The sequence below is a fragment of the Streptomyces boetiae genome, from assembly GCF_031845405.1.
Classification (GTDB): Bacteria; Actinomycetota; Actinomycetes; order Streptomycetales; family Streptomycetaceae; genus Streptomyces; species Streptomyces boetiae.
On sequence record NZ_JAVREN010000021.1, the window covers coordinates 57,672 to 100,477 of the forward strand.

Sequence of the window (42,806 nt, forward strand, 5' to 3'; positions counted from 1 at the left end):
CGTCATCCGCAAGCTGCGCGCCGAGGTGGCCGCCGACCCGGCGCTGGCCGGGAAGGTGGAGCTGCTGCACCGCGCCGCCCACGAGCTGGAGGACCTGCCAGCGGGCGGGTTCGACACGGTGATCATCAACTCCGTCATCCAGTACTTCCCCAGCGCCGCCTACCTCACCGAGGTGATCGAGGGCGCGCTGCGCCTGCTGTCCGAGGACGGGGTGCTCTTCCTGGGCGACCTGCGCGACCTGCGCTCCGCGCCCGTCTTCCACGCGGCCGTGCAGCACGCCCGCACCGGAACGGCCGACCCGGCGGCGGTGGCCCGCGCGGTCCGCGCGGAGAAGGAACTCCTCATCGACCCCGCATACTTCGCGGCCTTCGCGGAGCGCGGCGTGGGCGTGGAGCTGCGCACCAAGCGCGGGAGGCTGCACAACGAGCTCAGCCGCTACCGTTACGACGCCCTGCTCTACCGCAACGCGGCGGCCGGGCTGCCCCTGGCGGACGCGCCCGCACTTCCCTGGCCCGGCGGGCTGGAGGCCCTGCGGCGGGAGCTGGCCGGGCGCGGCCCGGAGCGGCTGCGGATCACGGGCGTTCCCGACGCGCGGCTGGCCGACGAGCCCGGGTCCGGCGTGACCGGGGGCGCGGAGCCGGAGGACCTGCACGAGCTGGGCGCGGCCCTGGGCTACCGGGTGCTGACCACCTGGGGTCCCGAACCCGGCCACTACGAGGCGGTGTTCCTGCGGGCGGCGGGGCTGACCACCGGCCTGTTCCGGGCCGTCGAGGAGGGCCGCGCGACGGCGAACGACCCCGCCGCGGCGCGCGGCCACGACCGGCTGGCGCGGCGGCTGCGGGAGGAGCTGAAGGCCGAACTCCCCTCCTACATGGTCCCCTCGGCGCTGGTCGTGCTGGACCGGCTGCCGATGACGGACAACGGCAAGCTGGACGTCCGCGCGCTGCCCCCGGCCGGTCCGCCCGCCGGGGCCGGGGGCGGACGGGCCGCGGCCACGCCCGAAGAGGCCGTGCTGTGCCGCCTGTTCGCGGAGGTGCTGGGCCTGGAGGGGGACGCGGGCGCCGAGGACCACTTCTTCGACCTGGGCGGGCACTCGCTGCTGGCGACCCGCCTGGTCAGCCGGGCCCGCACCGAGCTGGGCGCCGAGCTGGCCATCCGCGACCTGTTCGAGGCCCCCACCCCGGCGCTGCTGGCCGAGCGGGCGGGCGCCTCCCGCCCCGCGCGCCCGGCCGTTGCGCCGGTGCGGAGGCGCCCGGAGCGGGTGCCGCTGTCGGCGGCGCAGCGCCGCCTGTGGCTGGTGGAGCGCCTGGCGGGCGACGGCGTCGCCTACAACTTCCCGCTGGTGGTGCGGCTGCGCGGGGCTCTCGACCCGGAGGCGCTGCGGGCCGCGCTGGGCGACGTGGCCGCGCGGCACGAGGCGCTGCGCACCCTGGTCGCGGTGGACGAGGACGGCGAGCCGTACCAGCGCATCCTCCCCTCCGACGAGGCCCGGGAAGCCCTGTCCTTCACCGTGGCCGGGGGCGGCGAGACCGGGATCGCCGCGTTCGTCGAGGCGGCGCAGCGGCGGCCGTTCGACCTCACCGCCGGACTGCCGATGCGCGCCGAGGTGCTGCGGCTGGCGCCCGAGGACCACGTGGTCGCCCTCGTGCTGCACCACATCACCACCGACGAGTGGTCCGACCGGCCGTTCCTGGCCGACCTGAACGCCGCCTACGCCGCGCGCGCCGCCGGGCGCGACCCCCACCTGCCGCCGCTGCCCGTGCAGTACGCGGACTACACGCTGTGGCAGGACCGGCTGTTCGCACAGTCGGGCGAGGAGCAGCTCGCGCACTGGCGCGGCGCCCTGGCCGGGCTGCCCGAGGAGCTGGCGCTGCCGCTGGACCGGCCCCGGCCGGAGGAGCCGACCGGGCGCGGCGGCACGGTCCGCGCCGCCCTGCCCGCCGCGACCGCCTCCGCCCTCCGCGAGCTGGCCGGGGCCTCCAACGCCAGCATGTTCATGCTCTTCCAGGCCGCGACCGCCGCGCTGCTGCACCGGCTGGGCGCCGGGGAGGACATCCCGCTGGGCGCGCCGATCGCCGGGCGCACCGACGAGCGGCTGACCGACCTGGTGGGCTTCTTCGTCAACACCCTGGTGCTGCGCGCCGACCTCTCCGGCGACCCGGCCTTCACCGAACTCCTGGCACGGGTGCGGGAGTCGGCCCTCGCGGCCTTCGAGCACCAGGACGTGCCCTTCGACCGGGTCGTGGAAGCCGTCAACCCGCCCCGCGCCGCGGGCCGCAACCCGCTCTTCCAGGTGATGCTGGGCTACCACTACCGGCCCGAGGGCGACCCGGACCTGCTGGGCCTGGACACCGAGTGGTTCGAGATGGACACCGGACGGGCCCGGTTCGACCTGGACTTCACCGTCGTGGACCGGGGCTCGGCCGGGGGCATCGACCTGCTGCTCGACTACGCCGCCGAGCGCACCGACCCCGGCACGGCGCAGGCCCTGGTGGACCGCCTCGCCGGGCTGCTCGGCCAGGTCGCCGCCGACCCGGCCCGGCCCGTGGGCGCCCTCGACGTGCTCACCGACGCCGAGCGGCGAGCGGCCTCCACCGCGTGGAACGCCACGGAACGCGCCTACCCGTACCGGCCGGTGCCCGAGGCGTTCGCGGCCGTCGCGGCGGCCCACCCCGGACGGGCCGCGCTGGTCGCGGGCGGGGAGCGGCTGACGTTCCGCGAGCTGGCGCGGCGGGTGGACGCCGTGGCGCGGCTGGTCGCGGGCGCGAGCAGCCACGCCGGGCGGGAGCCGGTCGTCGGGCTCCTCCTGCCCCGCCGGGAGATGGTCCCGGCGATCCTGGGCGTGCTGCGGGCGGGCGCCGTCTGCCTCCCCCTCGATCCGCAACTCCCCGTCGAGCGGCTGGCGTTCCTCCTCGGCGACGCCGCCCCGGCCTGCGTGCTGACCACCGCCGCGCTCGCCGGCCGGCTGCCCGAGGCGGGCCCGCCCGTCCTGGGGCTGGACGGCCCGGAGGCCGCGCGCGCCGCCGGGGCGTCCGGTCCCGTACCCCGGGGACCGTGGCCGGCCCCGGCCGCCGCCTACGTCATCCACACCTCCGGCTCCACGGGCCGCCCCAAGGGCGTCGTCGGTACGCACGGCGGCCTGGCCAACCTCCTGGCCGCGCACGCCGAGGACGTCATCGGCCCGGCCGCCGACCGCGCCGGCCGGCCCCTGCGGGCCCTGCACGCCGCCTCGTTCAGCTTCGACGGCTCCTGGGACCCGCTGCTGTGGCTGCTGGCCGGGCACACCCTGCACGTCGCGGACGAGGAGGTCATGACCGACCCCGCCGCACTGGTGCGCCTGGTCGAGGACGAGCGCCTGGACCACGCCGACCTGACGCCCAGTTACCTGCGGGAGCTGACGGCCCACGGGCTGCTCGCGGAGGGCCGGCACCGGCCCGGCGTCCTGGTGGTGGGCGGCGAGGCCATGCCCGAGGGCCTGTGGCGGCGGCTGTCCGCCCTGCCGGACACCCGCGTCCACGACCTGTACGGGCCGACCGAGGCCACCGTGGACGCCTACGGGCGGCACGCCGGGGCCCACCTGCCGGAGCGGGCCGCACCGTTGCCCAACCTCCGCGCCCACGTGCTGGACGCCCGGCTGCGGCCGGTCCCCGCGGGCGTTCCCGGCGAGCTGTACCTGGCGGGCACGGGCCTGGCCCGCGGCTACCTCGACCGGCCCGGCCTGACCGCCGAGCGGTTCGTCGCCGACCCCTTCGGCGCGCCCGGCGAACGGATGTACCGCACCGGGGACATCGCCCGGCGCGGCCGGGACGGGGCGCTGCGCATCCTGGGCCGGGCCGACGACCAGGTGAAGCTGCGCGGCTTCCGCGTCGAGCTGGGCGAGGTGGAGACGGCCGTGGCCGCCCACCCGCGCGTCGCGCAGGCCGCGGCCGTGGTCCACACGCCCGGCGCCCGGGGGGAGGCCCCCGGCGAGGACGCCGCGGCCCGCCGCCTGGTCGCCTACGTCGTCCCCGCGCCCGGCGTCCCCGCGCCCGGCCCGGACGAACTGCGCGCCCACACGGCGGCGTCGCTGCCCGCGTACATGGTGCCCGCGGCGTTCGTCCCCGTGGACGCGCTGCCGCGCACCGTCAACGGCAAGCTGGACGCCGCCGCGCTGCCGGATCCCGGCCTCGGGGGAACGGCCGCCGGGGGGCGCCGCCCGCGCACCGCGCGCGAGGAGCTGCTGTGCCAGGCGTTCGCCGCCGCCCTGGGCGCCGAACGCGTCGGCCCGGACGACGACTTCTTCGCGCTGGGCGGCCACTCGCTGCTCGCGATGCGGCTGGTCACCCGGGTCCGCGCGGCCCTGGGCGTGGACCTGGCGCTGCGCGAGGTCTTCGACGCGCCGACCCCGGCCCGGCTCGCCGCGCGGCTGCCGCAGGCGCCCGCGGGGGCGGCCGGGGGCGCCGGGCGCGCGCCGCTGCGGGCCGTTCCGCCCGCCGAACGCCCGGACGAGCTGCCGCTGTCCGCCGCGCAGCGCCGCCTGTGGGTGCTGTACCGCCTCGAAGGGCCGAGCGCCACCTACAACGTCCCCGCGGCCTGGCGGCTGACCGGCGACCTCGACCTCGGCGCGCTGCGCGCCGCCGCCGCCGACCTGGTGGCCCGCCACCCCGCGCTGCGCACGGTCTTCCCCGAGCGCGACGGGCGCCCGCGCCAGCACGTCCTCGACCCGGCGGACGTGACGGTCCCGGTCGGTCTTGAGGAGGTCACCGAGGCCGAACTGCCCGCCCGGCTGGCCGAGTCCGCCGCGTACCGCTTCGCGCTGGAGCGCGAGGCGCCCGTCCGGCTGGCCGTCTTCCGGCTCTCGGAGCGCGAGCATGTCCTGCTGATCCTGGTACACCACATCGCCTGCGACGAGTGGTCGGACGCGCCCCTGCTCCGCGACCTGGCCGCCGCCTACGCGGCCCGCCGCGCGGGCGCCGCACCCGCGTTCGCGCCGCTGCCGGTGGACTACGCCGACTACACCCTCTGGCAGGGGGAGGTGCTGGGCGACGAGGGCGACCCCGGGAGCCCCGCCGCCCGCCAGCTCGCCTGGTGGCGCGAGGCGCTGGAGGGGCTGCCCGAGGAGCTGGCCCTGCCCGCCGACCGGCCCAGGCCCGCCGAGTCCACCTTCCGGGGCGGGCAGGCCGACCTGTCCCTCGAACCCGAACTGGCCGCCGCGCTGCGGGCTTTGGCCCGGGAGGCGGGGGTCAGCCCGTTCATGGCGATGCAGGCGGCGGTGGCCGCCCTGCTGACCCGGCTCGGCGCCGGCACCGACATCCCCCTGGGCAGCCCGATCTCCGGGCGCGGCGACGAGGCCCTTGAGGACCTGGTCGGCTTCTTCCTCAACACCCTGGTCCTGCGCACCGACACCTCGGGCGACCCCACCTTCCGCGAGCTGCTGGCCCGGGTGCGGGAGGCGGATCTCGCGGCGTTCGCCCACCAGGACGTGCCCTTCGAGCGCGTCGTGGAGACCGTCAACCCGCCGCGCTCGCTGGCCAGGCACCCGCTGTTCCAGGTGATGGTGGTCTACCTCGCGGCGGGAGGCGACGGCCCCGGGCTCGACGGCCTGGCCGCCCACGAGGAGCCCGTCGGGCAGGCCACCGCGAAGTTCGACCTGTCCTTCGACTTCGTCGAACGCGCGGGCGACGGCGGCGTGGACGGCGTGCTGGAGTACAGCGCGGACCTCTTCGACCACGGCACGGCCGAGGCCATCGCCGGGTGGCTGCGCACGCTGCTGCGGGCCGTCACCGCCGAACCCGGCCGCCGGATCGGGGAGTTCGAGCTGCTGAGCGAGCCGGAGCGGGCCCGGGTGCTGGAGGAGTGGAACGCCCCGCGCGCGCCGCTCGCGGACCCGGCGGCGGTCGCTGAGGCCGAACCGGCCACCGTGCCCGCGCTGTTCGAGTCCCAGGCCCGCCGCACGCCGGACGCGCCCGCGGTGGCCTCGGCGGGCGTGGAGTGGGACTTCGCGGAGCTCAACGCCCGCGCCAACCGCCTCGCCCGCCTGCTGGTGGGCCGCGGCGCGGGCCCGGAGACGGCCATCGCCCTGGCCCTGCCTCGCACGGCCGAGGCCCTGGCCGCGATCCTCGCCGTCCTGAAGACGGGCGCCGCGTACGTCCCGCTGGACCCCGGGGCCCCGTCCGCGCGCACGGCGGAGATGCTGGCGGACTCCCGCCCGCTGCTCCTGCTCACCACGGGGGCCCTGGCTCCGGGCGCGGCGGAGACGGGCGTTCCCGTCCTGCTCCTGGACGCCCCGGAGACGCGGGCCCTGCTGGCGGCCGAGGACCCGGGCGACCTGACCGACGCCGAACGGCTGGCGCCGCTGGACGCGCGGCACCCGGCGTACGTCCTGTACACCTCGGGCTCCACCGGCCGCCCCAAGGGCGTGGTGGTCACCCACGCCTCCGTGGCCGCGCTCTTCCGCAGCCACCGCGCGACGCTGTACGCCCCGGCCAAGGCCGCCACCGGGCGGGAGCGGCTGCGGGCGGGCCACGCCTGGCCGTTCTTCTTCGACGCCTCCTGGCAGCCGCAACTGTGGCTGCTGGACGGGCACTGCGTGCACGTCGTGGACGAGGAGACCCGCCGGGACCCGGAGTTGCTGGCCGCCGCCGTCCGCGCACACGGCTTCGACTTCCTGGAGGTCACCCCCTCCTTCCTCGAACGGATGCTGGAGGCGGGGCTGCTGAACCCGGACGGGACCTGCCCGCTGGCCGTGGCCGGCGTGGGCGGCGAGGCCGTCTCCCCCGCCCTGTGGCGACGGCTGGCCGGACTCGCCCCGCGCACCCGGGTGTTCAACCTCTACGGCCCCACCGAGTCCACGGTGGACGCCCTGGTGGGCCGTGTCGAGGACAGCGAACGCCCGCTGGTGGGCCGCCCGGTGGCCGGCACCCGCGCCTACGTGCTGGATGCCCGGCTGCGGCCGGTGCCCCCGGGCGTGACCGGCGAGCTGTACCTGGCGGGCGAGGGCCTGGCCCGCGGCTACCTCAACCGTCCTGACCTGACGGCCGAGCGCTTCGCCGCGGACCCCTTCGGCCCGCCCGGCTCGCGCCTCTACCGCACCGGCGACCTGGCGCGCTGGACGGCGCGCGGCCTGCTGGACTACCTCGGCCGCGCCGACGCCCAGGTGAAGATCCGCGGCTACCGCATCGAGCCGGGCGAGATCGAGGCGGCGCTGACCGCGCACCCGGCCGTCGCCCAGGCGCTGGTGACGGCGCATCAGGACGCGCGGGGTGTGCGGCGGCTGGTCGCCTACGCGGTCCCGGCCGCCGCCGCACCCGGGGAGTCCGCGCCGGACCCGGCGGCGCTCCGCGCGCACGCCGCGTCCCGGCTGCCCGAGCACATGGTCCCGGCGGCCGTGGTGGTGCTGCCCGCGCTGCCCGTCCTGCCCAGCGGCAAGCTGGACCGCTCCGCCCTGCCCGAGCCGGAGTTCGCGGCGGCGGCCGGCGGCCGGGAGCCGGCTACCGAGGCCGAACGCGCCCTCTGCGCGGTCCTGTCCGACGTCCTGGGCGTCGAACGGCCTGGCGCGGACGACGACTTCTTCGCCCTGGGCGGCGACTCGATCCTGGCGATGACCCTGGTCAGCCGCGCCCGCGCTGCGGGCTGGCGGATCACCCCGCGCCTGGTGTTCCTGCACCGGACGGCGGCCGGCCTGGCGGCCGTGGCCGAGCGGATCGAGGCCGGGGGCGAGGCGGGGGCCTCGGACGGCACGGGCTCCGTCCCGCTGACGCCCGTGATGCACTGGCTGCGCGAGCTGGGAGGCGCGTTCCACGGCTACCACCAGGTGGCGCTGGTGCGCACCCCGGCCGCGCTGGATCGCCCCGGCCTGGCCGCCGTGCTCGGCGCGCTCGCCGCCCGGCACGACATGCTGCGCGCCCGTCTGATACGCCACGGGGGCGGCCCCGGCGGCTGGGAGCTGCGGGTGCCCGGGGCGGAGGGGGCCGCGGCGCTCGCGGAGTCCTGGATCGAGCGTGTGGACGCCGCGGGCCTCGACGGCCGGGCGCTGCACGAGGCGGTCTCCGGGCGCGCCCACGCCGCCCGCGCGGCGCTGGACCCCGAGGCGGGCCGGATGGTGCGGGCGGTGTGGTTCGACCGGGGCGGGGAGCCCGGCCGCCTGCTGCTGCTCGCCCACCACCTGGTGGTGGACGGCGTGTCCTGGCGGGTGCTGCTGCCCGACCTCGCGGACGCCTGGCGTCAGGTGACCGAGGGCCGCGCCCCTGCCCTGGAGCCGGTGCCCGTGTCGTTCCGCCGCTGGGCCCGCCGCCTGGGCGAGCTGGCCCGCGCCCCCGAGCGCGAGGCCGAACTCCCGCTGTGGACCGAGGCGCTGGACGGCACCGCCCCACTGCCGCTGCGCAGCCCGCTCGACCCCGGGCGGGACGTGGAGGGCACCGTGCGCGAGCTGGAGCTGCGCCTGCCGCCCGAGCACACCGGGCCGCTGCTCTCCACGGTGCCCGCGGCGTTCGGCGCGTCCGTCAACGACGTGCTCCTGGCGGCGTTCGGCCTGGCGCTGGAGCGCTGGCGCCGCGGGCAGGGCCAGGACGCGGGCCTGGGGACGGTGGTGGACCTGGAGAGCCACGGCCGCGCCGGGGAGGCGGCGGGCGACGCCGATCTCTCCCGCACGGTGGGCTGGTTCACCGCCGTCCACCCCGTGCGGGTGGACCCGGGCGCCGTGGATCTGGAGGAGGCGCTGGCCGGCGGCCCGGCCGCCTCCGAGGCCGTGGCGCTGATGCGGGAGCGGCTGGCCCGCATCCCCGACGGCGGGCTCGGGCACGGCCTGCTGCGCCACCTCAACCCCCGCACGGCGCCCGCGCTTTCGGGGCGGCCCGCGCCGGAGGTCGAATTCAACTACCTGGGCCGGTTCGGGGTTCCCGAGGGCGCCGACTGGTCCTACGCGCCCGAGGAGGAGGCCGCCGACATCGGCCCCGAGCCTGGGATGCGCGCCGGGCACGCGCTGAGCGTCAGCGTGGTGGCCGAGGACCGGCCCGGCGGGCCGGTGCTCTCCGCCCGCTGGTTCTGGCCGGAGGCGGTGCTCGGCCGGGAGGCCGTCGCCTCCCTCGCGGAGGGCTGGTTCACCGCCCTGCGCGCCCTGATCACCGCCACCGCAACCGTCACCGCCGCCACCGCCTCCGCGGCGGCGTCCGCACCCACCGAATCCCACGAGAGGGGAACGCGATGAGCAACCCGTTCGACGACGCCGAGGGCGTCTTCACCGTGCTGGTCAACGACGAGGGCCAGCACAGCCTGTGGCCGGAGTTCGCGGAGGTCCCGCCGGGCTGGACCGTGGTGCACGGGCCGGCCGGCCGGGCGGCCTGCCTGGAGTACGTCGAGGCCCACTGGACGGACATGCGCCCGCGCAGCCTGGTGGAGGAGCACGGCTGAGGCGCCTTCCCCCAGCGGGAACCACCAACGCCGGAGGGGCGGACCGCGATGGCTCACGGTCCGCCCCTCCGGCGTTGCCGGCTGCCGCCCTCAGCCGGCGGGGTGCTCCACCGCCGTGGCCGGGTCGCCGTCCACCGCCGCCGCGAGCTGCGGGACGATGCGCTCGACGATGTACGGCATGCTCAGCACGGTCGCCATGGAGAAGGCCGCGCCGTAGTCCGTGGTCTCGCCGATGAAGACCTCGCGGCCCTCGGCGACGACGTCCAGGTCGGCGTACAGCTCGTCCGCGTGCAGCTCGTCGGGCCCGGTGGCCGTGTCCGCGACGATCCACACGGCGGCCGACTGGTCCAGCAGGTCCGTGCGTTCGCGGCTGATCGCGGCGCCGAACTCGCCGCCGACCGCGTCGTCCAGGTCCTCGGGCAGCGTGAAGCCGAGGTCGGTCAGCACGCGGGGCCGCAGGTCGCGGCTGCCGTAGACGAACAGGCCCTCGTAGGGGGTGGCGACGATGCCCGTCTCGCCCTCGAACTCGGGGTGCGCGGCGCGCTGTTCCTCGAAGACGTTCTCGACCTCCTCGACCAGGCCCCGCGCGGCCTGCGGGCGGCCGAGCGCCTGGCCGGTGAGCAGGGTCTGGTCCTGCCAGGGGATGCCCCAGTCCTCGAACTCCTCGGGCGCGGCGACGACGGGCGCGATCCGGGTGAGGCTGTCGTACTGCTCCTCGGTGAGCCCGGCGTAGAGGGCGATGATCACGTCGGGGTCCAGCCGGGTGATCTCCTCGACCTGCGGCCCGGTGCCCGGGTCCTCCAGGACGGTGGGCAACTCGGCCTCGCCCAGTGCCTCTTCGGCCCACGGGCCTATCGCGCCCTCGTGCAGCCCGAGCCAGTCCGTGACGCCCACCGGCACGGTGCCCAGGGCCAGGACGGCGTCCTGGTCGGTGAGGCCGACCGTGACGACGCGCGCCGGCTGCTCCTCGATGGTGGTGGAGCCGAACCGGTGGTCGATGGTCACGGGGAACGCCCCCTCCTCGGCCTCGACGGCGGGGCCGCCGGCCGGGTCCTCGGACCCGGAGTCCTCGGAGCTGCCGCAGGCGGCGGCCGTGCCGACGAGCAGGGCGGCGACGGCGGCCGGCCGCAGGCGTCTGAGCATGCGGTGGTTCACGTGTGCTTCCTCTTTCTTTGCGTCCCGTGGGGACTTGTTGTCGGGACTGGTGTGGGGACTTCGGGGGTCGGTGTTCTTCCGGGCGCGAGGGGGCCTCTTCCCGGCGGGCGGCTACGCGCGGGCGCCCGGCCGCGCGCTGGACCAGGCGGCCCACAGGCCGGCGTACACCCCGCCGGCCGCGCAGAGTTGGTCGTGGCTGCCGCTCTCCACCACCCGGCCGTCCTCCAGCACGACGATCCGGTCCGCGGAGCGGGCCTGCGTCAGCCGGTGGGCGACGATCAGCGCCGTGCGGCCCTCCAGCGCCCGCTCGGCGGCGCGTTCGAGCACCCGGGCGCCGGCGCTGCCCGCCTCGGCCGTGGCCTCGTCCAGCACGGCGACCGGCGGGTCGGCCAGCACCAGGCGGGCAAGGGCGAGTTGCTGGGCCTGGGTGGCGGTGAGGCGGTGGCCGCCCTCGCCGACGACGGTCTCCAGGCCCTCGGGCAGGTCCAGCGCCCACTCCAGCGCGCCCACCCGCTCCAACGCCGCTCGCAGCTCGGCCTCTTCGGCCTCCGGCCGCGCCAGGCGCAGGTCCTCGGCCAGCGGCCCGGCGAAGACGTGCACCTCCTGGCTGACCAGCCCCACCGCCCCCCCGGTGGTGACCGTGCCGCCGGTGGGCCGGTGGATGCCGGCGATCAGCTTGGCCAGCGTGGTCTTGCCCGCGCCGCTGGCGCCGACCAGCGCGACGCGCTCCTTGGGCCACAGCATGAGGTCCACATCGCGCAGCACCGGCTGCCCGGGGCGGTAGGCGTACGCGGCGCCGGCCACCTCGACGACGCCCTCGGCCGCCTCGCCGCGGCCCTCCGCGGGCTCCTCCGGGGGGAGCTCGGCGACGCCGACCAGGCGGGCGAGGCCCGCGGTCGCCGACTGGGCGTCGTCCATCAGCACCAGCGCGGCGTTGACCGGCGTGAACAGGCTGTGGAAGTACAGCGCGGCGGCCGTCGCGGTGCCGATGCTCACCGCGTCCTGCCGCACGAGCACGAATCCGGCCACCAGCACGGCGGCAAGCCCGGTCCACTCGGCCAGGTGCAGGCGGCAGTAGAAGCGCAGCACCAGCCGCACCCCGCGCATCGTCACCCCGAGCGCGGCCCCGGACCGCTCCGCGGCGAGCCGCCGGTGGCGTTCGCCCAGGCCGAACGCCCGGACGGTGGCGGCGCCGCCGATGGTGTCGAGCAACTGCTGCTGCTGCGCGGCGACCACGGTCCGCTGCTCGGCGTAGAGCGGGACGGCGCGCCGCAGATACCAGCGCGCGGTGTGCGCCTGGATCGGAACGGCCAGCAGCGCGGCGAGCAGGAAGCGCCAGTCGAGCACGGCGAGCGCGCCCAGGGTCAGCACGATGGCCAGCAGCGAACGCGCCAGCTCGGGCAGGGCGTTGCGCACGGCCTGCGCGACGACCACCACGTCCCCGGTGACGCGGGAGGTGAGGTCGCCGGTGCCGGCCTTCTCCACCTGGTTCAGCGGCAGGCGCAGGGCGCGTTCGACGAACCGCTCGCGCAAGCCCGCCAGCAGCGTCTCGCCCAGCCGGGAGACCAGGCTCATGCCGAGCGCGGTGCCCACGCCCTGCACGAGGGCGACGGCCGCGATCAGCAGCACCGGGACGGTGAGCGCGCCGGGCCCGCGCCCGTCGGCGACCAGGTCCACGACGTGGCCGAGCAGCGGCTGCGTGCACAGGCCGACGGCCGTGGCCGCGGCGACCGTTCCGAACGCCCCAGCGGCGAGACCGCGCCGCCCGCGCACCAGCGCCGCGACGGCCGCCCGGGTCCGCGCGGGGCTCGCCACGGGCAGCGTCACCGCCCGCTCCCCAGCCTCCTCCACCACGCCTCCGGCCGGCCGTTCCCTCCAAAACTTAGGGAAGGCTACCCTAATGCGCCCCGCGCGACCAGGGCCCGCCGGCGCGGACCTCGCTCGCCTCAGCCGATGGTGAACGGCAGCCTGGCGGCCGTCTCGCCCAGCGCCGCGCGTTCCGCCTCGGTGGGGGCGCGGCGGCCGGTGCCGACCCGCAGCGCGTCGGCGTCGGGGAGCGCGGCGGGGAAGCGCACCCCGGCGACCTCCTCCAGCGTCGCGCGCGCCGCCGTCAGCGCCTCGCCGGACGGCCCCTGCGCGGACGGGAGATGGGCGACGAGGTCGAGGTGGTGCACGGTCCACTCGAAGACGTAGGCAGCCAGGTAGTCGCCCGCGGTCAGCACCATGTCCTGCGTCCGCACCCGGAGTCGCGGATCGGCCAGCCGCGCGGCCCGACCGGCCGCGCTCCCGAGGTCCTCCAGGTGGAACTTCAGCAGCCCCGGCTCCCCGTACGCGGCGGCCAGCCGGGGAATCAGCGCGTCCAGCGGGTCCTCGCCGGTGGGCGGCTCGACCAGCTTCCAGTACCGGACGGCATCCACGGCCGCCTCGCCCTCGTCCGGCGTGACGAGCGTGATCAGCACGTCCTGCGCGTCGATCACCAGGTGACAGACGAGGTCCCGGACGAGCCACCCCCGGCACCCGGACGGCCGTTCGAAGTCCTCGTCCTCCAGCCGGTCGACGGCCGCAAGCAGGTCCGCCCAGGAACGCGAGAAGAGATCCACGCGGCGCACGCTACTGCCGCGCCGGGAGGGGGACCAGCCCTATTCGCCACGGCGCGGCGGGGTGGGCCCCGGCGGGTGCGCGCGGGCCGGCCGGGCCGGACACCTGGCGCAACGACCGTGCCCGCCGCGGGCGTTACGCCAGGACCGTCGTGCGGTAGGAGGCGTGGCGTTCGACCAGGGCCGCGTGGGGGGCGATGTCCGTGACCCGGCCCGTGTCGTCGATCAGGGCCACGCGGTCGGTGACGGCCAGGAGGGCGGGGCTGGTGGTGACCAGGACGGTGGTGCGGGCGGGGGCGGCGGTGCGCAGGTCGCGCAGGCCCGCCGCGACGCGGGCCTCGGTGACGGCGTCCACGGCGGTCGTCGGGTCGTGGAGGACGAGAACTGGCGGGTCGGCGGCCAACGCCCGGGCCAGGGCGACGCGTTGGCGCTGGCCACCGGAGAGGAAGCAGCCGCGTTCGCCCACCGGCGTGTCCGCGCCGGCGGGCAGCGCGCGGACCATCTCCCCCACCCCGGCCGCGGCCATCGCGGCGGGGGCGGCCGGGCCCTCGCCGATGTTCTCCGCGACGGTGCCGGCGAACAGGTCCGCGTCGTGGGCCGCGACGAGCACCTCGGCGCGGAACCGCTCGATGTCCAGGGTCCGCACGTCCGTGCCGTCCAGCTCGACCGCGCCGCCCTCCGGGGGGTCGGCCTCGCGGCCCAGCCAGGCCAGGAGTTCGCGGGCGCGGCCCGGGTCGGTGACGGCCACGCCGAGGATCTCGCCGGGCTCGGCGGCCAGTTCGAGCCCGCCGGGGCCGCGGACCCGCAGGCGGCCGGCCGGCGGGAGGGCGGGCGTTCCGGAGGCGTCCGTCACCGCGCCGGGCGCGGCCAGGACCTCGGCGACGCGGGTGGCGGAGGCGCGGCCCTGGGCCAGCTCGGCGTTGACCCAGGAAAGCGTCTCCAGCGGCCCGAGGAGGAAGAGCGCGAGGCCGACGGCCGAGACGAGCGCGCCGAGGGAGAGGTCGCCCTCGGCGGCGAGCCGCCCGCCGACGAGGGCGACGACGGCGATGAACACGCCGGTCAGCGCGGCGGTCAGCCCGCTGTGCCAGGCCTCCGCGCGGGCGGCGCGCAGCGTCGCCCCGAGGGAGGCGCGGCTGGTGGCGCGGTAGCGCGCGACGGCGGCGGGGACCGCGCCGATGCCCTTGAGAGCGCGCAACCCGGCGACCAGGTCGGCGGCCACGCCCGAGGCGTGCGCCGCGCGCTCCTGCTCGACCGCGCTGCGCCGCTCCAGCGGCTTGCTCAGCAGGTGCCCGGTCCACAGCAGGACGGGCGTTCCCAGCAGGACGAGCAGGCCGAGCGGGACGGATATCCGCAGCAGGACGACGGCCGCGGTCAGCAGGCCGGTCAGGGCGGCGACGCCGAGGGTGAGGGCCATGTTGACCGCGCCGACGCGCCGGGTGTCCTCGGCGGCGACGCTGGTCAGCTCGCCGGGGAGGCGGGTGCGCTCGGCGCCGCCGGCGGGGAGGAGGACGCGGCCGACGAGGTCGAGGCGCAGGGCGTGGGCGGCGCGCTCGGCGGCGCGTTCACCGGCGCGCGCGCCGAAGCGGAAGCTGGTGGACAGGCCGAGGTAGACGAGGGCGAGGACGGCGAGCCAGACGACCAGGCCGCCCGCGTCGCCGCCGGCCACGGCCTGGTCGACCACGACGCCGATGAGCACCGGGACCAGCGCCTCGCCGACCTGGTGGCCCGCGCCGAGGAGCGCGCCGGTCGCGACGCCCCACCGCTGCCCGCCGACGGCGCGGCGCAGCACGTCCCGCCCTCCGGACGGCTTCCGTTCTTCCACCGCGCCTCCCGCACAACTTAGGGAAGGCTACCCTCAGCGTGCCGCGAGGACCAGGCCGGCCCTCGCGCGCGGGGCACGCTCGCCCGTTCGGGTGGAACGGCCGGAGCGGGCGTTGACCCGGGGCGGCGGCGCGGTACCCGGGCGGCACCGGCGGGCGTTCCGCCGGAGCACGCGCGCACCGTCCGGAGGCTGCCCATGGGAACACGACCGGAGTACGTCGGCCGGGAGGACGAGGGGGACCAGGGGGGCGAGGAGGGGGCGCGGGCCGTTGACGCGCACGGGCGCGCGAGCGCCGGTGAGCCGCTGGACGCCGCCGCGCGCCCCTCCGGCTACGACGAGCGCTTCCTCGGGCCGACGCTCCCGCTGCCCCCGCCCGCCGACCCGGCCGTGGAGACCGTGGTGCTGCCGTACACGCACTTCAGCGTCCGCTTCCGGCCCGACCGGCGGCTGGCCGCCTCGACTGCGGTGGCCATCGACGGCTCGCGGCTGCGCAGCGCGCCCCGCGAGGACGACTGGCGTCTGGACCCGCGCCTGCCCGAGGAGGACCAGGCCGGGGAGGAGGTGTACCGCGAGAACCGGCTGGACCGCGGGCACCTGGTGCGGCGGCTCGACCCCGTGTGGGGGACGGTGGCGGAGGGCGAGCGGGCCAACGCGGACACCTTCCACTACACGAACGCCGCGCCGCAGATGGACGTCTTCAACCAGGGCAAGCGGCTCTGGCTGGGGCTCGAGGACTTCCTGCTGCGGCACGCGGCGCGGTTCGACCGGAAGCTGGCCGTGTTCACGGGGCCGGTGCTGGAGGACTCCGACCCGCCCTACCGCGGCATCCGGGTTCCGCTGCGGTTCTGGAAGGTGGCGGCGTTCATGCAGGGCGGCGAGCTCGCGACCACCGGGTACGTGCTCGACCAGAGCCCGGACCTGACGCGGGAGGCCGCGGAGCGGGCCGTGGCGGCGGCGGTGGCCGCCGCGGAGCCGCCGCCGCTGGGGGCGTTCCGGACGTTCCAGGTGCCGGTCGCTGACATCGCGCGGATCACGGGACTCGACCTCGGGCCGCTGCCGGGGGCGGACCTGCTGCCTGCGGGGGTGCGGGAGCTGCGGGCGTGGACGGAGCTGGCGAGCTTCGAGGACATCGCGATGGAGCGCTGAGGGCCGGGGCGGGCGGGGCGCTCGGCGGGGGCGCGCCGCGTCGCTCCGGGCCCCGCGCGCGGCGCGCGCCGCCGTTCGGCCCGCCCCGGATTGCGCGCCTCGGCGCCCGGCCCAACGGTGAGAACAGCACCGGCGGGGAGCGCTGAGCCGGCGCGCGTCCACACACCCCGGGGGGCAGCGAAAGCACAAGGAGCAACGCCATGAACCCAGCCGCAGGCGACGGCGCCCGCAGGCCCGGCGAGACCGCGTCCATGGCCGACGCGGGCATCCAGAAGTCCTCCGACCAGTACACCGACAAGTTCCTGGTGCTGCTCGACCCCGAGGCGCAGGAGCGCGGCATGGCCGCCCTGCGCAGCTCCGCCGGCATCGCCCCGGCCGAGCGGATCCGGTCCGCGGGGGCGGAGAGCACCGCGGAGATCCTCGACCAGGCGGGCGCGGTGATCCTGGAGGACCTCGGCGTCGGCATCGCCGCGGTCGAACCCGACCAGCGGCAGGCCATGATGGCCACCGCCCAGGACAACTCCTCGATCCTGACCGTCGAGAGGGAGCGCATCGTCTACGCCTCCCAGCGCACCCTCGCCCCCGGCGAGGCGGCGACCGCGGACTACCTGCGCGGATTCCAGGACGGCGTCGGGGAGTTGGTCGCCCACACCCTCCAGCGCATGGAGGCGACGCTGACCCCCGAGGCCGCGGCGGCGGCGTTCGACGAGCGGCGGGCGGCCTGGTCCGTCCAGGCGATCCGGGCGCTGGAGTCGCGTTTCACCGGCCAGGGCGTGAAGGTCGCGGTGCTCGACACCGGCGTGGACACCGACCACCCGGACCTGGCCGGGCGGATCGACGGCACCGCGTCGTTCGTTCCCGGCGAGACCGTGGAGGACACGCACGGGCACGGCACCCACTGCATCGGCTCGGCGTGCGGGCCCATCTCCCCGCGCTCCACGCCCCGTTACGGCGTGGCCGGCGGGGCGCGGATCCTCGCGGCGAAGGTCCTCGACCGGCGCGGCAGGGGCGGCGACGCCGGGATCCTGCAGGCGATGAACTGGGCCGCCTCCCAGGGCTGCAGGGTCATCTCCATGTCCCTGGGCATGCCGGTCCCCGAAGGCACGCCCCACTCGCGGGTCTTCGAGCAGGTCGCCCGCCGGCTGCTGCGCGCCGGCGTACTGATCGTGGCCGCGGCGGGCAACGAGAGCGAGCGGCCCGGCTTGGTGGCCCCGGTCGGCCACCCGGCCAACTGCCCCTCGATCATGGCCGTCGGCTCCATCGGCCGGACCCTCGAGCCCTCCTCCTTCACCTGCGGCGGTCAGGTGGACATCGCGGCGCCCGGCGAGGACATCTGCTCGGCCGCGCCGGGCGGCGGCTACACCCTGATGGACGGAACGTCCATGGCGACGCCCCACGTCGCCGGCGTCATCGCCCTGCTGGCCGAGGCCCATCCCCAGGCCACCGCGGCGGAGTTGAAGTCGCTGCTGCTCGCGGAGGCCCGCCGCCTGCCGCTCCCGGCTACGGACGTCGGCGCCGGCCTGCTGCAGGCGCCGTGACCGCGCCGCACCCGGTGGACGTGGTGATCGCCGTGGACGCCGCGGACGCGGAACGCTTCGCCGAGGCCGTCACGGCGCTGCGGGCGGCGGGGCTGACCGTCTCCTCCGAACAACCCGGCCTCGGAACGGTCACCGGCACGGCCGCCGAGGACCGCCTCGCGGCCCTGGAGTCGGTTCCCGGCGTCGTGGCCGTGGAACGCGAACGCGTACACCGGCTGCCGCCGCCCGACTCCCCCGTGCAATAGGGCCGTTGGCCGCACTAGGGCCCGGGATGCGACTCCACCGCCGCGCCCCGGGCCCTCGCCTTCCCCCTCTTCCCCTTTAATCGAGGGCGTTGAGCACGGGGAGGTAGCCGCTGCCGTGGCCGGTCGCGGTGGGGTGGTACGACTCCCAGGACGGCAGCGCCAGGTCGTGGAGCCAGTCGTCGCCCGAGCAGAGTTCGTGGCTGTTGAAGGTGGAGCGCACGTCGCCGAAGGCGAAGCCGTGCGCTGCGGCGCGCGCGGAGATCACGGAGGCGAGCAGGTCGGCCGTGTCGTTGATGGCCTCCCGCTTGGTCTCACCGATCCCCGGGCACCACCAGCTCGGCTCGATGTACATCCGGGGGTAACCCATCACCACCACACGGGCGTTTGGCGCCCGCGAACGGATCGCGCCGTAAACGGTGTTGAGCCGCCCGGGCAGCGTGCCGGTGATGAACGTCCGGGCCTGCGCGACCCGGTTGAGGCAGGTGGACTCGGAGCCGGTGACGCAGGCGGCCATCACGTCCGCGAAGCCCGCGTCGTTCCCCCCGATGGAGATCGTGACGAGCCCGGTGGACGCGTTCAGCGCCCCTAGCTGACCCGACGTCACATCCGCGGTGCGCGCCCCGGAACAGGCGGCGAACGAGAACGAGGCCGGCCCGTTGGCGGCGGCCCACCGCGCCGGATAGGCGTTGTTGCTGCGGTGACAGTCACCGCTGGACGAGATGTAGCTCCCGGCGCCGTTGCCCGAGGAGTACGAGTCCCCCAGCGCCACATACGCGGGCGCGGCGGCCTGCGCCGGCCCCGCCCCCAACAGTGCCATGACAAAAGCGAAGGCCAGTACGGCCGCGGCCGACAGGGACCTGGTGAGTCTCACAGGACCTCCAGAAGACGGGATCTCCGTAACTCCCTTGTAACGCCGGGGCTTTGCTTTTGGAAGTGTCCATGCCAAGAATTCAGCTTCCCGCCCGCCACGCGCCGCCCGCGGGCCGCCCGGCGTCCCTCGGGCGCAGGAACGGCCGCCCCGAATGGCCCCATCAGGGAGCGCGGCCACGCCAGGCGGGAAAAAGTGGGAAGAAGCTGGCGGGCGGCGGACGGAGGCGGCCATGGGCGTCACGCGCGGCGCGGACCCGGCCGAGCGGCCGGAGCCGGTGCGGGCCGACCGGCTGCACCTGCTCGCGGCGCTGGACAAGGACTCCACCGACAGCGACGTCCTGACCGCCGCCATCCAGCACGCGGCCGTCGAACTGCACGGCCTGGGCGCCATGGCCTACCTGCGCGCCCGCAGCAAGGCGTGGGACCTGCAGTTGCTGGCGAGCGTCGGCCTGCCCCAGGCGTTCGTCCAGCTCTGGTCCAACGTCTTCGAGGGCCACCCGGTCGCCCCCGCCCTGGCCGTCCGCGAGGGCAGGGCCACCTACCTCCCCACGGCCGAGGCGCCCGAGCCGATGCGCGGGCGCCGCCCGGTCGTCCTCACCACCGCGGCCATCCTGACGGCCGCCGGCATGGCCGCGGTGCCGCTGCCCGGAAAGGAGGGCCCGGTCGGTGCCCTGTGCGTGGTGACACCTCCGGACGACGAGCCGGCCCCCGCCCAGTGGGCATTCCTGGAGGAGGTGGCGCGCTGGGCCGCCGGACGGCTGCGGCTGTCGCCCCTCAGCCCCGAGGGGCTCGCGCCCCCCCTGCTGCAACGGCCGGAGCGCGGCCAGGAGGGGGAGGCCGCGCTTGCCGGAACCTGGCGGTGGGACCTCAGGACGGGGAGCCTGACCGTGAGCGAGGGCGCCTTCGACGCGATCGGCGTGGACCGCAAGCACCTCGACGGGCGCATCGAGACCTGGAGCAGCCTCATCCACCCCCAGGACCTCCCCTGGGTGACGGAGGCCGGCGACCGCGCGATCCGCACCCGCGGCGTGCAGGACTGCGAGTACCGGGTGCGCCGCGCGGACGGTACCTACGGCTGGGTGCGGACGCGCGGCCAGGTCGTCACGGACGAGAACGGCGAGCCGGTCCGCATGGACGGCACCACCTGGAACACCAGCGAGACCCATCCGGCGCTGGAGTCGGTGGGCCGCGCCCTGCTCCACATGAGCGACGGGTTCCTGTCCATGAGCGGCGACTGGCGCATCGGCTTCGTCAACGCGGCGGCCGAGAGCCTGCTCGGCCCCTCCGAGGACATCGTCGGCCGCCCCCTGTGGGAGGTGCCCAGCCTGCGGAACGCGACGGGGGTCGAGGACCGGTGCCGCGCCGCCGTCGCCGAGGGCGAGTCCCAGAGCTTCGAGGCGCCGGGGCCCGAGGGCGACCGGTGGTTCCACCTGCGGCTGGTGCCCGTCCCCGACGGGCTCACCGTCTACGTCGCCGACATCACGGAGGAGCGCCGGCGCGAGGCCGAGCGGAAGGCCGCCGAGCGGGCCGCGGCCGAACGGGCCGCCCTGGTCGGCGAGCTCACCCGTGCCCTCGCCGAGGCGGTCACCGCCCAGGACGTGGTCACCGCCGTCGCCGACAGCGTTCTCCCGGCCATCGGCGCCAGCGGACTGCTGGTCGCGGACCTGGAGAACGAACGGCCGCGCATCGTCGGCGCGGTCGGCCACTCCCGCGCCTTCCTCGACCGCCTCCTGGGCACCCGGGTGGTCACCGCCTCCACCGCCGAGGTGCTGCGCACCCGCGAGCCGATGTTCACCGAGTCGGCGGCCGTCTTCACCGCCGAGCACCCCAAGCTGGCCCACCTCGTCGCGGCCGGGGGAAAAGAGGCGTGGGTCATCCTCCCGCTGATCGCCTCCGGCCGCCCCATCGGCAGCTCCGCGATCTCCTTCGACCACCCGCGGCAGTTCAGCGAGGACGAACGCACCCTGCTGACCGCGCTGAGCAGCCTGGTCGCCCAGGCGCTGGAGCGGGCGGGCCTCTACGACGAGGCCATCACCCGCGCCCGCGAGCTGCAGCGCGCCCTGCTCCCCCGCGTCCTGCCCTCGCTCCCGGCCCTCACCGCCGCGGCCCGCTACCTGCCGGCCGGAGCCGACACGGAGGTCGGCGGCGACTGGTACGACATCCTGCCCCTGTCCTCCGAGCGCGTGGCCCTCGTCGTCGGAGACGTCATGGGCCACGGCATGTCCGAGGCCGCGACGATGGGGCGCCTGCGCACCGCCGCCCGCACGCTCTCCGAGCTGGAACTGCCGCCGGAGGACATCCTGGCCCACCTCAACGACATCGTCGCCGAGCTGAGCGACGAGCGGTTCGCGACCTGCCTCTACGGCGTCTACGACTCGGTCACCGGCCGCTTCTCCTACGCCAGCGCCGGCCATCCGCCGCCCGCCACCGCCCACCCGGACGGCACCGTCACCTACCCCGGGACCCTGCCCAACCCTCCCCTGGGCATCGCCGCCCCTCCGTACGACACCGTCGAGACCCACCTTCCCGACGGCGGCCTGCTGGCCCTGTTCACCGACGGCCTGGTCGAATCCCGCGCCCGCGACATCGAGGCGGGCATGGCTCAGCTAGCCGGCCTTCTCGGCCCCGGACGGCCCGACGACCTCGACGCCCTCTGCGACATCGTCACCGCCCGGCTCCTGCCCAGCAGGGACCGCACCAGCGACGACGCCGCCCTCCTCATCGCCCGCACCACCCGGCTCCCCTCCGAGGCCGTGTCCGACTGCCCCCTGCCCGACGACTCCACCGCCGCCGGCGAGGCCCGGGTCCACGTCCGCCACCAGCTCCGGGCCTGGGGCCTGGGCCCGGACGTCGAGATGACCACGGAACTCCTGGTCAGCGAACTCGTGGGCAACGTCGTCCGCCACGCCAAGGGCCCGATCGGCCTCCGCCTGCTCCGCAGCCGCTCCCTGATCTGCGAGGTCTCCGACGGCAGCCTGACCACCCCCCACATCCGCCACACCTCCACGGCCGACGAGGGCGGCCGCGGCCTCCAGCTCATCGCCACCATGGCCGACCGCTGGGGCACCCGCTACACGGGCACCGGCAAGTGCATCTGGACCGAACAATTCCTGACCGAGACCCCGCCCCGCACGCCCTAGCCCCGCCGCCCGGCCTGCCCGAGCGCTGACCACGCGGGCCGCCTCACCCCCGGACAGGGCTGTGGAGCCGCGGAATCGCCGACCGCAATAATAAGAGTTTTGTTAAAGTGGCTCCATGGCCACCTCCCCCGTCCCCGGCGAAGGCCCCGTCCGCCCCGTCTCGGTCTCCCTCCACGAGGGGACCATCGCGGCTCTCAAGGCACGCACCGGCAGGCGCGGCATGTCCGCCTACGTCGAAGCCCTCATCCAGCGCCAACTGGAACGCGACCGACTGCGCGAACTCATCGAAGACTCCGAAGCCGCACACGGCCCCGTCGACCAGGCAGCCGTCGATGCCAAGCGAGCGATCCTGCGCGGTGACACGACCGGCCCGGCCGACGCCGCGTGAGCGGCACCCTCGTCCTGGACTGCGAGGGGCTGTCCAAGCTCGTGCGCCGCGTCCCCGAGCTCACCGAATGGCTGGCCGCGGCCGAGGCCGAGGACATCCGCGTGGTCGCGAGCTCGGTCACCCTCGTCGAAGCCCGCGACCCCAGGACCAACCAGTCCCGCTTCGACCACGCCGTCTCCCGCGTGAACATCGTCCCGCCCACCGAGGCCATCGCCCGCCATGCGAGCAAGCTCCTCGCCTCGGCCGGGCTGCACGGACACAAGTACGCCCTCGACGCCATCGTCGCCGCTACCGCGCTCGCCTCGCCCGCCCCGGTGACCATCCTGACCTCGGACCCCGGAGACCTCCTGGCTCTGTGCGGCTCCGGCATCCGCGTCATCAAAGTCTGACCCGCGCGCCACCCGGCACCCGCCCTCAGAGTTCGCCGGCACAGCCATACGACGGGCGACTTCCCCCGCGGGTCCGTGATGCCGGTCCCCACTCCCACGGGAGCGCACGGCCAGCGTGGGGACCGGATCCGAGATGGCGCAGCATCAGGCATTACGAGACCCCGCAAGATCACCCGGGTGGTGCCGGAAGGTGCTGCGGAATTCCGTTTCCGCGGGTCAGAAGCTTGCGACCCCGCTCGGCGTGAAGCCTGGTCCGCCCTCGTGTTACCCAGTCCGCTCACGCAGTCGCGGCGAGGCGCGCGCTCAGCGGTGGTCGGAGGTCAGCCTCGACACCGGCATGCCACCCCGTTCGTGCGGGAGGCGGCATCTACCAGAGCGTCTTCCCGCACGTCGCCAGGGAAGCGGCCGAGGCAGCCGCCAAGCTGGTTCCCCGCGCAGGTCAGAAGCGGGACGACTAGCCACAGCACCGCAAGAAGAGCCGGAAGGGGAAGGGCAAGAAGCGGGATCGCTGAGGCCTCGCTCACGCAAGGAGTCCCGTCCCAATCACCGTCTGAGCGGCTGAAGATCGCGGACAGCCAAAGACCCAGGTCGGTAAGTACCTGACCTGGGCCTCGCCGGAGCCGCCTAAGGGAATCGAACCCTTGACCTACGCATTACGAGTGCGTCGCTCTGGCCGACTGAGCTAAGGCGGCTGGCGCGTGCGTCCGAATGGGGCACGGCGGTGGTCAGTCTACACAGGTTTGGAGGGGGTTCCGGCACGGCGGTGGCGGCGGAGGTCCTCGGTGGCCTCGCGGAGGGCGCGCAGGCGTTTGGACCAGCGGCGGCAGTCGGGGCATGCGGTGAGGTGGGTTTCGAGCTCCAGGTCCGTGACTCCTGGGGGGAGGGGGTTGCCGTCGGCGTGGGCCGATATGGCGGTGCGGTAACGGATGCACGGCATGGCCGACATGATCGCAGGGTTCAGCAGGTGCTGCCGTCCTCCGGGCTGGTGTTCTGAAGGAGGTAGGCGTTGACGGCGCCGTCGACGCAGGCGTTGCCGCTGCCGTAGGAGCCGTGGCCGTCGCCGTCGCGGGTCAGGAGGATGCCGGAGTCGAGCTGGTCGGCGAGGCCCTGGGCCCAGGCGTAGGGGGTGGCCGGGTCGCGGGTGGTTCCGATGACGAGGATGTCGGGGGCGCCGGCGGCGTTGACCGTGACGGGCTCGCCGGTGGGCTCCAGGGGCCAGGCGGCGCACAGGAGTGTGGCCCAGGCGAAGTCGGCGCCGAAGGTGGGGGACGCCTCCTCGTAGGCGGGAAGGGCCTCGCGGACCTCCTCGGGGTCGGCGTTGCCGGCCGGGCTGTCCAGGCAGCTGATGGCCGGGAAGGCGAACATGCTGCTGCCGTAAGTGCCGTCCGCCTCGCGGTCGTTGTAGGAGTCGGAAAGGGTCAGCAGGCCGGCGCCGTCCCCCTCCTCCATGGCGGCGGTCAGCGCGCCGCGCAGCTCGGGCCAGGCCGCCTCGCTGTAGAGGGCGGAGGCGACGCCGGTGGTGGCCAGGGACTCGGTGAGCGGGCGTTCGGGGTCGCCGGAGGGGATGGGCCGGGCGTCCACCTCGGCGAAGAAGTCGAGGAGGGCCTGGGAGGCGGCGTCGGTGTCGCCGGTGCCCAGGGGGCAGTCGGCCTGGGAGGCGCAGTCCTCGGCGAAGGCGCGGAAGGCCGTCTCGAAGCCGCCGGCCTGCTCGCGGTCGGCGTCGCGGGTGGGGAGGCGGGGATCGACGGCCGCGTCCAGGACGAGGCGGCCGGCGCGCTGCGGGAAGAGGCCGGCGTAGACCGCGCCGAGCTTGGTGCCGTAGGAGAAGCCGAGGTAGTGCAGCCGCTCGTCGCCGAGGACGGCGCGGGCCACGTCCATGTCGCGGGCGGTCTCGATGGTGGAGATGTGGCCGAGCAGCTCGCCGGCGTCCTCGGCGCAGCCCTGGGCGAACTCCTCCATGGAGGCGACCAGCTCGTTCACCTCGGCCTCGGAGTCGGGGGTGCGGTCGGTGAGGGTGTACTCGTCCATCTCGGGGCCGGTGAGGCACTCGACGGGCTCGCTGCCTCCGGTGCCGCGCGGGTCGACGCCGACCATGTCGTACCGGGCGCGGACCTCGCCGGGGAAGAGGTACTCGGCGACGCCCTGGGCGAAGTCGGCGGCGGAGGAGCCGGGGCCGCCGGGGTTGAGCAGGAGGGAGCCGATGCGCTCGCCGGGGCCGGTGGCCGGGAGGCGGGTGACGGTGACCTGGATGTCCTCGGAGCGGTCGACGTTCTCGTAGTCCAGGGGGACGGTCAGCTCGGCGCACTCCCAGCCGCCCCCGCCGCAGGGGCTCCAGCTCAGGCGCTGGTCGTAGTACGGCCGCAGCTCGTCGGGGATCTGCTCGGGCAGGGGCTCCAGCGGGTCGGCGTCGGGGGCCGGGCGGACGGAGCTGCCTGAGTCGCTGGGGCCGCGGCCCTCGGGCCTGCCGTCGTCGGAGGAGCAGGCGGTGAGCAGCAGGGCCGTCGCGGCGACGGGCGCGAGCAGGGCTGCGGTGGTGGTGCGGCGCATGGGCTTCCCGGGAGGTGCGGTGGTGAGGGTGGGCGGGTCGGATCGGGCAAGAGGGCGCGAGGGCCGGCGGCTCAGCGCAGGGCCATGGTCATGGCCTCCACGGCGAGCAGGGGGGCGACGTTCCGGTCGAGGGCCTCGCGGCAGGCGAGGACGGCCTCCATCCGGCGGAGGGTCTGCTCGGGGCGGGTGGCCGCGGCGACGCGGTCGACGGCCGCCGCGGACTCGCCGCCGGCCAGGGCCGTGGCGGAGCCGAACTGCCGGGCCAGGACGTCGCGGTAGAACCCGGTGAGGTCGATGAGGGCGAGGTCGAGGGCGTCCCGCTGGGTGCGGGTGGCGCGGCGCTTCTGACGGTCCTCCAGCTCCTTCATGGCGCCGGCGGTGCCGCGGGGCAGGCGCTTGCCGTCGGCGGCGCCGAGGGCGGCGCGCAGCTCCTCGGTCTCCTTCTCGTCCAGCTCCTCGGCCAGCTCCTTGGCGTCCGCGGAGGCGGCGTCCACCAGCTCCTGGGCGGCGCGCAGGCAGCCGCCGACGTCGGTGAGCCGCTCGGGGAGGGCGAGGACGGCGGCGCGGCGGGAGCGGGCGCGCTCGTCGGTGGCCAGGCGCTTGGCGCGCCCTATGTGCCCCTGGGTGGCGCGGGCGGCGGTGAGGGCGACCTCGGGCTCGATGCCGTCGCGGCGCATCAGGATGTCGGCCACGGCGTCGACGGGCGGGGTGCGCAGCGCGAGGTGGCGGCAGCGGGAGCGGATGGTGGGCAGCGCGTCCTCGGTGGAGGGGGCGCACAGCAGCCAGACGGTGCGGGGCGCGGGCTCCTCGACGGCCTTGAGCAGGACGTTGCCCGCGCCCTCGGTGAGCCGGTCGGCGTCCTCCAGGACGATCACCTGCCAGCGGCCCCCGGCGGGCGCGAGCTGGGCGCGGCGGACCAGCTCGCGCGTCTCCTTGACGCCGATGGTGAGGAGGTCGGTGCGGACGACCTCGACGTCGGCGTGGGTGCCGATGAGGGTGGTGTGGCAGCCGTCGCAGAAGCCGCAGCCGGGCGTGCCGCCGAGGGCGAGATCGGGGCTGACGCACTGGAGGGCCGCGGCGAACGCCCGCGCGGCGGTGGAACGCCCGGATCCGGGCGGGCCGGTGAACAGCCAGGCGTGGGTCATGGCGGAGCCCGAGCCGGAGGCGGAGCCGGCAGAGGCAGAGGCAGAGGCAGAGGGAGAAGGAGAAGGGGCGGCGGACTCGGCCGTGGCCCGGGTCAGGGCGTCGCGCGCCGCGGCGGCGAGCTGTGCCGTGACCCGCTCCTGGCCGACCAGGTCGTCCCAGACGCTCACGCTCGGCTCCTCTCCCCGACTCCGCGTGACCGGACGTACACCATTCTGCGTCACGCCACTGACAACGCCCCCGCTAGCGGCGCTCGGGCCCGTCGGGGCCCTTCTCGTCCTCCTCCTCGTACCGGTGCGGGCCCAGCAGCTCGTCGGCGAGGGTGGGGACATCGTCCAGCGGCGTCTCCTCGGCCCACTCCGGGCGGCCCCGCCCCTCGGCGGCGTCCGGCGCGGGGCCGTCGCCGATCACCGGCAGCGGGCGGGTCGTTCCGGAGGGGCCGTCCGCGTCCTCGGGCCGGGGCAGCGTGGCGGTCTCCTCGCTGTCGGGGTCGGGGGCGGCGGCGGGGCGCGGGAGCTGCTGGGTCTCGGTGCTGTCCTCGGCGGCGCGGCGGGCCTGTTCGGCGCGGAGCAGGGCCTCCTCGGCCTTGCGCTGCTTCTCGCGGCGGCGCTCCTCGGCCTGGGCGCGCAGCCGCGCCTCCTCCTCGGCCTCCTTGCGGCGGCGCTCCTCCTCCTCGCGGCGGACCCGCTCCTCGGCCTCCAGCCGGCGGCGTTCCTCCTCGGCGCGCCGCCTGGCCTCCTCGGCCCGGAGGCGGGCCTCCTCGGCGCGGCGCAGCTCCTCCGCGAGACGGCGCTGCTCCTCCTCGCGGCGGCGGCGCTCTTCTTCCTCGGCGCGAATCCGGGCCAGTTCCTCCTGGCGTTCGCGCTCCCGGCGCTCCTCTTCCTCCTTGCGCCTGCGCTCCTCCTCCGCGCGCCGGCGCGCCTCCTCCTCGGCGCGCCGCCTGGCCTCCTCCTGGGCGCGGATCTCGGCCTCGGAGAGCGGGAGCATCTGGTCGAGCCGGTGCCGCGCGGCGGTGGTGACCGACTCGGGGTCCTGCCCGGCGTCGACGACGAGGTACCGGGCAGGGTCGGCGGCGGCCAGCGCCAGGAACCCGGCGCGCACCCGCTGATGGAACTCGCTGGGCTCGGACTCCAGCCGGTCGGGCGCCTCGGTGAAGCGTTCGCGCGCGGTCTCGGGCGAGACGTCGAGCAGGACGGTCAGGTGCGGGACCAGGCCGCCGGTGGCCCAGCGGGAGATGCGGGCGACCTCGGCGGCGGACAGGTCGCGGCCCGCGCCCTGGTAGGCGACGGAGGAGTCGAGGTAGCGGTCGGAGATGACGACGGCGCCGCGTTCGAGGGCGGGCCGGATCACGGAGGCGACGTGCTCGGCGCGGTCGGCGGCGTAGAGCAGGGCCTCGGCCTCGTGGGAGAGGCCGCTGGAGGAGACGTCGAGCAGGATGGTGCGCAGCCGCTGGCCGATGGGCGTGGCGCCGGGCTCGCGGGTGACGACGACCTCGTGACCCTTGCCGCGGATCCACTCGGCCAGGGCCTCGGTCTGCGTGGTCTTGCCCGCGCCGTCGCCGCCCTCGACGGCGATGAAGAAGCCGGTGGCGGCCGGGGCGGGGGCGTTGCGGTCGGGGGCGCGAACGGCCTCGGCGAGGTCGCGGCGCAGCGGGACCCCGCGCCGGTCGTCGGTGCGGCCGAGCACGACGGCGGCCACGGGCAGCAGCAGCGCGCCGAGGACCATCAGGGTGAACGCGGCCCCGCCGTGCTGGATGACGAACTGGCCGCGCTCGACCCGGTGGGGGCCGATGAAGGCGGCGGCGAGCGGCGCGGCGACGGCGGCCAGCGCGACGGCGACGCGGGAGACGGCGTGCAGGTGGCGGGTCAGGCGCGGGCGGCGGAAGTCCTCGGTCTCCTGCTCCAGCAGCACGTGGCCGGTGTGCGCGGCGATTCCGGCGGCCGTTCCGGTGGCGGCGGCGGTGAACAGGACGGTGGCCGGGTCGGAGATGAGGCCGGTGCCGAACAGGCCGAGGCCGGTCAGCGCGATGGCCAGGGCGAACAGGCGCCGCCGGGAGAGCGCGGGCAGCACGGCGGGCGCGAGGCGGACGCCGGCCACCACGCCGCCGGTCAGGGCGAGGACCAGCAGGCCGAACGTCACCGGGCCGCCGCCCTGGTCGGCGGCGTGCAGCACGCCGAGCGCGGAGGCGGCGGCGATCGCGGCGGCCACGGCGGCACAGCCGAGGACGAGGAAGGGAACGGCCCCGGTGCGGCCCTTCCCGGCGCCGGCCGGGGAGGCGGGGGTGCGCAGGCCCTCCAGCGGGGAGACCGGGCGGCGCGGCGGGGCGGCGGGCAGCCGCAGGAAGTACAGGACGGAGATGGCCGAGGCGAAGAGGCCGGCGGCGATGTAGGAGGCCATCGCGGCCTGGTGCTCGGAGAACCAGCCCAGCCGCGTGGCCAGCAGGTTGGACAGGAGGGCGGCGGCGACGAGGGCCGCGGCGGCGGCCGGGACGGCGAGGTAGCCGGTGCGCAGCCATAGGCGCCGCAGGGCCTCGGGGTGGTCCGGGAGGGGGCGCACGGCGGCGCCCTCGGGGGGCGGCGGCGGCAGCAGCGCGGGGGCGACGCCGTCGCGGGCGACGGTCCACACGCGTTCCGCCAGACCGGTGACCAGGACGGTGATCAGCAGGTAGACGTACGCGCTGTCGGGGAGCCAGTCGATCCACAGGGGGGCGACGATCAGCAGGGCGACGCGCAGGGCGTCGGCGCCGATCATGGTCCAGCGCCGATCCAGCGGACCGTCCGCGCCGAGCAGCCCGGCGATGGGGCCGAGCAGCAGCACGCCGCCGATGAGCGTGGCGGCCAGGCGGACCGCGATGGTGACGGTGACGGCCAGGGCGACGCCGCGGTACTCGCCGCCGAAGAGCGGCTCGCCGCCCTCGGGGACGTACAGCGCCGCCTGGACGGAGAGCAGGATCAGCACCAGCAGGGCGAGCGCGTCGGCGGTGCCGCCGGCGACCTGGGCCTCCCACAGCCGGCGGAGCCGGGGGACCTGCAACAGCGCCTGCCTGGCGCGCTCGCGGGAGTCCGCGGCGAGCGCCTCGTCGGTGGCGCCCGGGGCGGGGTCAACAACCTGGGGTTGCTCTGCACGCGTCATTCGGCCAGCGTAACCTTCACGGCGAAGGGTGTTGCCACCTGCCCGAACATTTGCCCGGGTAACGGCGGCCGGTCCGGACGAGGCTACTCCGCTTCGGCGGCAGCCCGCCCGCCGGACGGCGTATTCCCTGCGGCGGCGGGGGCGCGGACGGGGCGCGGGGGCGGGGGCGTTTGCGGGTGCCGCCGTTCTTGGGGCCGCTGGTTTCTTCGCAGTTGTCTGGTTCGCAAGGGTCTGCCGGGCGGGGGCGGTGCGTCTCGTTCGCGGTGGTTCCGGCGGGAGCGGCACCCGAGCCCGGCCGTTGCGCGGAACGACCGCGCGCGCCCCCGGCCGTTCCCGCGAACGCCCGCCCGGGCCGTCACGGCCAACGCCCGCCCCGGCCGTTGCGTCGAACGAACGCCCGCGCTGGGGCCGTTGCGCGGAACGACCGCGCGCGCCCCGGGCGTTGTCCCTCCCCCGCTACGGGGTGTCGGCGCCCACCTCGGCCGACTCCGCCGTCTTCGCCGCGGCCGTCTTCCTGGCCGGGGCCTTCTTGGCCGCGGCCGTCTTCTTCGCGGCGGTGGTCTTCCTGGCCGCCGTGCTCTTGGCCGCCGTCGTCTTCTTCGCCGCGGTCTTCTTGGCGGCCGTGGTCTTCTTCGCCGCGCCCCCGGCCGCCGTCTTCTTCGCGGCCGTCTTCTTGGCGGTCTTCTTCGCCGGCCCCTTGGCCCGCTTCTCCGCCAGCAGCTCGTAGCCGCGCTCCGGCGTGATGGTCTCCGGGTCGTCGTCGCGCCGCAGCGTCGCGTTGGTCTCCCCGTCCGTGACGTACGGCCCGAACCGCCCGTCCTTGACCACCACGGGGCGGCCGGTCACCGGGTCCTCGCCCAGCTCCTTCAGCGGGGGCTTGGCTGCGGCCCGCCCGCGCTGCTTGGGCTGGGCGTAGATCGCCAGCGCCTCCTCCAGCGTGACCGTGAACAGCTGCTCCTCGCTGCTCAGCGAGCGCGAGTCCGTCCCCTTCTTCAGGTACGGCCCGTACCGGCCGTTCTGCGCGGTGATCTCCTGGCCCGACTCGGGGTCGGTGCCCACGACGCGCGGCAGGGACAGCAGCTTCAGCGCGTCCTCCAGCGTCACGCTGTCGAGCGACATCGACTTCAGCAGCGAGGCGGTGCGCGGCTTGACGGCGTTCTTACCCGTCGTGGGAACGGACTCGGGCAGCACCTCGGTGACGTACGGGCCGTAGCGCCCGTCCCGCGCGACGATCTGGTGGCCGCTCGCCGGGTCGGTGCCCAGCTCGAAGTCGCCGGTGGGCTTGGCCAGCAGCTCCTTGGCCAGCTCGACGGTCAGCTCGTCCGGCGGCAGGTCGTCGGGGACATCCGCGCGCTTGGGCAGCTGGTCCTCGCCCGCGTCCGGCTCCGGCGGGGCCTCGACATAGGGGCCGTACCGGCCGACGCGCAGCACGATGCCCTCGCCGACGGGGAAGGAGGAGATCTCGCGGGCGTCGATGGCGCCGAGGTCGGTGACCAGCTCCTTGAGGCCGCCGAGGTGGTCGCCGTCGCCGTTGCCCGCGTCGGCGGCGCTCGCGGCCGGGCCGACGGCGGCGGCCGGGCCGACCGCGTCCTCGCGGCCCTCCTCGCCGAAGTAGAAGCGGCGCAGCCACGGCACGGCCTCCGCGTCGCCGGTGGCGATGCGGTCGAGGTCGTCCTCCATCTTGGCCGTGAAGTCGTAGTCCACGAGGCGGCCGAAGTGCTGCTCCAGCAGGTTGACGACGGCGAAGGAGAGGAAGGAGGGGACGAGGGCGGTGCCCTTCTTGAAGACGTACCGCCGGTCCAGGATCGTGCCGATGATCGAGGCGTAGGTGGAGGGGCGGCCGATCTCGCGCTCCTCCAGCTCCTTGACCAGCGTGGCCTCGGTGTAACGGGCGGGCGGCTTCGTCGCGTGCCCGTCCGCCGCCAGCTCCCGGGCGGTGAGCGGGTCGCCCTCGGCGACCTGGGGCAGCCGGCGCTCGCGGTCGTCGAGGTCGGCGCCGGGGTCGTCCACGCTCTCGACGTACGCCTTGAGGAAGCCGTGGAAGGTGATCACCTTGCCGGTCGCGCTGAACTCGCAGTCCCGCCCGTCCGCGCTGGTGCCGCCGACGCGGACGGCGACCGACTGGCCGACGGCGTCCTTCATCTGGGAGGCGACGGTGCGCTTCCAGATCAGTTCGTAGAGCCGGTACTGGTCGCCGGTCAGGCCGGTCTCGGCGGGGGTGCGGAAGCGGTCCCCCGAGGGCCGGATCGCCTCGTGCGCCTCCTGGGCGTTCTTCACCTTGCTGGTGTAGACGCGGGGGCGGTCGGGGAGGTAGTCGGCGCCGTAGAGCTGCGTGACCTGGGCTCTCGCGGCGGCGACGGCCGTCTCCGACAGGGTGGTGGAGTCGGTCCGCATGTAGGTGATGAAGCCGTTCTCGTACAGGCGCTGGGCGACCTGCATCGTGGCCTTCGCGCCCATGCCCAGCTTCCGCGAGGACTCCTGCTGGAGCGTGGTGGTGCGGAAGGGCGCGTACGGGGAGCGGCGGTAGGGGCGGGACTCGACGGAGCGGACGGCGAAGGAGGTGTCGGCGAGCGCGGCGGCCAGCGCGCGGGCGTTCTCCTCGCTGAGCTGCTGGACCTGACCGGGGTTCTTCAGCCGGCCGTCCGGGCCGAAGTCGCGGCCGGTGGCCACGCGGCGGCCGTCCACGCCGGTGAGGCGGGCGTCGAACGCGCCCTGCTCGGTGGCCGATCCGGGGACGGTGGCGAAGGTGCCGACGAGGTCCCAGTACTCGGCGGAGCGGAACGCGATGCGCTCGCGCTCGCGTTCGACGACCAGGCGGGTGGCGACGGACTGCACCCGCCCGGCGGACAGCCGGGGCATGACCTTCTTCCACAGGACCGGCGAGACCTCGTAGCCGTAGAGGCGGTCGAGGATGCGTCGGGTCTCCTGGGCGTCGACGAGGAGCTGGTTCAGCTCGCGGGGGTTGTCGACGGCGGCGCGGATGGCGTCGCGGGTGATCTCGTGGAAGACCATCCGGCGGACGGGGACCTTGGGCTTGAGCACCTCCTTGAGGTGCCAGGCGATGGCCTCGCCCTCGCGGTCCTCGTCCGTGGCGAGGTAGAGCTCGTCGGAGTCGGCCAGCAGCTCCTTGAGCTTCTTGACCTGGTCCTTCTTGTCGCTGTTGACGACGTAGAGCGGCTCGAAGTCGGCGTCGACGTTGACCCCGAGGCGGGCCCAGGGCTGCCCCTTGTACTTGGCGGGGACCTCGGCGGCGCCGCTGGGCAGGTCGCGGATGTGCCCGACGCTGGCCTCGACCACATACCCGGGGCCGAGGTAGCCCTTGATCGTCTTCGCCTTGGCCGGCGACTCGACGATGACAAGTCGGCGCCCGCCGTTCGCGGTCTCGCTGGTCGGGGACAACGTCTGCTCTTCTCTCCAGCCTCAGGGGAACGTACTGACCGTGCGGAGTGTGACGGTACATCCCTGCTGCGTGTCAAACGGGAAAACTCCGCAACGCATCTCGAACGGTAACCCGAGATCCGCCTTTCCCGCCGCCCGGTGGCACCCGGGATCTTGTCCGTGAACGGTCACGCGGGTGGGCGCCGCGCGGTTCCCGCGCCCGTTCCCGCGCCGTTTCCCTGCCCTTTCCCGCCTCACCCGGCGGGCGGGGCGGGCAGCAGAAATCCCTGCTCAACCAGGGGGCGCAGCCAGGCGGGGGCCCGCTCGCGCAGGGCGGCGGGGTCCTCGCCCAGGAGTGAGGCGATGGCGTCCAGGATCGTCCCGGCGGGGAGTGTTCCGTCACAGCTGCCCGCGAATCCGGCGCCGACGGTGTCCATGGGGCGGGCGCGCATCATCCCGTCGCGCTGGCGCAGGAGCACGTGTTCGGGGTCCTCGGCGCCGGGCGCGCCGATCTGCTCCTGGGCAACGCCCTCGGCCAGGAGGTAACGGCGGCTCAGCAGGGCGGCGGGGTCGGCGTGGTCGCGCAGGAAGTCCTGGCGTTCGAAGTGGGCGCGGACGCTTTCGCCGAGGGGCTGGGCGACGGCGTGCGGCCAGTCCTCGACGAGGACGGAGGGGGTGCGGGTGCCGGAGCGGCGCAGGGTGATCCAGCCGAATCCGACGGCGTGGGTGCGGCGTTCGGCGAACTCCGTCAGCCAGGCGGCGTAGGCGGCGCGGTAGGCGGCCGGGTCGCCGCGGTGGGCGCCGGCGTCGCGCAGCCACAGCTCGGTGTACTCGGTGACGTCCTGGGTCTCGCGCTGGACGATCCAGGCGTCGCAGCCGGGGGGCACCCAGGCGGCGACGCGTTCGCGCCAGTCCTCGCCTTCGACGTGCTGCCAATTGGCCAGGAGCTGGCAGTGGCCGCCCTCGGCGAGGTGGGCGGCGGAGCGGGTGACCAGGGAGCGGCAGAGGGCGTCGCCGGGGAGGCCGGCGTCGCGGTAGGTGAGGCCGGGGGTGGGGCCGGTGGGGCGGGCGGGGGAGATGACGAAGGGCGGGTTGGAGACGATGAGGCCGAAACCGGGGGGTTCGGTGCCGTCGCGGGGGGCCGGCGCGTTACCGCCGGTGGCGCCGGTGACGGGGTCGAAGAGGGAGCCGGCGCGCAGGTCGGCGGGCGGGGCCGCGGAGAGGGCGAGGGTGAGGGCGGTCATCCGCAGGGCCCGGGTGTTGACGTCTGTGGCGGTGACGGAGCCGGCGTGGCGGGTGGCGTGCAGTGCCTGGACGCCGCAGCCGGTGCCCAGGTCGAGGGCGCGAGCCACGGGGGTGCGGACGGTGAGCGCGGCGAGGGTGGCGGAGGCGCCGCCGGGGCCGAGGACGGCGTCGCGGCGGCCGGCGGCGGGGCCGGGGTCCGCGCCGGGAACGCCCGCGCCGTGGCCGTCAGAGACCGCGTACCAGTCCTGGCCCTCGGCGTTCTCGTACGGGCGGATCTCGACCGTGGCGCGCAACGCGCCGCCGTCGCGCTCCAGCCAGCCGTCGGCCAGGGCGGCGTCCAGGGGCAGGGCGGCGCGGGCGGCGGGGCCCTCGGGCACGGGGAGCCGCAGCAGGAACAGGCGCAGCAGCACGGCGAGCGGGTCCTCGCCCGCGCCGTGGAGGGCGTGCAGCGCGGGGGCGGTCTCGCCGCGGGCGAGAGCGGCGCGGGCGGGGCGGCCGAGCAGCTTCAGCAGGCCGTCGGGGGTGAACGAGGCGGCGAGCAGCGCCTCCCGCAGCCGGGAGGTGCCGTCGCCGGGGGTGGGCAGACCGGTGAGCGTCACGCCGCCATTGTGGTCCGCCGCGCGGGGTACCCCTCCCCGCGGGCGGGGCGCGGTGGGGGCGGCGCGCGGCAGCGGCGTTACGCGTCCGGCTCGGGCGAGGGGGCGGCGGAGGCGTTGCGGCAGCCCTCCTGGCGGCGCAGGGACTCGCCCAGGTCGCCGGTCTGGAGCTCGCCGAGGGCCTCGGAGCCGTTCTCCCCGAGCTGCTCCAGGCGGGGCGCGAACTCCCGCAGCTGGTCGGCGAAGGCGGTCTGGTCGGAGGTGTCCAGGGCCTCCATGTCCTCGCGCAGGGCGGTGAAGGACTCGGACAGCTCGGTGAGGGCGCCGGCCGCGTTCTCCCGCAGCTCCTGGCCGTTGTCCACCGGGGGGTCGCCCGCGTCGTTGACCACCGAGGCCAGGCCGGCGTAGGCCTCGGAGAGCTCGCCGTAGGCGGCGGCGTTGGCCTCGCGGACCTCCTCGGCGGGGCGGCTGCCCTGGCTCACCTCGGCGATGGCGGTGAACGACTCCTGGATCCGCTCCACCTGCGGCCGGATGTCGGCGCAGAAGTTTCTGGCCCAGGTGTCGCGCTCCTCGCTGTTGTCGCCCCCGCCGCACGCCGCCTGCGTGAGCAGGACCACCGCGCAACCCGACAGCGTCGCAGCCAGCTTCTTCTTCACCGTTCCTCGTCCCTCGTCGTGCGTCGTCCGGGCTAGGACCCGTGCGCGAACTTACACGCCGAGCATCCCTCTTCCGAGTGACGTCGGTTACGGCTGTCCGGGATTGACGCCATTTGCACCACCGCGCCGACGGGCGTCGGCGGAGGGGGAACGCGCCGGGCGGGCCGTGCCGGGACCTAGCGCACGGAGGCGGTGACGGTGGGCCAGCTCATCCGGATGGCGCCGCCGCGGGCGTCGGAGAGCACCTCGACATCGTCGACCAGGCCGCTGATCACCGCGAGACCCAGCTCGTCGGTCTCCTCGGCGGCCTCGCCGGCCGACCGGTCACGCGGGGCGGGAACGACGCTGGGCGCGTCGTCGCCGACCTCGATGGAGAAGGACTTCTCGCCCTCGGTGAGGACGACGCGCACCGGCGAGCTGAGGCCGTGGACCGCGTGCAGGCCCACCGCGCGGCTGCACGCCTCGCCGACCGCGAGCCGCAGCTCGTCCAGAACGGACTCGTCGACCCCGGCGCGCCGGGCGACCGCCGCGGCCACCAGCCGGGCGGTGCGCACGTGCTCCGGGGACGCGCTGAAGCGAAGTTCGACGGTGGCCATTGCCATCCCCCTCGATCGTGCGGAGACTCCGCCCCGGGCCGCCGCGGTGCCAGGGAATTCCCCGGCCCCGCCGGCGCGCGGGGTGGCCGCGGTGGTGAGCTTTCGCCTGAGCTAGTCGGTGGCCGCGATGGCCTCGTCCACGGACTCGTGGATGGGGAACACCTTGGTCAGGCCCGTGATCCGGAAGATCTTCAGGATCCGCTCCTGGTTGCACACCAGGCGCAGTGAGCCCTCCTGAGCGCGCACCCGCTTCAGGCCCCCGACCAGCACACCGAGCCCGGTGGAGTCGAGGAAGTCAACGCGCTCCATGTCCACCACGAGGTGGTGGTTGCCATCGTTGACCAGCTCCACCAGCTGCTCGCGCAGCTTGGGCGCGGTGTATACGTCAATCTCGCCGCCTACCTCGACGACCGTGCGGTCGCCAACGGTCCGGGTCGACAGGGACAGGTCCACGGATCCTCCAGCACCTTGCTAACGAGCGGTCGCCCCCCATGGATCGGCAGCCGCCAGGGCATTCAACCACTTACACATGCCCAGGACGACGTCTTACAGCCATTGTCCGCCGGACCAGTGACAGACTCGATGCCGATGTCCCACGAGCACGCACCGCCTCGGGCGGGCGACAGCAGCGCTCGCCGCCCGTCCCCGCGGGCGGTGCTCGAAGGGCTGCGCGACCGGAGGGACCGGGCGGCGCGCCTCACTCACATGGAGCAGCTGCCCGCGCGTCCCGGACGTCATGCGTCCTGGCCGGAAGGGATACACCCGGACGTGGTCGCGGCGGTGCGCGCGACGGGAATCGAGCGCCCCTGGGAGCACCAGGCGCTGACCGTCGCTCACGCGCTGCGCGGCGAGTCGGTGGTGGTGGCCACGGGCACCGCGTCGGGAAAGTCGCTGGCGTATCAGCTCCCGGTGCTCGGCGCGTTGCGCGAGGCGGGGGCCGGGGCGGGCCCGCGGGCGGCCACCGCGCTGTACCTGGCGCCGACCAAGGCCCTGGCCGCCGACCAGCTCCGCGCGATACGCCGGCTGGCCCAACCGCTCGGCGCGGCCGTGCGCCCGTGCGTCTTCGACGGCGACACGGCCACAGAGGAGCGTGCCTGGGCGCGCGAGCACGCCAACCTCGTCCTGACCAACCCGGACATGCTCCACCGCGGCCTGCTGCCCGCCCACCGCCGCTGGTCCTCCTTCCTGCGGGCGCTGCGGTACGTGGTGATCGACGAATGCCACGTCTATCGGGGGGTGTTCGGCTCGCACGTGGCCCAAGTGCTGCGGCGCCTGCGGCGGGTGTGCGGGCACTACGGGGCGGAGCCGGTGTTCGTCATGGCGTCGGCGACCACCGCCGATCCGGGCGTGTCGGCCTCGCGGCTGACCGGTCTGGATGTGGCGGAGGTCACCGAGGACGCCTCGCCGCGCGGCGAGCTGGTCTTCGGCCTGTGGGAGCCGCCACTGACGGAGGGGCGCGGGGAGCGAGGGGCTCCGGTGCGCCGGACCGCCACGGCCGAGACGGCCGAGCTGCTGACCGACCTGGCCGCCGACGGCGTGCGCACGCTCGCCTTCGTCCGCTCCCGGCGCGGCGCCGAGCTGATCGCGCTGATCGCCCAGGAGCGGCTCGCGGAGACCGACCGGGCGCTGGCGGGGCGGGTCGCGGCCTACCGGGGCGGCTATCTGCCCGAGGAGCGCAGGGACCTGGAGCGGGCGCTGCACGGCGGCGAGCTGCTGGGCCTGGCGGCCACCACGGCGCTGGAGCTGGGCGTGGACGTGGCCGGGCTGGACGCGGTGCTGCTGGCCGGCTATCCCGGGACGCGCGCCTCGCTGTGGCAGCAGGCGGGGCGGGCCGGGCGGCAGCGGCAGGGCGCGCTGGCCGTGCTGGTCGCCCGGGACGACCCGCTGGACACCTATCTGGTGCACCACCCCGAGGCGATCTTCCGCCGGCCGGTGGAGAGCACCGTCCTGGACCCGGGCAACCCCTACGTCCTCGCGCCGCACCTGTGCGCGGCCGCTGCTGAGCTCCCGCTGACCGCCGCCGACTTCGCGGCGGAGGGCGATCTCTTCGGGCCCACGGCCGAGGAGCTGCTGCCCAAGCTGGCCGAGCGCGGGCTGCTGCGCCGCCGGGGCAGCGCCTGGTACTGGACCCGGAAGGAGCGCCCGGCCGGCATGGTCTCCATCCGGGGGCAGGGCGGGGAGCCGGTGCGGGTGGTGGAGGCCGACACGGGCCGGCTGCTGGGAACGGTGGACGCCGGGGCGGCCCACTCCACGGTCCACGAGGGGGCGGTCCACCTCCACCAGGGGGTGACGTACCTGGTGCGGGAGCTCGACGTCGAGGGCTCGGTGGCGCTGGTGGAGGAGGCCGACCCGCCGTGGACGACCTCGGCCCGCGAGGTGACCGACATCGCCGTGCTGGAGACCGACACGGTGGAGGAGTGGGGCCCGGCCCGGTTGTGCTTCGGCTCGGTGGAGGTGACGCACCAGGTCGTCTCCTACCTGCGCCGGCGCCTGCTGACCGGCGAGGTACTGGGCGAGACGCGCCTGGACCTGCCGGCGCGGACCCTGCGCACCCGTGCGGTGTGGTGGACGCTGACGGAGGACCAGGTGGAGGCGGCGGGCCTCAACCCGGACGTGCTGCCGGGGGCGTTGCACGCGGCCGAGCACGCCTCTATCGGGATGCTGCCGCTGTTCGCCACCTGCGATCGGTGGGACATCGGCGGGGTCTCCACCGCGCTGCACCCCGACACGCTGCTGCCGACCGTCTTCGTGCACGACGGGCATCCGGGCGGGGCCGGGTTCGCCGAGCGGGCCTTCCACACCGCCCGGCGGTGGCTGGCGGCCACCCGCGACGCCATCGCGGCCTGCGAGTGCGCCGCCGGGTGCCCCTCGTGCATCCAGTCGCCGAAGTGCGGCAACGGGAACGAGCCGCTGCACAAGGCCGGCGCCCTGCGCGTGCTGACCGAGCTGCTGCGGCACTGACACGCCGCCGGGTGCGGCCCGGGCGCGGGCGCGCACGGCGTACGGTCCGGCGCGGGTCTCGGCCGTGAGGTCGGCGATCTCTCCGCCGACGTGGCAGCGCACCAGCCGGGCGTCCTGCGCGGCGGCCACCCGGCGGGCGAGCCGGCAGGCCGCGTCGGGCCCGGAGAGGGCGGTCTCGGCGGCGGCCAGGGCCGCCATGTCGGCCGCCGCGCCCGCCCGCTGACGGGCCGCCATCACCTCGCCCACGGCCAGCAGGCCGCCGAACAGCGCGCACAGCAGCGCCGCCCCGGCCACGGCCCACACGGTGGCGGCTCCGCGGTCGGCGGGCTCACTCCGGCTCCGCACGGGCCACCACCTCCCCGCTGACCCGCACGGCCAGGGGCCCGGGGCCGGGCGTGCGGGCGTCCACGGTGACGCGCACCAGGTCGTCCTCCCGGGCGACCCGCACCCGGGCGCCCTCGGGCGCCGTGGCGCGCGCGGCCCGCTCGACGGCCGCGGCGGCCTCGCCGCGGGCCGCCGCCCGGGCACCGGCCCGGGCGGCGTCCCCGCACCGCGCCTGGGCCGCCACGGCCCCCAGGCCCCACAGGAGCATCCCCAGGAGGACGACGAGGACGGGCAGGACGACCGCGGCCTCGGCGGTGACGTAACCGCGGTCACGGCTGGGTCGACAGGGCGCGCTCGATGACGCTCTGGAGGGCATCGCTCACCGCCCCCGAGGTGACGATCTGGTAGAGAACGGCGGCCAGCGCGGCGGCGGCGATCGTGCCGATGGCGTACTCGGCGGTGCTCATGCCGCCGTCCCGGCGCAGGCCGCCGTAGCGGCGGCGGAACAGGTGCAGGGCGAGGGACCACATGGGAGATCTCCTTGTCTGGTTGAGTCGTGCTGCGGGCTCGGGTCCGGGTTCGGGCGGGAAGGAGCGAGGGGCCGTAGCGGGCGACGCGAGGGGCTCAGGCGGGGCGTTCCCCGGGGTTCCCGGGTGCGGCCGGATTCGTCCACAGGCTGTGGATCGCCGCTCGCCGCGGGCGGCGGCGGGGGCTCGGGCGGTGCGAGGTCACAGCAGGGCTCCGGCCATGCCGATGACCACGGGGGCCACGCCGATCAGCAGGAAGGCGGGCAGGAAGCACAGGCCCAGCGGGCCGGTCACCAGCACGCCGGCGCGGCGGGCCCTGGCCTGGGCGGTCCTGCGGCGGCGGGCCCGGCTCTCCGCGGCCAGGGCCGCGACCGCGGCGGCGACCGCGACCCCGCTGGTCTCGGCGCGCTCCAGCCCGCGGGCGAGCCCGGCGGCGCCGGGGTGCTCGCCGAGCCTGCCCCAGACGGCGGCGGGGTCGCCGCCCAGCCGCAGCTCGGTGGCGGCGCGGCGCAGGCGCTCGCCGAGCGGGCCGCCCAGCGAGCTGCCGACGGCCTCCGCCGCCGCGCCCGGCCCGGCGCCCGCCGCCAGGCAGGCGGCGAGCAGCTCGGTCGCCAGCGGCAGCTCCGGGTCGGCCGGGGCGCGGGCCGCCCGGCGCCACCGCGGGAGCCGACGGCCCCGGAGCGTGCGGCTCCGGCCGCTCCCCGCCGGACGGCCCGGCGGGTCCTCCAGCGAGGCCGCCCGGCGGCAGATGATCCACGCCCGCCAGGTCCGGCCCACGGTCAGGACGGCGAGGGCCATGAAGGTCAGGCAGGCGGAACCGCTCACGACACGCTCCGCTCCGCCGACCTGACGATGGCCGCGACCCAGGCGATGCCGGCCCACTCCAGCGCGGCCCCCGCGAGCAGGCAGCCCAGGCCCACAGGGGTGGACAGCAGCACCCGCAGGGGCTGAACGCCCATCCCCGCGCCCAGCAGGAGTCCGAACACCGGGAGCCCGGCGAGCACCAGGGCCGTGGCGCGCGGCCCGGCGAGCTGGGCGCGCAGCTCCTCCCGCTGCTCGCGCTCGGCCCGCAGCGCCTCGGCCACCCGCTCCAGGCCCGCGGCGAGGGAGGCCCCGCCGTCCACGGCCACGGCCCAGCAGGCGGCCACGCCGCACAGCCCCTCGGCGCCCGGCCGGGCCGCCGCCGCGCGCAGGGCCGAGGGCACGTCGCCGCCGTAGCGGGCGGCGGCGCGCACCCCGGCCGCCGCGGCGCCCAGCGCCTGGCCGTCCGCGCCGGACAGCGCCTCCGCCGCGGGGCGTCCCGCCCGGACCTCGGCGGCGAGCGCGGCGCAGAAGGCGATGACCGCCTCCCGCCGCGCCTCGGCCTCCCGCTCCGCCCGGCGGCGGCGCCACCAGCGGGCGGCGAGCGGCGAGAGCAGCAGGGCCGCGGGCAGCGGCAGCGCGGATCCGCCGCCCAGGGCGAGCAGCCCGCCCGCCGCGAACGCGCCCAGCGCGCAGCGCACGGTCACCCGGTCGGGCGGCCGGAGCACCGGACGGCGCCGGCGGGGCGGGCGTTGCGGGGCGCCGCGCCCGGCCTCCAGCACCAGCCGGGCGCGCCGGGGGCTGGCCGGCCCGTCGGCCAGCAGCCAGGCGCCCGCCCCCGCGCACAGGGCCGCGGCGAAGTGCGGCAGCTGCCCGGTCACAGCGCGCCCGCCCCGCCGCACATGCGCACCAGGCGGCCCCAGCCCGGCGCGTGCAGGAACCCGGCCGGGGACCAGCGGGCCGCCGGGACGGTGTGGACCAGGCCGCGGCCGTCCTGCTCCAGGACGTGGATCTCGGCGATCCGGCGCTGGCCGGTCCGCCGGTCGCGCGCCAGGTGGACCACCAGCGACAGGGCCGAGGCCAGCTGGCTGTGCAGCGCCGCCCTGGGCAGCCCCGCCGTGCTGCCCAGCGCTTCGAGGCGGGCGGGGACGTCGGCCGCGGCGTTCGCGTGGAGCGTGCCCGTGCCTCCGTCGTGGCCGGTGTTCAGGGCGGCGAGGAGGTCGGTGACCTCGGGGCCGCGGCACTCGCCGACCACCAGGCGGTCGGGCCGCATCCGCAGGGCCTGGCGCACCAGGTCGCGCAGGCTGACGCGGCCCGCGCCCTCCTGGTTGGCCGGGCGGGTCTCCAGCCGCACCACGTGCGGGTGGGCGGGGCGCAGCTCGGCGGAGTCCTCCACCAGCACGATCCGCTCGTCCTCCGGCACCAGGCCCAGGAGCGTGGCCAGCAGCGTGCTCTTGCCCGAGCCGGTGCCGCCCGTGACGAGGAACGACAGGCGGGCGGCGACGACGGCGCGCAGCAGCCGCTCGCCGCCGGGCGGGATGGTGCCCGCCTCGCACAGCTCCGCCGGCGTGAATGCCCGGGGCCGCACCACCCGCAGCGACAGGCACGGTCCGCCGACCACCACGGGCGGCAGCACGGCGTGCAACCGGGTGCCGTCCGCGAGACGGACATCCGCCCACGGCCGGGCGTCGTCCAGGCGGCGGCCCGCGGCGGCGGCGAGCCGCTGGGCGAGCCTGCGGACGGCCGCCGCGTCGGGGAAGCGCACCGGGGAACGCTCCAGGCCGGCGCCACGGTCGACCCAGACCTCGTCCGGCCCGTTGACCAGGACGTCGGTGACTCCCGGCTCGGACAGCAGGGCCTGAAGCGGCCCGGCGCCGACCAGCTCCGAGCGCAGCGCGCGCACCACGGACAGCACCGCGCTGTCCCCGAGCACCCGCCCGCCGTCCCGCAGCGCGGCGGCGACCCGGCCGGGCGTGGGCTCGGCGCCGTCCTCGGCCAGGCGCAGCCGGACCGCGTCCAGCAGCTCGGGCAGCTCCTCGGGCCGCACCGGCGGCGCCTCCGCCGCCCGCTCCGGGGCCCGCGCGGCGGGCGAGGCCTGGGCGCTCACGCGGCGGCTCCCACGGCCGTGGCACCGGCGGCAGGCCGGGCGTTCTCCAGCAGGGCGTCGCAGAACCGGGCCAGCACGCCCCGCGGATCGCTCCCGGGCGGCTCGCCCGCGGCGGC

General features: G+C 76.2%; 27 protein-coding genes, 1 tRNA gene and 2 pseudogenes (1 of these 30 only partly in view). 9 read left to right on the forward strand and 21 right to left on the reverse strand.

Annotation, left to right across the window (positions count from 1 at the left end):
• Both RM780_RS15670 and RM780_RS15675 read left to right on the forward strand, forming a co-directional pair.
• Nucleotides 1–9,184, forward strand: the 3' portion of a protein-coding gene (locus RM780_RS15670) for a non-ribosomal peptide synthetase (RefSeq protein WP_311631335.1). Its footprint begins 10,247 nt before the window's first position; only the last 9,184 of its 19,431 coding nucleotides appear in the window; its start codon lies beyond the left edge, outside the window; the stop codon is at nt 9,182–9,184.
• Nucleotides 9,181–9,387 carry an MbtH family protein gene (locus RM780_RS15675; RefSeq protein ID WP_311631336.1) on the forward strand — a complete coding sequence of 69 codons (207 nt, stop codon included), beginning with the start codon at nt 9,181–9,183 and terminating at the stop codon, nt 9,385–9,387. Before RM780_RS15670 ends, RM780_RS15675 begins: the two co-directional genes overlap by 4 nt.
• A 90-nt stretch (nt 9,388–9,477) precedes the next feature.
• Here the strand turns inward: RM780_RS15675 and RM780_RS15680 are convergent, their stop codons facing one another.
• The 4 genes from RM780_RS15680 to RM780_RS15695 form a co-directional block, all read right to left on the reverse strand.
• Complete coding sequence (locus tag RM780_RS15680) at nt 9,478–10,530, reverse strand: ABC transporter substrate-binding protein (protein WP_311631362.1); 1,053 nt, start codon at nt 10,528–10,530, stop codon at nt 9,478–9,480.
• 123 nt (nt 10,531–10,653) lie between these two features.
• A complete protein-coding gene (locus RM780_RS15685; RefSeq protein WP_311631337.1) occupies nt 10,654–12,393 on the reverse strand; it encodes an ABC transporter ATP-binding protein in 1,740 nt (579 codons plus the stop codon).
• Between the two features lie 95 nt (nt 12,394–12,488).
• The gene (locus RM780_RS15690; protein ID WP_311631338.1) at nt 12,489–13,142 is read right to left on the reverse strand and encodes a maleylpyruvate isomerase N-terminal domain-containing protein; all 654 of its coding nucleotides are present in this window, start codon (nt 13,140–13,142) and stop codon (nt 12,489–12,491) included.
• A 133-nt stretch (nt 13,143–13,275) separates the two neighbouring features.
• Nucleotides 13,276–14,961, reverse strand: coding sequence for an ABC transporter ATP-binding protein (locus RM780_RS15695; RefSeq protein WP_311631339.1), 1,686 nt, complete (start codon nt 14,959–14,961; stop codon nt 13,276–13,278).
• Nucleotides 14,962–15,156: 195 nt separating this feature from the next.
• Between RM780_RS15695 and RM780_RS15700 the strand changes: the two genes are divergently transcribed.
• The 3 genes from RM780_RS15700 to RM780_RS15710 all read left to right on the forward strand — a co-directional run bounded on the left by RM780_RS15700 (nt 15,157) and on the right by RM780_RS15710 (nt 17,890).
• Nucleotides 15,157–16,107: a DNA/RNA non-specific endonuclease gene (locus RM780_RS15700; RefSeq protein WP_311631340.1), complete on the forward strand. Its 951-nt coding sequence runs from the start codon at nt 15,157–15,159 to the stop codon at nt 16,105–16,107.
• Nucleotides 16,108–16,307: 200 nt separating this feature from the next.
• Nucleotides 16,308–17,645: a S8 family peptidase gene (locus RM780_RS15705; RefSeq protein ID WP_311631341.1), complete on the forward strand. Its 1,338-nt coding sequence runs from the start codon at nt 16,308–16,310 to the stop codon at nt 17,643–17,645.
• Nucleotides 17,642–17,890 carry a hypothetical protein gene (locus tag RM780_RS15710; RefSeq protein ID WP_311631342.1) on the forward strand — a complete coding sequence of 83 codons (249 nt, stop codon included), beginning with the start codon at nt 17,642–17,644 and terminating at the stop codon, nt 17,888–17,890. Before RM780_RS15705 ends, RM780_RS15710 begins: the two co-directional genes overlap by 4 nt.
• Nucleotides 17,891–17,966: 76 nt before the next feature.
• Here RM780_RS15710 and RM780_RS15715 read toward each other — a convergent pair whose 3' ends face one another.
• A complete protein-coding gene (locus RM780_RS15715) occupies nt 17,967–18,707 on the reverse strand; it encodes an SGNH/GDSL hydrolase family protein (protein ID WP_311631343.1) in 741 nt (246 codons plus the stop codon).
• 283 nt (nt 18,708–18,990) lie between these two features.
• Between RM780_RS15715 and RM780_RS15720 the strand changes: the two genes are divergently transcribed.
• The 3 genes from RM780_RS15720 to RM780_RS15730 all read left to right on the forward strand — a co-directional run bounded on the left by RM780_RS15720 (nt 18,991) and on the right by RM780_RS15730 (nt 22,677).
• Complete coding sequence (locus RM780_RS15720) at nt 18,991–21,900, forward strand: SpoIIE family protein phosphatase (RefSeq protein WP_311631344.1); 2,910 nt, start codon at nt 18,991–18,993, stop codon at nt 21,898–21,900.
• A gap of 115 nt (nt 21,901–22,015) precedes the next feature.
• Nucleotides 22,016–22,288, forward strand: coding sequence for a hypothetical protein (locus tag RM780_RS15725; RefSeq protein ID WP_311631345.1), 273 nt, complete (start codon nt 22,016–22,018; stop codon nt 22,286–22,288).
• Nucleotides 22,285–22,677 carry a type II toxin-antitoxin system VapC family toxin gene (locus RM780_RS15730; protein WP_311631346.1) on the forward strand — a complete coding sequence of 131 codons (393 nt, stop codon included), beginning with the start codon at nt 22,285–22,287 and terminating at the stop codon, nt 22,675–22,677. The genes RM780_RS15725 and RM780_RS15730 overlap by 4 nt, the downstream gene beginning before the upstream one ends.
• A gap of 618 nt (nt 22,678–23,295) precedes the next feature.
• Here RM780_RS15730 and RM780_RS15735 read toward each other — a convergent pair.
• From RM780_RS15735 to RM780_RS15780, 10 genes are all read right to left on the reverse strand, one after another.
• Nucleotides 23,296–23,369 (reverse strand) — tRNA-Thr (locus tag RM780_RS15735).
• A gap of 38 nt (nt 23,370–23,407) precedes the next feature.
• Nucleotides 23,408–23,614: a zf-HC2 domain-containing protein gene (locus RM780_RS15740; protein WP_311631347.1), complete on the reverse strand. Its 207-nt coding sequence runs from the start codon at nt 23,612–23,614 to the stop codon at nt 23,408–23,410.
• Between the two features lie 20 nt (nt 23,615–23,634).
• A complete protein-coding gene (locus RM780_RS15745; protein ID WP_311631348.1) occupies nt 23,635–25,224 on the reverse strand; it encodes an alpha/beta hydrolase in 1,590 nt (529 codons plus the stop codon).
• Between the two features lie 71 nt (nt 25,225–25,295).
• On the reverse strand, nt 25,296–26,537 hold the full coding sequence (locus RM780_RS15750) for a DNA polymerase III subunit delta' (RefSeq protein ID WP_311631349.1): 1,242 nt from the start codon (nt 26,535–26,537) through the stop codon (nt 25,296–25,298).
• A 73-nt stretch (nt 26,538–26,610) separates the two neighbouring features.
• Nucleotides 26,611–29,499, reverse strand: a complete 2,889-nt coding sequence (tmk, locus tag RM780_RS15755; protein ID WP_311631350.1) for a dTMP kinase — start codon at nt 29,497–29,499, stop codon at nt 26,611–26,613.
• 456 nt (nt 29,500–29,955) lie between these two features.
• On the reverse strand, nt 29,956–32,898 hold the full coding sequence (gene topA, locus RM780_RS15760; RefSeq protein ID WP_311631351.1) for a type I DNA topoisomerase: 2,943 nt from the start codon (nt 32,896–32,898) through the stop codon (nt 29,956–29,958).
• A gap of 233 nt (nt 32,899–33,131) precedes the next feature.
• Nucleotides 33,132–34,721, reverse strand: coding sequence for a DUF7059 domain-containing protein (locus RM780_RS15765; protein ID WP_311631352.1), 1,590 nt, complete (start codon nt 34,719–34,721; stop codon nt 33,132–33,134).
• Nucleotides 34,722–34,798: 77 nt separating this feature from the next.
• Nucleotides 34,799–35,374: a small secreted protein gene (locus RM780_RS15770; RefSeq protein ID WP_311631353.1), complete on the reverse strand. Its 576-nt coding sequence runs from the start codon at nt 35,372–35,374 to the stop codon at nt 34,799–34,801.
• Nucleotides 35,375–35,550: 176 nt separating this feature from the next.
• Nucleotides 35,551–35,970 carry an ATP-binding protein gene (locus tag RM780_RS15775; RefSeq protein ID WP_311631363.1) on the reverse strand — a complete coding sequence of 140 codons (420 nt, stop codon included), beginning with the start codon at nt 35,968–35,970 and terminating at the stop codon, nt 35,551–35,553.
• Between the two features lie 111 nt (nt 35,971–36,081).
• A complete protein-coding gene (locus RM780_RS15780) occupies nt 36,082–36,423 on the reverse strand; it encodes an STAS domain-containing protein (protein ID WP_052847650.1) in 342 nt (113 codons plus the stop codon).
• Between the two features lie 58 nt (nt 36,424–36,481).
• Between RM780_RS15780 and RM780_RS15785 the strand changes: the two are divergent.
• Nucleotides 36,482–38,931, forward strand: a pseudogene (locus RM780_RS15785) (DEAD/DEAH box helicase); the annotation flags it as partial.
• Nucleotides 38,932–39,000: 69 nt separating this feature from the next.
• Here RM780_RS15785 and RM780_RS15790 read toward each other — a convergent pair.
• From RM780_RS15790 to RM780_RS15815, 6 genes and pseudogenes are all read right to left on the reverse strand, one after another.
• Nucleotides 39,001–39,276: pseudogene (locus tag RM780_RS15790) on the reverse strand (Rv3654c family TadE-like protein); the annotation flags it as partial.
• Nucleotides 39,260–39,631, reverse strand: a complete 372-nt coding sequence (locus tag RM780_RS15795) for a TadE family type IV pilus minor pilin (protein WP_311631354.1) — start codon at nt 39,629–39,631, stop codon at nt 39,260–39,262. The gene RM780_RS15795 and the pseudogene RM780_RS15790, both read right to left, overlap by 17 nt.
• The gene (locus RM780_RS15800) at nt 39,585–39,785 is read right to left on the reverse strand and encodes a DUF4244 domain-containing protein (RefSeq protein WP_311631355.1); all 201 of its coding nucleotides are present in this window, start codon (nt 39,783–39,785) and stop codon (nt 39,585–39,587) included. The genes RM780_RS15795 and RM780_RS15800 overlap by 47 nt, the downstream gene beginning before the upstream one ends.
• Before the next feature lie 198 nt (nt 39,786–39,983).
• Nucleotides 39,984–40,607 carry a type II secretion system F family protein gene (locus RM780_RS15805; protein WP_311631356.1) on the reverse strand — a complete coding sequence of 208 codons (624 nt, stop codon included), beginning with the start codon at nt 40,605–40,607 and terminating at the stop codon, nt 39,984–39,986.
• Nucleotides 40,604–41,464 carry a type II secretion system F family protein gene (locus RM780_RS15810; protein WP_311631357.1) on the reverse strand — a complete coding sequence of 287 codons (861 nt, stop codon included), beginning with the start codon at nt 41,462–41,464 and terminating at the stop codon, nt 40,604–40,606. Before RM780_RS15810 ends, RM780_RS15805 begins: the two co-directional genes overlap by 4 nt.
• The gene (locus RM780_RS15815; protein WP_311631366.1) at nt 41,461–42,630 is read right to left on the reverse strand and encodes a TadA family conjugal transfer-associated ATPase; all 1,170 of its coding nucleotides are present in this window, start codon (nt 42,628–42,630) and stop codon (nt 41,461–41,463) included. The genes RM780_RS15810 and RM780_RS15815 overlap by 4 nt, the downstream gene beginning before the upstream one ends.
• Nucleotides 42,631–42,806: the final 176 nt, after the last annotated feature.

Excerpts from the sequence above, each read along its gene's own strand:
- RM780_RS15675 (WP_311631336.1), top strand. The coding sequence starts at position 9,181 with ATGAGCAACCCGTTCGACGACGCCGAGGGCGTCTTCACCGTGCTGGTC.
- RM780_RS15680 (WP_311631362.1), bottom strand. The coding sequence starts at position 10,530 with ATGCTCAGACGCCTGCGGCCGGCCGCCGTCGCCGCCCTGCTCGTCGGC.
- RM780_RS15700 (WP_311631340.1), top strand. The coding sequence starts at position 15,157 with ATGGGAACACGACCGGAGTACGTCGGCCGGGAGGACGAGGGGGACCAG.
- RM780_RS15705 (WP_311631341.1), top strand. The coding sequence starts at position 16,308 with ATGAACCCAGCCGCAGGCGACGGCGCCCGCAGGCCCGGCGAGACCGCG.
- RM780_RS15715 (WP_311631343.1), bottom strand. The coding sequence starts at position 18,707 with ATGGCACTGTTGGGGGCGGGGCCGGCGCAGGCCGCCGCGCCCGCGTAT.
- RM780_RS15720 (WP_311631344.1), top strand. The coding sequence starts at position 18,991 with ATGGGCGTCACGCGCGGCGCGGACCCGGCCGAGCGGCCGGAGCCGGTG.
- RM780_RS15725 (WP_311631345.1), top strand. The coding sequence starts at position 22,016 with ATGGCCACCTCCCCCGTCCCCGGCGAAGGCCCCGTCCGCCCCGTCTCG.
- RM780_RS15740 (WP_311631347.1), bottom strand. The coding sequence starts at position 23,614 with ATGCCGTGCATCCGTTACCGCACCGCCATATCGGCCCACGCCGACGGC.
- RM780_RS15745 (WP_311631348.1), bottom strand. The coding sequence starts at position 25,224 with ATGCGCCGCACCACCACCGCAGCCCTGCTCGCGCCCGTCGCCGCGACG.
- tmk (WP_311631350.1), bottom strand. The coding sequence starts at position 29,499 with ATGACGCGTGCAGAGCAACCCCAGGTTGTTGACCCCGCCCCGGGCGCC.
- RM780_RS15775 (WP_311631363.1), bottom strand. The coding sequence starts at position 35,970 with ATGGCCACCGTCGAACTTCGCTTCAGCGCGTCCCCGGAGCACGTGCGC.
- RM780_RS15795 (WP_311631354.1), bottom strand. The coding sequence starts at position 39,631 with ATGCCCTCCAGAGCGTCATCGAGCGCGCCCTGTCGACCCAGCCGTGAC.
- RM780_RS15800 (WP_311631355.1), bottom strand. The coding sequence starts at position 39,785 with ATGTGGTCCCTCGCCCTGCACCTGTTCCGCCGCCGCTACGGCGGCCTG.